General features: G+C 37.6%; 60 protein-coding genes and 2 other annotated features (2 of these 62 cut by a window edge). Of the genes, 11 read left to right on the top strand and 49 right to left on the bottom strand.

The genetic code is table 11. From position 1 onward, the window contains the following. Positions 1 to 497, bottom strand: the 5' portion of a protein-coding gene (gene pth / locus CBF33_RS05855; protein WP_126762447.1) for an aminoacyl-tRNA hydrolase. 67 nt of this gene lie to the left of the window's left edge; 497 of the gene's 564 nt are visible here — the first part of the coding sequence; its start codon is at positions 495 to 497; its stop codon lies beyond the left edge, outside the window. Between the two features lie 219 nt (positions 498 to 716). Here pth and CBF33_RS05850 point away from each other — a divergent pair, with 219 nt between their 5' ends. The 5 genes from CBF33_RS05850 (at position 717) to nrdF (ending at position 6,206) form a co-directional block, all read left to right on the top strand. Further along, entirely contained in the window at positions 717 to 2,102 is a 1,386-nt protein-coding gene (locus CBF33_RS05850; RefSeq protein WP_126762445.1) for a L,D-transpeptidase family protein, read from the top strand. Positions 2,103 to 2,467: 365 nt separating this feature from the next. After that, a complete protein-coding gene (gene nrdH, locus CBF33_RS05845; RefSeq protein WP_023605512.1) occupies positions 2,468 to 2,698 on the top strand; it encodes a glutaredoxin-like protein NrdH in 231 nt (76 codons plus the stop codon). A gap of 1 nt (position 2,699) precedes the next feature. After that, positions 2,700 to 3,080 (top strand): class Ib ribonucleoside-diphosphate reductase assembly flavoprotein NrdI, encoded by a 381-nt coding sequence (nrdI, locus tag CBF33_RS05840; RefSeq protein WP_023605511.1) that lies wholly within the window; start codon positions 2,700 to 2,702, stop codon positions 3,078 to 3,080. Next, the gene (gene nrdE / locus CBF33_RS05835) at positions 3,058 to 5,220 is read left to right on the top strand and encodes a class 1b ribonucleoside-diphosphate reductase subunit alpha (protein WP_126762442.1); all 2,163 of its coding nucleotides are present in this window, start codon (positions 3,058 to 3,060) and stop codon (positions 5,218 to 5,220) included. Before nrdI ends, nrdE begins: the two co-directional genes overlap by 23 nt. Before the next feature lie 20 nt (positions 5,221 to 5,240). Next, a complete protein-coding gene (nrdF, locus tag CBF33_RS05830) occupies positions 5,241 to 6,206 on the top strand; it encodes a class 1b ribonucleoside-diphosphate reductase subunit beta (RefSeq protein WP_023605509.1) in 966 nt (321 codons plus the stop codon). 46 nt (positions 6,207 to 6,252) lie between these two features. On the opposite strand, the gene CBF33_RS05825 is transcribed toward nrdF, so the two are convergent. Beyond that, positions 6,253 to 6,933, bottom strand: coding sequence for a YjjG family noncanonical pyrimidine nucleotidase (locus tag CBF33_RS05825; RefSeq protein WP_126762440.1), 681 nt, complete (start codon positions 6,931 to 6,933; stop codon positions 6,253 to 6,255). A 143-nt stretch (positions 6,934 to 7,076) separates the two neighbouring features. On the opposite strand from CBF33_RS05825, the gene CBF33_RS05820 reads away from it, so the two are divergent. From CBF33_RS05820 to CBF33_RS05810, 3 genes are read left to right on the top strand one after another with little or no spacing between them, the layout of a single operon-like run. After that, positions 7,077 to 7,856 (top strand): phosphopantothenoylcysteine decarboxylase domain-containing protein, encoded by a 780-nt coding sequence (locus CBF33_RS05820; protein ID WP_126762438.1) that lies wholly within the window; start codon positions 7,077 to 7,079, stop codon positions 7,854 to 7,856. Position 7,857: 1 nt separating this feature from the next. Continuing rightward, entirely contained in the window at positions 7,858 to 8,397 is a 540-nt protein-coding gene (locus CBF33_RS05815) for a flavoprotein (protein ID WP_126762436.1), read from the top strand. 19 nt (positions 8,398 to 8,416) lie between these two features. Further along, positions 8,417 to 9,043 (top strand): ECF transporter S component, encoded by a 627-nt coding sequence (locus CBF33_RS05810; RefSeq protein ID WP_126762434.1) that lies wholly within the window; start codon positions 8,417 to 8,419, stop codon positions 9,041 to 9,043. Between the two features lie 45 nt (positions 9,044 to 9,088). Here the strand turns inward: CBF33_RS05810 and CBF33_RS05805 are convergent, their stop codons facing one another. Next, complete coding sequence (locus tag CBF33_RS05805; RefSeq protein ID WP_023605504.1) at positions 9,089 to 9,745, bottom strand: adaptor protein MecA; 657 nt, start codon at positions 9,743 to 9,745, stop codon at positions 9,089 to 9,091. A gap of 107 nt (positions 9,746 to 9,852) precedes the next feature. After that, positions 9,853 to 10,251, bottom strand: a complete 399-nt coding sequence (gene spxA, locus CBF33_RS05800) for a transcriptional regulator SpxA (RefSeq protein ID WP_023605503.1) — start codon at positions 10,249 to 10,251, stop codon at positions 9,853 to 9,855. A 358-nt stretch (positions 10,252 to 10,609) separates the two neighbouring features. On the opposite strand from spxA, the gene trpS reads away from it, so the two are divergent. Continuing rightward, positions 10,610 to 11,617: a tryptophan--tRNA ligase gene (gene trpS, locus CBF33_RS05795; protein WP_023605502.1), complete on the top strand. Its 1,008-nt coding sequence runs from the start codon at positions 10,610 to 10,612 to the stop codon at positions 11,615 to 11,617. Between the two features lie 37 nt (positions 11,618 to 11,654). Here trpS and lplA read toward each other — a convergent pair whose 3' ends face one another. The 12 genes from lplA to infC all read right to left on the bottom strand — a co-directional run bounded on the left by lplA (position 11,655) and on the right by infC (position 23,615). Then, positions 11,655 to 12,659: a lipoate--protein ligase gene (gene lplA, locus CBF33_RS05790; RefSeq protein ID WP_126762432.1), complete on the bottom strand. Its 1,005-nt coding sequence runs from the start codon at positions 12,657 to 12,659 to the stop codon at positions 11,655 to 11,657. Positions 12,660 to 12,670: 11 nt separating this feature from the next. Further along, positions 12,671 to 13,408, bottom strand: a complete 738-nt coding sequence (locus tag CBF33_RS05785) for an MBL fold metallo-hydrolase (protein WP_126762430.1) — start codon at positions 13,406 to 13,408, stop codon at positions 12,671 to 12,673. A gap of 198 nt (positions 13,409 to 13,606) precedes the next feature. After that, complete coding sequence (locus CBF33_RS05780) at positions 13,607 to 14,692, bottom strand: M42 family metallopeptidase (RefSeq protein ID WP_126762428.1); 1,086 nt, start codon at positions 14,690 to 14,692, stop codon at positions 13,607 to 13,609. Positions 14,693 to 14,819: 127 nt separating this feature from the next. After that, the gene (nrdG, locus tag CBF33_RS05775) at positions 14,820 to 15,422 is read right to left on the bottom strand and encodes an anaerobic ribonucleoside-triphosphate reductase activating protein (protein ID WP_023605498.1); all 603 of its coding nucleotides are present in this window, start codon (positions 15,420 to 15,422) and stop codon (positions 14,820 to 14,822) included. Between the two features lie 19 nt (positions 15,423 to 15,441). After that, positions 15,442 to 17,637: an anaerobic ribonucleoside-triphosphate reductase gene (gene nrdD, locus CBF33_RS05770; RefSeq protein ID WP_371871970.1), complete on the bottom strand. Its 2,196-nt coding sequence runs from the start codon at positions 17,635 to 17,637 to the stop codon at positions 15,442 to 15,444. A gap of 239 nt (positions 17,638 to 17,876) precedes the next feature. Beyond that, positions 17,877 to 18,332, bottom strand: coding sequence for a hypothetical protein (locus CBF33_RS05765; protein ID WP_126762424.1), 456 nt, complete (start codon positions 18,330 to 18,332; stop codon positions 17,877 to 17,879). Positions 18,333 to 18,351: 19 nt separating this feature from the next. After that, positions 18,352 to 19,104, bottom strand: a complete 753-nt coding sequence (locus CBF33_RS05760) for a MurR/RpiR family transcriptional regulator (RefSeq protein WP_126762422.1) — start codon at positions 19,102 to 19,104, stop codon at positions 18,352 to 18,354. A gap of 131 nt (positions 19,105 to 19,235) precedes the next feature. Beyond that, positions 19,236 to 20,585: a 6-phospho-alpha-glucosidase gene (locus CBF33_RS05755; protein WP_126762420.1), complete on the bottom strand. Its 1,350-nt coding sequence runs from the start codon at positions 20,583 to 20,585 to the stop codon at positions 19,236 to 19,238. A gap of 21 nt (positions 20,586 to 20,606) precedes the next feature. Further along, a complete protein-coding gene (locus CBF33_RS05750; RefSeq protein ID WP_126762418.1) occupies positions 20,607 to 22,190 on the bottom strand; it encodes an alpha-glucoside-specific PTS transporter subunit IIBC in 1,584 nt (527 codons plus the stop codon). A gap of 271 nt (positions 22,191 to 22,461) precedes the next feature. After that, positions 22,462 to 22,821, bottom strand: coding sequence for a 50S ribosomal protein L20 (gene rplT / locus CBF33_RS05745; RefSeq protein WP_023605496.1), 360 nt, complete (start codon positions 22,819 to 22,821; stop codon positions 22,462 to 22,464). A 45-nt stretch (positions 22,822 to 22,866) separates the two neighbouring features. Continuing rightward, the gene (gene rpmI, locus CBF33_RS05740; protein ID WP_023605495.1) at positions 22,867 to 23,067 is read right to left on the bottom strand and encodes a 50S ribosomal protein L35; all 201 of its coding nucleotides are present in this window, start codon (positions 23,065 to 23,067) and stop codon (positions 22,867 to 22,869) included. Between the two features lie 26 nt (positions 23,068 to 23,093). Further along, positions 23,094 to 23,615 carry a translation initiation factor IF-3 gene (gene infC / locus CBF33_RS05735; protein ID WP_023605494.1) on the bottom strand — a complete coding sequence of 174 codons (522 nt, stop codon included), beginning with the start codon at positions 23,613 to 23,615 and terminating at the stop codon, positions 23,094 to 23,096. 26 nt (positions 23,616 to 23,641) lie between these two features. Next, positions 23,642 to 23,780: a sequence feature (ribosomal protein L20 leader region), on the bottom strand. Between the two features lie 105 nt (positions 23,781 to 23,885). Between infC and CBF33_RS05730 the strand changes: the two genes are divergently transcribed. After that, positions 23,886 to 24,599, top strand: a complete 714-nt coding sequence (locus CBF33_RS05730) for a uracil-DNA glycosylase (RefSeq protein ID WP_244919693.1) — start codon at positions 23,886 to 23,888, stop codon at positions 24,597 to 24,599. A 28-nt stretch (positions 24,600 to 24,627) separates the two neighbouring features. Here CBF33_RS05730 and CBF33_RS05725 read toward each other — a convergent pair whose 3' ends face one another. The 12 genes from CBF33_RS05725 to CBF33_RS05675 form a co-directional block, all read right to left on the bottom strand. After that, complete coding sequence (locus CBF33_RS05725; protein ID WP_126762416.1) at positions 24,628 to 25,137, bottom strand: gamma carbonic anhydrase family protein; 510 nt, start codon at positions 25,135 to 25,137, stop codon at positions 24,628 to 24,630. Between the two features lie 28 nt (positions 25,138 to 25,165). Continuing rightward, a complete protein-coding gene (locus tag CBF33_RS09560; protein ID WP_170167759.1) occupies positions 25,166 to 25,342 on the bottom strand; it encodes a hypothetical protein in 177 nt (58 codons plus the stop codon). Next, positions 25,343 to 26,023, bottom strand: coding sequence for an NAD(P)H-dependent oxidoreductase (locus tag CBF33_RS05720; RefSeq protein WP_126762414.1), 681 nt, complete (start codon positions 26,021 to 26,023; stop codon positions 25,343 to 25,345). Positions 26,024 to 26,048: 25 nt separating this feature from the next. After that, entirely contained in the window at positions 26,049 to 27,068 is a 1,020-nt protein-coding gene (locus CBF33_RS05715) for a zinc-binding alcohol dehydrogenase family protein (RefSeq protein ID WP_126762412.1), read from the bottom strand. 56 nt (positions 27,069 to 27,124) lie between these two features. Next, complete coding sequence (gene pepF / locus CBF33_RS05710) at positions 27,125 to 28,936, bottom strand: oligoendopeptidase F (RefSeq protein ID WP_126762410.1); 1,812 nt, start codon at positions 28,934 to 28,936, stop codon at positions 27,125 to 27,127. A 46-nt stretch (positions 28,937 to 28,982) separates the two neighbouring features. Next, entirely contained in the window at positions 28,983 to 30,176 is a 1,194-nt protein-coding gene (locus CBF33_RS05705; protein WP_126762408.1) for a competence protein CoiA, read from the bottom strand. A 79-nt stretch (positions 30,177 to 30,255) separates the two neighbouring features. Next, a complete protein-coding gene (locus CBF33_RS05700) occupies positions 30,256 to 31,524 on the bottom strand; it encodes an NCS2 family permease (RefSeq protein WP_244919692.1) in 1,269 nt (422 codons plus the stop codon). A 901-nt stretch (positions 31,525 to 32,425) separates the two neighbouring features. Then, positions 32,426 to 33,427 carry an ABC transporter ATP-binding protein gene (locus CBF33_RS05695; protein WP_126762404.1) on the bottom strand — a complete coding sequence of 334 codons (1,002 nt, stop codon included), beginning with the start codon at positions 33,425 to 33,427 and terminating at the stop codon, positions 32,426 to 32,428. Between the two features lie 44 nt (positions 33,428 to 33,471). Next, positions 33,472 to 34,110, bottom strand: coding sequence for an ABC transporter permease (locus tag CBF33_RS05690; protein ID WP_170167758.1), 639 nt, complete (start codon positions 34,108 to 34,110; stop codon positions 33,472 to 33,474). Between the two features lie 139 nt (positions 34,111 to 34,249). Beyond that, the gene (locus CBF33_RS05685) at positions 34,250 to 35,077 is read right to left on the bottom strand and encodes an ABC transporter permease (RefSeq protein ID WP_126762401.1); all 828 of its coding nucleotides are present in this window, start codon (positions 35,075 to 35,077) and stop codon (positions 34,250 to 34,252) included. Beyond that, on the bottom strand, positions 35,070 to 35,861 hold the full coding sequence (locus CBF33_RS05680) for an alkaline phosphatase family protein (RefSeq protein WP_126762399.1): 792 nt from the start codon (positions 35,859 to 35,861) through the stop codon (positions 35,070 to 35,072). The genes CBF33_RS05685 and CBF33_RS05680 overlap by 8 nt, the downstream gene beginning before the upstream one ends. Then, positions 35,851 to 36,954 carry an ABC transporter substrate-binding protein gene (locus CBF33_RS05675; RefSeq protein ID WP_126762397.1) on the bottom strand — a complete coding sequence of 368 codons (1,104 nt, stop codon included), beginning with the start codon at positions 36,952 to 36,954 and terminating at the stop codon, positions 35,851 to 35,853. Before CBF33_RS05675 ends, CBF33_RS05680 begins: the two co-directional genes overlap by 11 nt. Before the next feature lie 162 nt (positions 36,955 to 37,116). Between CBF33_RS05675 and CBF33_RS05670 the strand changes: the two genes are divergently transcribed. Further along, complete coding sequence (locus tag CBF33_RS05670) at positions 37,117 to 37,896, top strand: PHP domain-containing protein (RefSeq protein WP_126762395.1); 780 nt, start codon at positions 37,117 to 37,119, stop codon at positions 37,894 to 37,896. Between the two features lie 236 nt (positions 37,897 to 38,132). Here the strand turns inward: CBF33_RS05670 and udk are convergent, their stop codons facing one another. The 21 genes from udk to radA form a co-directional block, all read right to left on the bottom strand. After that, positions 38,133 to 38,768, bottom strand: a complete 636-nt coding sequence (udk, locus tag CBF33_RS05665; protein WP_023607084.1) for a uridine kinase — start codon at positions 38,766 to 38,768, stop codon at positions 38,133 to 38,135. A 60-nt stretch (positions 38,769 to 38,828) separates the two neighbouring features. After that, entirely contained in the window at positions 38,829 to 39,992 is a 1,164-nt protein-coding gene (gene queG, locus CBF33_RS05660; protein WP_126762393.1) for a tRNA epoxyqueuosine(34) reductase QueG, read from the bottom strand. 200 nt (positions 39,993 to 40,192) lie between these two features. Beyond that, positions 40,193 to 40,621: a hypothetical protein gene (locus tag CBF33_RS05655; protein WP_126762391.1), complete on the bottom strand. Its 429-nt coding sequence runs from the start codon at positions 40,619 to 40,621 to the stop codon at positions 40,193 to 40,195. 161 nt (positions 40,622 to 40,782) lie between these two features. After that, positions 40,783 to 43,458, bottom strand: a complete 2,676-nt coding sequence (locus CBF33_RS05650; protein WP_126762389.1) for a calcium-translocating P-type ATPase, PMCA-type — start codon at positions 43,456 to 43,458, stop codon at positions 40,783 to 40,785. Between the two features lie 249 nt (positions 43,459 to 43,707). Then, on the bottom strand, positions 43,708 to 44,154 hold the full coding sequence (locus CBF33_RS05645) for a hypothetical protein (RefSeq protein WP_126762387.1): 447 nt from the start codon (positions 44,152 to 44,154) through the stop codon (positions 43,708 to 43,710). Continuing rightward, positions 44,141 to 44,584 carry a competence type IV pilus minor pilin ComGF gene (gene comGF, locus CBF33_RS05640; RefSeq protein WP_126762385.1) on the bottom strand — a complete coding sequence of 148 codons (444 nt, stop codon included), beginning with the start codon at positions 44,582 to 44,584 and terminating at the stop codon, positions 44,141 to 44,143. Before comGF ends, CBF33_RS05645 begins: the two co-directional genes overlap by 14 nt. Further along, complete coding sequence (comGE, locus tag CBF33_RS05635; RefSeq protein ID WP_280530233.1) at positions 44,574 to 44,915, bottom strand: competence type IV pilus minor pilin ComGE; 342 nt, start codon at positions 44,913 to 44,915, stop codon at positions 44,574 to 44,576. Before comGE ends, comGF begins: the two co-directional genes overlap by 11 nt. Then, positions 44,887 to 45,342 (bottom strand): competence type IV pilus minor pilin ComGD, encoded by a 456-nt coding sequence (gene comGD / locus CBF33_RS05630; RefSeq protein ID WP_126762381.1) that lies wholly within the window; start codon positions 45,340 to 45,342, stop codon positions 44,887 to 44,889. Before comGD ends, comGE begins: the two co-directional genes overlap by 29 nt. Continuing rightward, positions 45,339 to 45,635, bottom strand: a complete 297-nt coding sequence (gene comGC / locus CBF33_RS05625) for a competence type IV pilus major pilin ComGC (protein ID WP_126762379.1) — start codon at positions 45,633 to 45,635, stop codon at positions 45,339 to 45,341. The genes comGD and comGC overlap by 4 nt, the downstream gene beginning before the upstream one ends. Then, the gene (gene comGB, locus CBF33_RS05620; protein ID WP_170167757.1) at positions 45,635 to 46,747 is read right to left on the bottom strand and encodes a competence type IV pilus assembly protein ComGB; all 1,113 of its coding nucleotides are present in this window, start codon (positions 46,745 to 46,747) and stop codon (positions 45,635 to 45,637) included. The genes comGC and comGB overlap by 1 nt, the downstream gene beginning before the upstream one ends. After that, positions 46,647 to 47,666, bottom strand: coding sequence for a competence type IV pilus ATPase ComGA (gene comGA / locus CBF33_RS05615; RefSeq protein ID WP_126762375.1), 1,020 nt, complete (start codon positions 47,664 to 47,666; stop codon positions 46,647 to 46,649). The genes comGB and comGA overlap by 101 nt, the downstream gene beginning before the upstream one ends. A gap of 112 nt (positions 47,667 to 47,778) precedes the next feature. After that, entirely contained in the window at positions 47,779 to 48,504 is a 726-nt protein-coding gene (locus CBF33_RS05610; RefSeq protein WP_126762373.1) for a YebC/PmpR family DNA-binding transcriptional regulator, read from the bottom strand. A gap of 74 nt (positions 48,505 to 48,578) precedes the next feature. Then, positions 48,579 to 49,580 (bottom strand): YeiH family protein, encoded by a 1,002-nt coding sequence (locus tag CBF33_RS05605; protein ID WP_126762372.1) that lies wholly within the window; start codon positions 49,578 to 49,580, stop codon positions 48,579 to 48,581. A gap of 89 nt (positions 49,581 to 49,669) precedes the next feature. Further along, positions 49,670 to 50,191: an NYN domain-containing protein gene (locus CBF33_RS05600; protein ID WP_126762370.1), complete on the bottom strand. Its 522-nt coding sequence runs from the start codon at positions 50,189 to 50,191 to the stop codon at positions 49,670 to 49,672. A 17-nt stretch (positions 50,192 to 50,208) separates the two neighbouring features. After that, a complete protein-coding gene (gene rlmB, locus CBF33_RS05595) occupies positions 50,209 to 50,991 on the bottom strand; it encodes a 23S rRNA (guanosine(2251)-2'-O)-methyltransferase RlmB (protein ID WP_126762367.1) in 783 nt (260 codons plus the stop codon). After that, the gene (locus CBF33_RS05590; RefSeq protein ID WP_126762365.1) at positions 50,978 to 51,391 is read right to left on the bottom strand and encodes a Mini-ribonuclease 3; all 414 of its coding nucleotides are present in this window, start codon (positions 51,389 to 51,391) and stop codon (positions 50,978 to 50,980) included. The genes rlmB and CBF33_RS05590 overlap by 14 nt, the downstream gene beginning before the upstream one ends. Beyond that, positions 51,392 to 52,810 (bottom strand): cysteine--tRNA ligase, encoded by a 1,419-nt coding sequence (gene cysS / locus CBF33_RS05585; protein ID WP_126762363.1) that lies wholly within the window; start codon positions 52,808 to 52,810, stop codon positions 51,392 to 51,394. Then, complete coding sequence (epsC, locus tag CBF33_RS05580; protein ID WP_272158218.1) at positions 52,794 to 53,399, bottom strand: serine O-acetyltransferase EpsC; 606 nt, start codon at positions 53,397 to 53,399, stop codon at positions 52,794 to 52,796. Before epsC ends, cysS begins: the two co-directional genes overlap by 17 nt. Further along, positions 53,400 to 53,608: a binding site (T-box leader), on the bottom strand. Further along, the gene (gene gltX, locus CBF33_RS05575; protein WP_126762359.1) at positions 53,606 to 55,072 is read right to left on the bottom strand and encodes a glutamate--tRNA ligase; all 1,467 of its coding nucleotides are present in this window, start codon (positions 55,070 to 55,072) and stop codon (positions 53,606 to 53,608) included. (Overlaps the previous feature by 3 nt.) 95 nt (positions 55,073 to 55,167) lie before the next feature. Continuing rightward, positions 55,168 to 56,298, bottom strand: a complete 1,131-nt coding sequence (locus CBF33_RS05570) for a PIN/TRAM domain-containing protein (protein ID WP_126762357.1) — start codon at positions 56,296 to 56,298, stop codon at positions 55,168 to 55,170. Between the two features lie 18 nt (positions 56,299 to 56,316). Further along, positions 56,317 to 57,671, bottom strand: partial view of a DNA repair protein RadA gene (gene radA / locus CBF33_RS05565; protein ID WP_126762355.1) — the 3' portion only. Its footprint extends 16 nt past the window's final position; the window shows 1,355 of its 1,371 coding nt (coding positions 17-1,371); its start codon lies beyond the right edge, outside the window; the stop codon is at positions 56,317 to 56,319.

The raw sequence follows: 57,671 nt of genomic DNA, 5'->3' as shown, positions 1-57,671 counted from the left end.
GTCGCTAAGTGAATAGCACCGCCTATTTCTTCATGAACCTCTTTGGCAAAAGGACTTAAAACGTGTGACACCACATCTTGTTTAGGATATGGTCGACCAATACCGATTTTAATCCGTTGAAAATTCTGTGTCCCTAAATGCTGAATCAAACTTTTAATACCATTATGTCCACCTGCACTGCCTTTTTGTCGCAAACGTATTTTTCCGATTGGCAAATCCATGTCATCATAGACGACTACAATATCTGATAAGTCTATTTGAAAATAATCCATTAAAGGTCGTATCGCTCGGCCAGATTCATTCATATAGGTAACAGGTTTAGCTAATATCACTTTTTCTCCATTAATAAACGTTGTGGCAACGTCTGAATCAAACATGGCCTCATTCGGTTGAATCCCTAGTCGATGGCAAAGTTCATCAACCGTCATAAACCCAACGTTATGTTTTGTGGTCATATATTTTCGTCCTGGGTTTCCCAGTCCTACAATTAATTTCATGGTGCATATCCTCCATTATTTTATCCAACACAAAAGAGCTGAGCAACAAGCGCTGCTCAGTTTTTCTTCTTTATTATAGCACACACCGTTCAATGCGTCATAACGTAACCTTCCCCCTCTATTCCATCCATGTCACGCATGAAAACCTTATTTTTTCATCTACAAAGAGAATGTGTTATGATACAATCAAGTCATTATTAAGATAAACGAGGGTGGGCTATGAGTAAACAAACGAAAATCATTGGTATATTATTATTAGTCTTAGTTGTAATGTTAGGCGGCGTTTATTTCTATCAACGAAACTTTTTTACGACTCATTTTTTACCTAAGACTTACGCAAACAACACTGATATTAGTGAACTAACGGTTTCACAAGCTGAGAAAAAAATGTTGGAACGTAACAAAAGTCAAGTCTATGAAATCAAAGAAGGCAAAGAAGTCATCGAAACTCTTCCTAAAGAATCATTAGGTATTCATTACGACTTTCATGATGATTTAAAAAAAGCGATGAAACAACAAAAGCCAAGTCGCTGGTTCCTTGACTCACGTCAGAAAAAACAATTAATTTTAACCAACCATAATTTAAATGAGCAAGAGTTAAAAACACAACTCAATCAATTAAAAGAGAAGTTAGATAAGATAAATGAAGAACGACAACCTGCTCAAAATGCTTCGATTGAAAAAACGGAAGCGGGCTTTGAAATCAAACCAGAAGTTAAGGGCACTGCGATTGATACTGGAGAAGTCATGGCAGCTTTAACTAAATCGATTCAAGCAGGCGAGTCGACATTGGACGTTTCACACTTTGTCCATCAGCCAACGGTCAAAGCTAACGATCCAAAGTTAAAAGAAAAATTAACACAACTGGAGAAAATCTCTAATCAAACAGTATCCTATACATTAAGTGGCGAAAAAATTGACGTACCAAAAGAAACTGTGACGTCATGGTTTATTTACAATCCTGAAAGTCAGGAAATCGATATTGACCAAGAAGCAACAAAAGCTTATTTAGCATCACTCGGTCAAAAATATAACACGAGTACTAATCCAACCAAATTCAAGAGTACCAAGCGTGGTGAAGTTACCGTTCCTGCTGGTACTTACAGTTGGACACTTGCTGTCGATACGGAAGCAGCCGCCTTACGTGAAGACTTATTAGCTGGCAATAGTGTCAATCGCGTTCCAGCATTTCAAGGTAGCGCGCCAGCTGGGGCACCCTTAATCGGCAACACCTATATCGAAATCGACATGAGCAATCAACACATGTACTTTTATAAAAATGGTAAATTAGAATTGGAAACAGATATCGTTTCAGGAAAACCAACTACTCCTACCCCACACGGCGTTTTTTATGTTTGGGATAAGGTAAAAGACACGACGTTGCGAGGCACTAACGACGATGGTTCGAAATATGCTTCCCCTGTCGACTACTGGATGCCAATTGATTGGACGGGTGTAGGAATTCATGACTCTCCTTGGCAACCAGCTTACGGAGGGCAACTATGGGAAACAATCGGTTCACACGGTTGTATCAATACCCCACCATCACTCGCAGGTAATTTATTTAACGCTGTAGAAGTCGGCACCCCTGTTTTAGTTTTTTAATCAGCAAAAGACGTCACCTTTTTAATAAAGGTGACGTCTTTTTTTACCACTAGATATAGTAGGTCACATCATTTCAAAATAATCTTTTTATTGAATAAAATCTCAATCAATCATGAATATTTTTATCCTTTAACTATAAATCTAAAACAAGACCACTATGAAAAAAACTAATGAAAACACACCACTTCTTGCTTATCACTCCTAAACCACTTAATCCATCCTACTCTTGTTCAACACTAAACATTGTATATAAGGTTCTTGTCACACACAAGATATAGTGTTTTATCAATGAGAAATATTTGACTTCACCACAATTTAAGGTATACTAATAATTACTAATAATAAATATATGGAGGTCATGATAGATGAAAACAATAACACTTTACACAAAAAACAATTGCCCTCAATGTAAAATGACTAAACGTTTTTTAGCACAAAAAGATGTGACATTTGAAGAAATCAACATTGATGAGCAACCACAATATATAGATTGGTTAAAAGAACAAGGACACCGCACTGTACCCGTTCTAACAACAAATGAAAGTATGACCATCGTCGGATTCCGTCCAGATCAATTAAAAGCGTTGGCTGTTTAATATGAAACTTGTTTATTTTAGTGTGACCGGTCAAACCCGTCGCTTTATCAAAAAAGTCGATTTGCCAGCTTATGAAATTGATCCGATGAATCCCTTTTACGAATTAAATGAACCTTACTTACTAGTCGTTCCTACTTATGATGTTGATGTCACCGAAGTAGTGAACGATTTTATTGAGTACAAAAGTAATCAGCAAAATTTAGTCGCTGTTGCCGGTGGTGGCAACCGTAATTTTGCCGATCTTTTTATTTTTACAGCGAAGGATATCGCTCGGGACTACAACATTCCCTTGGTCTTCTCGTTTGAATTTAACGGGACACCTGAAGATGTTGAAAATTTCAAGAAAGTAGTGAGTGACCTTGAGTCTAAAAGAACTAACTGATGTGACTTATTTTGAACTGAATAATGAAATTAATCGTCCTGTCGATAATCAAATCCCTTTACATAAAGATAAAGAAGCCTTAGCTGCTTTCTTTAAAGAAAATGTTGAACCTAATACGATGACTTTTTCCTCTATTCCTGAAAAAATCGCCTATTTGATTGAACATGATTATCTAGAAAAAGAATTTATCGAAAAATATGACATGGCTTTTATTGAAGAGCTATATGACTATCTTTTCGCACAAAACTTTGAATTCAAGTCATTCATGGCTGCTTATAAGTTTTATTCACAGTATGCATTGAAAAATAATGCGGGAACGCAATACTTAGAACGTTACGAAGACCGCGTTGCTTTTAATGCGTTATACTATGCAGACGGCGACCAAGAGTTGGCAAAAAACTTAGCGGAAGAGATGATTTATCAACGTTATCAACCGGCTACTCCTTCTTTCTTAAACGCTGGTCGTAAACGTCGTGGCGAACTCGTTTCTTGTTTCTTATTGCAAGTAACTGATGATATGAACAGTATTGGCCGTTCCATCAACAGCGCGCTACAACTATCACGTATCGGTGGTGGTGTAGGAATTTCTCTTTCTAACTTGCGTGAAGCAGGGTCTCCTATTAAAGGATTTGAAGGGGCAGCGAGTGGGGTCGTACCTGTCATGAAACTTTTTGAAGATAGTTTTAGTTATAGTAATCAACTTGGTCAACGTCAAGGAGCTGGGGTTGTTTATCTTGATGTTTTCCACCCAGATATTGAAATGTTCCTGTCTACTAAGAAAGAAAACGCCGACGAAAAAATCCGCGTTAAGACACTTTCTCTTGGTTTAACCGTTCCTGATAAGTTTTACGAATTGACACGCGAAAATAAGGAAATGTACTTATTTAGCCCTTATAGTATCGAACGTGAATATGGCGTGCCGTTTTCATACATTAACATTACTGAAAAATATGACGAACTAGTTGCAAATCCAAACATCCGCAAAACTAAAATCAATGCCCGCGATTTGGAAAATGAGATTAGTAAATTACAACAAGAATCGGGTTATCCTTATATCATTAATATTGATGAAGCTAACCGCCAAAATCCAATAGACGGAAAAATCATTATGAGTAACTTGTGTTCTGAAATCTTACAAGTTCAAACACCTTCTGTGATTAATGACCGTCAAGAATATGAAGAGCTTGGAACAGATATTAGTTGTAACTTAGGCTCAACAAATATTCCAAACTTAATGGAGAGCCCTGATTTTGGTAAATCTGTACGTACGATGACACGTGCCTTGACATTTATCACAGACTCTTCTGACATCGAAGTTGTCCCTTCAATACGTAACGGCAATCGTTTAAACCATACGATTGGGTTAGGTGCTATGGGATTACACTCTTACTTCGCTAAAAACCAAATGATTTACGGTTCTGAAGAATCCCTTGATTTTACAAATGTCTACTTCATGTTATTAAACTATTGGACACTTGTAGCAAGTAACCAAATCGCCAAAGAACGTGGCGAAAGTTTTTCAAACTTTGAAAAATCGGATTATGCTAACGGGACTTACTTTGACCGTTATATCGAAGATGTGGTCACACCAAAATTTGATAAAGTCAAAGCCCTATTTGCTAATATCGATATACCGACAGCTGCAGACTGGCAAGCATTGAAAGAAAATGTCATGCGTGATGGCTTATACCATCAAAATCGCTTAGCCGTTGCGCCAAATGGTTCTATTTCATATATTAATGACACTAGTGCGAGTATCCATCCGATTACTCGTTTAGTTGAAGAACGTCAAGAAAAGAAAATCGGAAAAATTTACTATCCTGCACCATACTTAAATAATGACACCTTACCATACTACACGTCCGCTTACGATATGGACATGCGAAAAGTTATCGATGTGTATGCTACGGCACAAAAACATGTCGATCAAGGTATGAGTTTGACACTATTCATGCGTTCTGATATTCCTGAAGGCTTGTACGAATGGAAAACAGAAACAACAAAACAAACGACACGTGATTTAAATATTCTACGCCACTATGCTTTCCACAAGGGCATCAAATCTATTTATTACATCCGTACCTTTACGGAAGATGAAGAGGAAATCGGCAGTAATCACTGTGAGAGCTGTGTCATCTAATTTTGAAGGAGGAAAACAGAGTGAGTCACGAAACATATTATGAAGCCGTCAACTGGAATGCTATTGAAGATATGATTGATAAATCAACATGGGAAAAATTAACCGAGCAGTTTTGGTTAGATACCCGTATCCCTCTATCCAACGACTTAGATGATTGGCGTCAACTATCAGACTTAGAAAAACAAACGATTGGCTATGTCTTCGGAGGATTAACCTTACTAGACACGATTCAATCTGAAAACGGGGTGGAAGCGTTACGTCGTTCTGTACGGACACCTCATGAAGAAGCTGTTTTAAACAATATTCAATTTATGGAATCTGTCCATGCAAAAAGTTACTCGTCTATTTTCAGTACGTTGAATACCAAAGCAGAAATAGATGAAATTTTCCACTGGACGAACACTAACGAATATTTACAAAAGAAAGCTAAGATTATCAATGAAATTTATCTTCATGGGACTGATTTAGAACGTAAAGTAGTCAGTGTTTATGGCGAGACTTTCTTATTCTACTCTGGGTTTTACGCCCCATTGTATTATCTAGGGAATAATAAACTAGCCAACGTTGCAGAAATCATTAAGTTAATCATTCGTGACGAATCCGTTCACGGAACGTATATCGGTTATAAATTCCAGTTAGGCTTTAACGAGCTATCTGATGAAGAACAAGATGAAATGCGCGATTGGATGTACGACTTATTGTATGAGTTGTATGAAAACGAAGAAAAATATACGGAGTTATTATACGACGAATTAGGTTGGACGGATGAGGTTAAAACGTTCCTACGTTATAATGCCAATAAAGCCTTAATGAACTTAGGAATGGACCCACTCTTCCCTGATACAGCAAATGACGTGAATCCAATTGTAATGAACGGTATCTCAACTGGAACTAGCAACCATGACTTCTTCTCTCAAGTAGGAAATGGGTACTTACTAGGAACGGTTGAAGCGATGAAAGAAGACGATTATACGATTGGTCTTTAATTAATAGATAGTAAAAGGAGATTGTGTCCGTGACACAATCTCCTTTTTAATTGAGTAATGACTTTAATTCTTCAAAAGAATGAATCGTATAGGTGGTTGCCACTGTCTTATTTTCTAGAGAGTGTGGATTGTACCAACAGGTATCAATCCCCGCTTGAATTCCGCCATGCATATCGGCAGATAACGAATCGCCAATGATTAGTACTTTTTCTTTCTCAACAGTAGGTATTTTAGCAAATACCTCATCAAAGAAACGTCGGTCTGGTTTTTGATAACCAATTGTTTCGGATACAAATAATTGATTGAAATAAGATAGTAAATCTGCACGTTCTAACCGTTGATATTGCGTTTTTTCTACACCATTTGTCACAACATACAAGTCATAGTTAGCCGCTAATTGCGGTAACACCTCAGCTACTCCTGGCATTAAAAAAGGTTTGTCACTTAAAAATTGACGAAAATAGCGATCCATTTGCTTTCCATCTTGACCTTGACCATATTTTTTAAAAATATAATCAAAACGACCAGCCAATACCTCTTCACGTGTTAATAAATTTTTCTCCAGAGCACCCCACAAAGCATGATTATGTGCAGTAAAATCTTGCTGAATTTCTTCTGTTAACACGATACCTTCTTGTTCAAACAAACGATTTAACGCATAGACTTCTGCTTCTTTAAAGTTCAATAATGTATCGTCCACATCTATTAATAATACATCATATCTCATCTCGTCCCCTCCTCTACCTTCATTATTATAATCAACTTTCAGTCATTCGACTACTTATAAGAAAATTAAAGTATTTTACTTTGACACATATACGCGGATTCAGTAAGATAGAAACAGTATACAGATAACAGGAGGCGTATAAAATGAACGTGTTAATAACTGCTGGCGGAACATCCGAACGTATTGATCAAGTTCGACATTTAATGAATCGTTCAACAGGTCGTCTAGGAAAAGCTCTTGCTGAGTATTTTTCAACATTCTCAGAATGTCAGATTACCTATGTTCATGGTAAAAATGCCGTCTTACCTGCATTAGAAAATCATACTTTTTATCCCATTGAATCCGTTGGTGATTTAGAAAAGACTCTTAAAAAATTATTATCAGATAATCATTATGATATCATCATTCACGCTATGGCTGTGAGCGACTATCAGTTTGCGACAACTTCACATATCGAGCAATTATCCCAGCAAATTACACAAGCCATTCGCCAAACGGAAATAGATTTATCACAGCAACCAGACCAATTGGAATGTTTAATCACAGACGTTCTCACTAAGGACCTGATGGAAGAAACGCCTGCGTCAACGAAACTTAGTTCAAATTTCGATGACTTACTTATTGGCTTAAAGCGCGCTCCCAAAGTCATTGCCCTTTTACGACAATGGCAACCAAACGCTTTTATTGTCGGTTTTAAATTATTAGTAGACGTTAGTAACGAAGAACTCGACCGTGTCGCCACAGCATTATTGCATAAAAATCAACTAAACTTAGTAGTGGCGAATGACTTGACACGTCTCACAGACGATACGCATCCAGCACGTCTAGTCCATTCTGATGAATCTGTCCTGGCTGTTTCAACACGTCAAGACATTGCTAAAGGTATTTATCACGCTTATCTCAAACAAAAAGAGGAGATGTAACATGACAAAACGTATCTTACTTGGCGTTTCGGCTAGCATATCCGCTTATAAAAGCGCAGATATCGTGCGTCAACTAACCAAACAAGGATGTGAAGTAGAGGTCATCATGACACGACATAGTACGGAGTTCATTACACCCCTCACTTTACAAACTTTATCTCGAAAACCCGTTCACACCGATGTGATGGCTGAACCTATCCCAGATCAAATCAATCATATTGATATCGTCAAGCGTCATGACTTATTCGTCGTTGCACCGGCTTCTGCTAATATTATTGGCAAAATCGCGAACGGTATCGCAGATGACATGTTATCTACGACTGCTTTAGCAGTACATGACATGCCTAAACTAATTGCTCCTGCGATGAATACCTATATGTACGAAAACCCTGCAATGCAAGCTAATCTAGTCAAACTCAATCAATATGGCTATCACATCATCGAACCTCGTGAAAGCTTACTGGCTTGCGGTGATTATGGGAAAGGCGCACTTGCACAACCAGACGTCATCGTAGATGAAATTTTAAAGGCGCTCGCCTAATTTGGAGGAATTGTCACTCATGAAAACCCGTGATTTAACATTAACAGCTATTTTTCTAGCGATTATCTTTCTATTTGCTTTTACCCCTTTAGGTTTTATCAATCTAGGAGTTATTAAAGCGACACTTATTCACGTGCCTGTCATTATCGGAAGTATCGTTTTAGGACCTCGCATTGGAGCCTTACTAGGACTCGCATTTGGTGGTACAAGCTTATTAATTAATACTTTGACACCGTCACTGCTATCCTTTGCTTTCTCACCGTTTATTCCTGTTATCGGAACACAGCATGGTAGCTTGTGGGCATTGGTCATCGTCTTTATCCCTCGTCTATTAGTGGGAATTGTCCCTTACTATGTTTTCAAAGGGTTAGAACCTATTGTAAACAAAAAAAGCCATCGTCCACTCGCATTTATTACGGCAGGAATTGCAGCGTCTATGACAAACACACTCTTAGTTATGAACCTCATCTATTTATTGTTCCAAGACGCGTACGCTATGGTTAAAGACATGCCAATAGGACCAAGCCTTTACAAAGCTGTTCTCACAGTCATTTTTGTTAACGGTGTGCCAGAAGCTATTGTAGCGGGAATCGCTACTGCTGTCGTTACACCGCTGCTGCTTCAGTTTAAAAATAAAAGAAGATAAAAAAAAGCCTGACTTTTAGCAAATAAAGTCAGGCTTTTTTCTTCACTATTTAAAATAATAAGAAAGTTGTTCTAAAGCACTTTTTTCCATTATAAGTTGACCATGTTCAATCAAAAGCTCCGGACTAATCGAGGCTAATTTTCCATATTCTAACATGCGACCTAATTCAATTTCCATCATTTTATGTGTCAATTCTTCGACATAAAACGTTACATTTAAAAAATATTGCTGTTGATATTGATAAAGGTCAGTAGAGGCTGATTGGAAACGTTGTGTTTTAGCTAACTGTATTGCTTCTTCCAACGAGCGAAAAGCAATCACATAATGAACTTGAGGCGCTTCTTCTACTTCAATCGATTTATCTTCCAGTGGTGTTTGGGCCACTTTATCTTGTATTAAATCACCAAATGCACCTTGATTAATCAGGTCCGTAATATCTGGCAGTCCTTCTCCATCACTGGACATCAAGTTTTTACTAATAAAAAGCTCTAAACCATTTCGATTAGGCATGACTTGAAAAGTGACAGCGTCAGTCTCTTGGAACTGCTCATCGATATCAACTTCTTCTAAAATACTATGAAAAAACTCTTCGATTTGTTTATGATTTCCTAGCAAATCTAAAAAGGTGATGCCTCTTTCTTCTAGATCTTCATTTTCAATTAGTACACGAATAGTATTTTCATTGATTCGTTCCATTTCCATCGTACATACACCTCACTTCTTTTTACTTACCTATAACACTCATTGTAGCTTAATTACTGAGAATGTAAAGAAAAAAATACCTCGCCAAAAAGACGAGGTATTAAATCTTATAATCCTGCCATGAGTTGGGCATGTTTTAATTCTAAGGCACGAACTTCACGAGGTAAGAAACGACGAATTTCATCTTCATTAAACCCTACTTGAAGTCTCTTTTCATCAATCATAATTGGTCGTCGTAATAACCCTGGGTTTTCCTGGACCAACGTTAGTAAGTCTTGCAGTGGTAATTCATCTAAATCCATATCTAATTTTTGAAAGACTTTTGAGCGAGTCGAAATAATTTCTTCTGTACCATCTTCCGTCATTCTTAAAATTTCTTTTAACTCAGATATTTCAAGCGGCTCAGAAAAAATATTACGTTCCTTAAACGGAATTTCTTGCTCAACTAACCACGCACGTGCTTTACGACAAGATGTACAACTGGGAGAGGTATATAGTGTCAACATATGAGTCACTCCTTTTGATGCTCTCGACATCTTTATTTAATACTGGTTTTTCTCAACCTTGTATAACCTTAATTATAACCTATATCACAACCAATTACTATATCTTTTTCAAAAAAAGTAAGAGTTTTTCACAAAAGAATCCCTTATTTTATCGCTTTTTCATAGTTTTTTCTCACTTTCAACACATTTAAACTCATTTAATTTTAATTTTTAAAATAACCGTTTAATTAAATAAATCACATTTTATCTCTTCATTTCATACGTGTTATTCACAAGCCTATGTGTTGGATATTTCTTTTTACCGCGATTTTTAGTATAATAGAAAGAACGAGTGTGACGTTGAAAGGAAGTAATAAAAATGAAAACTATTTTCTCTGGAATTCAACCAAGTGGTATTCCTACCATCGGTAACTACATTGGTGCTATGAAGCAATTTATCGCCTTACAAGATGATTATGATTGCTATTTCTGTGTAGTAGATGAACATGCTATCACGGTACCACAAGATCGACTTAAACTTAGAAAACAAATTTTAGATTTAGCGGCACTTTATGTCGCTATTGGGTTAGACCCAAACAAAGCGGCAATCTTCATTCAATCAGAAGTGTCTGCACATGCTGAAGCAGCTTGGATTGTCCAGTGTCATACGACTATTGGTGAGTTAGAACGCATGACTCAGTTTAAAGACAAAGCCCAACAACAAGCGAAACAAGGGGTCACTGCTGGTCTATTAACTTATCCGCCATTAATGGTCGCAGATATTATTCTCTATGATACGGACTTGGTTCCGGTAGGAGAAGATCAAAAGCAACACTTAGAGTTAACACGTGACTTTGTAGATCGTTTTAATCAGCGCTACGCCCAAAAAGGACAAACTTTACTTACCAAGCCTGAAGTTAAAATCCCAGAACACGGAGCGCGTATTATGAGTTTACAAGATCCTACTAAAAAAATGAGTAAATCAGATACTAACCAAAAAGGCTTTGTTTCTATGGCTGATACGCCAGATGCTATACGCAAAAAAATTAAGTCAGCTGTCACAGATTCAAGTGGAACGATTGAATATGACGTTGAAAATAAACCAGGCATTTCAAACTTGCTAACGATTTTCTCCGCGATGACTGGAAAATCTATCGCTGAACTTGCTGAAACTTACCGTGACTCAGGTTATGGGACATTTAAAGCTGATTTAGCAGAAGCGATTATTGACGTCTTAGAACCAATTCAAACCAAGCAAGCTGCCTTACTCGCTTCTGGTGAATTAGATGCTATTCTAGATGCAGGAGCTGAAAAAGCGACGATGAAAGCCAATCGCACTTTAAAACGCATGCAAAATGCTGTAGGTCTTGGACGTAAACGTTCATAAGCAAAACCTCTCAAGTCGTAACTTGAGAGGTTTTTTATTAATATAACACTGTTAATAAATCGTCGCTTGTAATGTTTCCAAAATATTTCTTCACATCGATTTGGTTTGCTACTTCTTTTAAGGCTTCTTTTGTATATTTAACACCCACTAATTGTGCTTCAACATCACTAATCTCACCTAAACCAAAGAAGTCCCCAAATATTTTCGCTTCTTTAATGACACCGCCTGAAACATTCAAACGAACTTCAATGGAACCAATTGGGAAACGCTCACGTTTCACAATATCAAAATCCGGAGATTTACCAAAGTTCCAGTCCCAATTTCGATAATATTTATCAGAAATTTGGTTGATTTTCTCCCAGTCAGCTTCCGTCAATTCATACGTTTTTACATCTTCTAATGAGTCTACCCCAAAGATACGCAGTAAAATATCTTGACGGAAATCAACGGTCGTCAAGTCTTGATATTCATCATCTAAGAAAGGTTTGATATTGGTAACGCGTGAACGAATCGACTTAATTCCTTTCGATTCAATCTTATCTTTTCGTACCTTTAATGCATTCACGACTTCATTAACATCACTATCAAACATAATCGTTCCATGCGCGAACATTCGGCCATTTGTCGCATACATCGCATTACCAGAGAATTTTTTGTCATCAATAACTAAGTCATTGCGCCCTTTCAACTCTGCTCCCTCTACACCCATTGCATGTAAAGCATCAATAATCGGTTTTGTTACCTTCGCAAAGTCACGGAAAGAATTGCCATCATCAGGCATGATAAAACTAAAGTTTAAGTTACCAAAGTCATGGTAAACAGCTCCACCACCACTTAAGCGACGGACAACGTGAATCCCTTTTTCTTCGACATAATCAACATTAATCTCTTCGATTGTATTTTGATTACGTCCGATAATAATCGAAGGTTCATTGATATAAAATAATAGGATAGGCTCTGACACTTCCATCTCACGTAATAAGAAAGTCTCAATCGCCAAGTTTACACGTGGGTCATTGTTCTCGTTTGGTACAAATAACATCTCTATTCCTCCTAAATTTCAATAGTTAAGTTTTTCTGAGCTAGTAGCACGTCAACATTTGGACCTGCATAGTGACGCGCCTGATTTTCTAATTGTGACAAATCCAGTTCTTGTTGTAAATGACTTAATACCAATGTTTTCACATTACCTTGTGACGCTAATTTCCCAACTTCTTTCGCTGTAAAATGAACGGGATGATTCTCATTTCCCTCTAAGAAATAAGCATCAGTAATTAAAACATCCGCCTGTGTGACAAACGACTCAAAAGCCGATAAGTAGCCAGAATCAGCTGTATAAACGACTGTTTTCTTCGTTCTATCTTCAACAATACGCATTGCAAAACACGGTACAGGATGTTTAGTTCGCATAAAGGTCACGGTAAAAGGGCCTATTTTTAAAGTATCTTCTTCCTGATACTGATAACCTTTCGAAACATTTGCCAACGTCAAAGAGGCAAAGTGTGCGTCATCCTCACCGTGTCCATATATCGGCAAAACAGGTGTTTCAGACGTACCACGCAATTGTCGATAATACTGTAACACTCCTAAGTCAGCGATATGGTCATGATGATAATGTGAAATAATCACAGCATCAAGTGTCAAAGGATCCAGATGGTCTTCTAAAACAGATAAAGTATGGCTTCCCGCGTCAATTAAAAGTGAGAAGTCAGCTGTTTGTAACAAGTAACTAGACGTGCCTTCGTGTTGCCATGGGTAAGCACCCCAATAGCCTAAAACCGTTAGTTTCATTTTTCCACATCCTTCACTTCATATTCATACTTTACGACTTTTTTTCATTTTTTTCAGCTTATCTTACTCAATAAAAGTCAAATCAGAACTTTTTTCTCTGTATCAAGTGTTTTTCGTCTTCAAAAAAACATTTATGTACTTAAAAATCAAAGAAGCAGTAACAATAATTGTTAACTGCTTCTAATCTTAATGACACGTTTACTCAAACGAGCGTAATTTTTCTACTGTTTCTTTATCCAGTCGTTTCACGACTTCTGTCACAAGTTTTACGGTATTTAAATAGTCGTCTTCATGAATGACAGAAGTATGGCTGTGCAAGTAACGTGTTGCAACAGTAATAGCCAATGACGGAATACCGTCACGCGTAATATGTTGTGTTCCTGCATCTGTTCCGCCACCTGCAATCACTTCTAATTGATAAGGAATTTCTAGTTCATCTGCCACATCAATGACAAAATCACGTAACTTGCGATGAGGAATCATAGACGCGTCAAAAATTAAAATTTGTGGTCCTTTTCCTAATTTAGACATTGATTCTTTATCTGTCATACCAGGTGTATCACCTGCAGTTCCAGTATCTAAGGCAAAGGCAATATCTGGATTCACCATATGTGTACTTGTACGAGAACCACGCAAGCCCACTTCTTCTTGAACGTTACTTCCAGCAAATAAAATATTCGGATGACCTTCTTTTGCTAGGTTTTCTAATACTTTTAATGAAACAGCTGTACCGATACGGTTATCCCAAGCTTTCGCTAATAAGAACTTAGAATCGTTAAGACGGCGATATTCTGTATAAGGTGTAATCATATCTCCTTGACGAATTCCCCACTCTTTCACTTCGTCCGCACTTGTTGCACCAATGTCCACAAACATATCAGAAATTTCATACGGTTTTTGGCGAGCTTCCGCAGATAAAACGTGAGGCGGTTTACAACCAATAACACCATGAATTAATTTACCTTCACGTGTTTTGATTTCAACCTCTTGAGCCAACATAACTTGACCCCACCAACCACCTAATGTTTGGAATTTAATAAAGCCGTTTTCTGTAATTTGAGTCACCATAAAACCAACTTCATCCATATGCCCCATAATCATTACTTTAGGGCCTTCTTTAGCACCATTGTGGCGTGCTACAATGCCACCTAAGCCATCATACATCATTTTATCGGCATGAGGTTCTGCATATTTTTTGAAGACTGCTCTAACTTCATCTTCATTACCAGGCACACCGCGTGCATCTGTTAATTCTTTTAAAAATAATTCTTCTGTTTTTTCCACGATATCGCTCCTTTATAATGATTTACTTCTCTAGTATAGCATTTTTTTAAATGATTGCGTATTCATTGGCTACTTCTCTGTAAATTTTATCAAAAACGCCTTATCTCGTAAGACAAGGCGCGACTCTTTAGATTAAATCAGATTTTTTAATCTGCTCGTATGTTCGATCGGCATCCATACATTTGTTCCAAAGTACTGCTTTTTTAGCAGCAAGAGATTTTGGCACATCAAGGATACGTTGATTGCTACTACCTCTAAATTGTAAATTTAAATCTTTTTTATCTATTTCAAAACGACCGTCAACCAAAATATCGACTTGCTCGAGTAATTGCAATTTATCTTCTGTTTCTAATAACAGCTCTTCAAAGGTATATCCCGACCACGCCCAAATATCTTTTGTGTGACCATACGTCTGGCGTATGCGTGTCACTAATGACAAACAAACCTCTGTGTTTAAAAAAGGCTCTCCCCCTAAAAGAGTCATACCTTGTACATAGTCATGTGCTAAATCCGCAATAATCTGATCTTCTAGTTCTTTCGTGTATGGCTTGCCATATTTAAAATTTTGAACGGCTTTATTATAACATCCCTTACAAGCGAATAAGCAGCCACTCACATATAAACTGCACCGAACTCCTTCGCCATCAACAAAGTTAAAAGGTTTATAATCACCATAGTAGCCTTGACTATACTGAGCTGAATCCCATTCTTGAGGTTTTGGATGACGCATGTTTTCTCCTCTTTTCTCTTTATCCTTGTGGCATATGTTTCACACGTGATGAAATTTCTTTGTGACGACCGTGTACCATTGGACGCGCTTGTGGATTGCCTAAATAACCGCATGTTCGTTTCACTACATCACACGTCTTAGGGTCACGGTTACCACAATTTGGACATTCAAACCCACGTTCTGTCGGATTAAAATCTCCTTCATAACCACACTCGTAGCAATGGTCAATCGGCGTATTTGTTCCTAAGTAACCAATCTTATCATATGAATAATCCCATACAGCTTCTAACGCTTTCGGATTTTGTTGCAACATTGGGTACTCACAGTAATGGATGAACCCTCCAGAACAATATTGTGGATAGTCCTTTTCAAAATCAAGTTTTTCAAAAGGTGTCGGATTTTTACGAACATCATAATGGAAACTGTTTGTATAATAATCTTTATCCGTAATATCTGGAATTACTCCAAATTTTTCTGTATCTAATCGACAAAAACGGTCGGTTAGACTTTCACTTGGCGTACTATATACACTAAAGTGATAGCCGTACTTATCTCCCCACGCATCCGCATGTTCTTTCAGGTTTTTCAAGATGGATAACGTGAAGTTTTTGGCCTCAGCATTTCCTTCCCAATTTGGCCCATAAAAACGTGTTGCCACTTCATATAAGCCAATATAGCCTAAAGAAACAGTTGCTCGTTTATTTTTAAACAGTTGGTCGGTATCTTCCTGCTTATTTAATCGATCTCCAAAAGCACCGTACATATAAAGAATCGGAGCATTTTCTGGCTTGGCTTCTTTACAACGATCGACACGATATAGTAACGCATCTTCCATAATCTCTAACCGTTCTTCAAGCAATTCCCAGAAACGCGTCACATCTCCTTCTGATTCTAACGCAATCCGCGGCAAGTTTAACGTTACCACACCTAAGTTCATCCGACCTGATGTAACATCTTCTCCCTGCTCATTTTTCCATCCTTGTAAAAACGAACGACATCCCATAGGCACTTTAAAACTTCCCGTTAACTCTGTTATTTTTTCATAGTTTAGAATATCAGGGTACATCCGTTTTGTCGCACACTCAAGCGCTAACTCTTTAATATCATAGTTAGGGTCTGTTTCACGAAGATTCAAACCGTCTTTAATCGTAAAAATTAATTTAGGAAAAATCGCCGTTCTATTTTCTTGACCCAACCCTTTAATTCTAATTTGTAAGATGGACTTTTGAATTTCGCGAGCAAACCAATCTGTTCCTAAGCCAAAGCCAAATGAAGTAAAAGGCGTTTGACCATTGGACGTAAATAGCGTATTTATTTCATATTCTAGGCTCTGCATAGAATCATATATGTCTTTACTTGTTTTAGCCTTCGCATAGGCGTCATGCTTCGTTTCATCCTCAATCCATTCTCTAGCGTCCCGTAAGTGTTTTTCATAATTTTTACGCGCAAACGGAGCTAAAAGCTCATCTATCCGATCAGCTGAACAACCTCCATATTGACTAGATGCCACATTGGCAATAATTTGAGAAATTTGAGCCGCTGCTGTTTGAATGGATTTAGGTGACTCGACTTCGGCATTCCCTATTTTAAACCCATTATTCAACATGCCTTTAAAATCAATTAAACAACAGTTAGTCATAGGCGTATATGGATGATAATCTAAGTCATGATAGTGAATATCTCCCTTTTGATGAGCATTCGCTACATGTGGTGGCAACATTTGGAGGCCGATAGATTTCCCTACAATCCCAGCTGTCAAATCACGTTGTGTATTGAAGACATCACTATCTTTATTGGCATTTTCATTAACCACCGTTTGATCTTTATGTATTAACTTATCAATTGCAACATTAATATCCGTCGCTTTTCGGCGTGAAAAATCACGCTGCGTCCGATAATGAATATATTCTTCAGCCAATTCATATTCACGCTCATCTAAAAGCGTCTGTTCCACAATATTTTGAATCTCATAAATTTTAATATTATCTGAGAAGCGCTCCGCAATCTCCTGATCGACTAATCGCACGACACGTTGAATTCTTTCTTCGGCTAAAGGACGAATTTCACCATGAATTTTTTTCTCTGCTTTCATTAGTGCTGCATAAATTTTATCGTCATCAAAATCTACTGAACGTCCATCTCGCTTAATCACTTTAATTGTTTTTAATTTCGTTTGAAATTGCACAATATCTTGTGATTGTGCCAGTGCTTTCATCATAATTATCTCCCTCTCTATTATTGCTTACTCTATTCTATCTGATTTTAAGACAAAAAACAACAACATATAGATTCTTACTATAAGTAATAATCTATATGTTGTGGTACGATAAGGTTTTTTTATTTCTCTATGCGTAACTTAATTTTCATCTCATTTTTATTTATTAAATTATTTTTCACAATGTGAGCCAAAAAAAGAGTTGCAACCTAACCTGACAAGGTTTTAAGATTGTGAGGTTAAATAAGGACCCACAAACCGAAGAATGAAACGCCGAATTGAAAAATAATTACAGAAAGAGTTAAAATCCACTCACGTTGAGTTGAGACTTGAGGACTTTTTTTCAATTGTCGGCTACTTAAAAAAATCAACCCAACACCTAATAAATTTCCGACTAATAATTGTTGAATAGCCATCGCTCTTAAAAAAAAATTTAACGCAGGTGATTTTTCAGTTGATTGATACCACATTTTCACTAAAAAATAGGCAGCAATCGGAGTTAATAACGCAATTAAAAACATACTCGTTAATAAAGGTTGTTGATTTAAAAAATCTCTAAGACTAAGATTCACTTTCGATGATTCTAAAAATAAGTACGCCAAATACAGAAATGGCAATAAAATCCAATAGCCTATTAAAAAAGGCATAAACGAATATCTATCTCGAGATAATGTACGACTTGATTCTTTGCTCACACATACTTCCTCCCTCTAATTAGTAAACTTCATCCAAATAACTAACATACTCTCTAAACAAGGCATCACCCACAATATTTAAAGTAATGAATGAAAGAATTTCACTACCTTCTGTTTGTTTTAACGGTGTCGCATGGTAATAAAGATTATAATCTGCTTTAGTTGCGAGATGATTATTACAAAATGAAGTAATAGATAAGATTGGAATACCCCGCATATTTAATGTTTGTAAATGTGACCTTAATTCCGTTACATCGCCACTTAGCGAAATAAATATTAATAAATCTTCAGGTGTCATCAAAGGCATGTTTAATTCTAACTCTGTTTTAGCAGGTATTGATAACATATGCTTCCCGCAACCCATTAGATTTCGACGTAACTCCTTAACTGCATTTTGCTGTCCCCAACCTGTTCCAAAGCCAAAAACTCGCTTAGCTTTATAGATTTTTTGAACAATAGTACGTAAATCTACTTGGTTTAAAAGCTTTTGAGTCATCTCAATATCTTTCTTCTGAAGGGCGAAAACATCTTCAGCTGGTCGGTGTACAATAGCTTCTTTTTTTAAAAAGTACTTAAACTCACTAAAACCAGAAAAGCCTAGTTTTTGAGTTAAACGCAAGATAGAGGACTTTGATGTATGACAGGCTTCTGCCATTTTCACAATGCTTAATGTTTGAGCAGTCGTACGATTCTTTAACACAAAACTTAAAATAGCACGTTCATTTTCATTCAGTTCTTCATAGTGCTTATTAATGAGTGCTTCTAGTTGCATATAATCCCTCCACCCTTTTCTCTAATCTAAGTATACCAATTAACTTTATTTTTGTATAATAGAGAGTAAAAACAACGTTTACTAATACATCTGATTGAGTACTAGTAAACGTTGTTCAAAATGGGCAACTTTTAGCGTAATTCTGGCCAAAACTCTTTATTAGCTTCTAATAAATCATCTAATATTTGTTTAGCAACAGTGGCATTAGGAACGATTTTAGACATTGTAATAGCTTGCCATAGTTTTTGATATGATTTCTCTTCCCATGCTTCGACTACTAATTTCTCAACTGCAACTTGTTGTTCCATCATTCCTTTTTGGAATCGAGGAATTTCTCCTTGAACAAGTGGTTCTGGACCATTCGCTCCCACGATACACGGTACCTCGACCATTGCTGTATCATCAAAGTTAACAATCGCTCCTTTATTTTCAACAATAAGCAACATCCGTTCATGTGTATTGTAAGCAATCGCACGTGCCAAATCTACAATATAAGAAGCGTGTTCATCAATTTCTAAGGTAGTATCTTTCGTTGAACCTTGTTCTGCAATACGACGACACTCACCAAATACATGTTTTTCCCTACCCGCCATCACTTCATTTGCTCGTGTATATTCTGGATTAGAGTGCGCTACTTCATCACTCGGGAATAGATAATATTTCAAATAAGTATTAGGTAATGTTTCTGGATCAAGAGCATATACATCTTTCGCTTTTGTAAAAGTATGCATCCAGCTAGCATCCGCATGCTGAGACGCTTCATTTTCTTTAGCAGCTGCTAGTTCCTCCGGCAAAGCATAACCATTTTCCTTAACGTGCGCTTTAATTTTAGGCATCAAATCATTGCCCTCTTTATCACGAATATCTGTCCACCAGCCAAAGTGATTTAATCCGTAATAACGAACAACCATTTCTTTACGTGATGACAAACCAATACTACGTGCCATTCTTTCTTCAATTCCTATTGGCATATCACAAATATTTAAAATTTTAGAGTTAGGTCTTAGTTTACGTGTAGCTTCCGCTACAATCGCAGCTGGGTTAGAATAATTCAACATCCATGCATTTGGTGAGTACTGTTCCATGTAGTCTAAAATTTCTAGTACGCCACCAATCGAACGCATTCCATAAGCAATCCCACCAGGGCCACATGTCTCTTGACCTACCACACCATATTTTAACGGTATCTTTTCATCTTTTTCACGCATAGCATATTTTCCAACACGAATATGTGCCATCACAAAATCAATATCAGTAAAAGCTGTTTTCGGATCAGTAGTTGATACAAACTTAATATCAGGGGCTTTTTCTTGAATGATAATTTCACATGCATCTGCTATCTCTTTTTGTCGTTCTGCATCATTATCATAAAATTTAATTTGACGAATCGGTAGTTGCTCTAAATTATCTAATAGCATTAAAACAATTCCGGGTGTAAATGTACTTCCTCCACCTGCAATAACAATAGAATGTTTTTTCATTATTAAACATCTCCCTTTCTTTTACTCATTAATCATTAATAATTTTTCAAATTGTTCTCTTACTTGAGGAACTGATAAACCAACTATAACTTGGAAAGCTGTACCATTACGTACTACACCATGTGCTCCAGCCTCTCGGAAAATATCATCCGTAGCAACTAATCCTGCATCTTTCACACTCACACGTAAACGTGTTGCACAATTCGTAACGGTCGCTATATTATCACTGCCTCCGAAAGCTTCTAAATATAATGCGGCTGCCTCCATGTACTGATTGTCGCCATTAGTCTTATTATTACTCTGTTTTTCTTTAAACTCTTTTTTACTATACAACTTAACATCTGCTGTTTCTGGCTCGCGACCCGGTGTTGCAAAATTAAATTTTAAAATCAAGAAACGAAATACAAAGAAATAAATAGCTGTAAACAATAACCCAATAAAAAGTTGAAGTGCATACGTTTTCCAATGGTTATTAGCTAATGGAATCCAGTTTTTAGCTAATAAGTCTATAAAGCCACCACCCATATCACCGACAACACCGAAAGCATACATTGTTGCGGCCATACTTGCTGCTAAAACAGAGTGAACAACGAACAACACAGGAGCAACAAATAAGAATGTAAACTCTAAAGGCTCTGTTATTCCCGCTAAGACCGCGGTCAAAGTCACAGGTATTAAAATTGCCAATACTTTTTTTCGTTTATCCTTATTGGAAGTTGCATAGAACGCTGCTGCGATTCCTGGAGCAGCAAATATTTTAGAATTCCCATGCAAAGCAAACCCACCTGCTGGAAATAGTTCTTTTAAAGGTTTGGTTGAAGCAGCGAATTCTTGTAAATGATTCATCCAATAACGAGATATTCCTCCTTCAACAACAACAGGTCCAAATACAAAAGGTGTATAAATAAAATGATGAAGTCCTGTAGGTATCAATATTCGCTCTAAAAATGTATATAACCAAACACCAAAAACACCCGATGAAGATAAAAATCCTTGCATAGAATCAATACCCATTTGAATTTTAGGCCACACAAATGCTGTTATAACTGCAATTGGTAACATCATGAAAAAACCAATAATGACAACCAATGAGGAGCCTTGAAATACTCCTAAAAATTCTGGTAGTTTCACATCAAAGTACTTGTTATGTATCCAAACCACGACAGCAGAAATAAAAATAGCCCCAATGATTCCGGTATCTAAAGTTTTTATACCCGCGATCATTTTTAATCCAGTTCCTGCACCTTCTTCTGCTGTAAAATCTACACCAAAAGTAGGACCGAAAAACTCTAACAAACTCCCTACAAAATAGTTAAATGTTAAATAGGTAACAACTGCTTCCATCGCTGCACGCGCATTGGCTTTTTTGGCTAGGCCGATTGGTAGACCAATAACAAATAATAGTTCCATTTGATTGAAAACTGTCCACGCACCACTCTCGACAACTGACCACATACTGTGCCAAAAAGTTCCATCATTTGCAATACTTCCAACAATCATTGGATTTTTAAAGATTATGGTTAATGCGAGCATAATACCGGAAAAAGAAAAAAGTAAAACCGGTGTAAACATTGCGCCTCCAAAGCGCTGAAACTTCTCCATCATAAACATAAACTCCTTTGCTTTTTATTAGGCCTTACATTATTTATAACAGCTTCCAATCAGTTGGACAATAGAAGTAACCCATTAAGGTAAACGCTTACAAATTAAGGTATCTTTCTCAATTTGCGGGAAATTTTCCATATATACTATTTAACTAGTTGAATATAGAAAAGAAAGTAACTATTTAAACAACCAAAACGAGTTATTCTCAATAGAAAACGGCTTTCTAATATAATAAAAAACCTACTCACAAAGAGTAGGTTTAAAATTCATATTATTTAGCTAATGCAGCTTTTGCTTGTTCTGTTAAAGCTGTGAATGCTTTTGCATCATGTACAGCTAAATCAGCTAACATTTTACGGTTAACATCGATTTCAGCAACTTTTAAGCCATGCATTAATTTTGAATAGCTCATACCATTCATACGTGCAGCAGCATTGATACGTGCAATCCATAATTTACGGAAGTCACGTTTCTTTTGACGACGATCTCTGTAAGCGTAGCTATAAGATTTCATCACTTGTTCTTTTGCTGTTTTATATAATGTATGTTTTGAGCCGTAGTAGCCTTTTGCTAGTTTTAACGTTTTTTTACGACGTTGACGGGTTACGTATCCACCTTTAACACGTGCCATTTATAATTCCTCCTCAAGTTCTGTTTCGTTTTTCATATCCCTATGTTATTTCATGTAAGTTAATTGTTGACGAATACGTTTGTAATCGCCTTTTGATACCATTCTAGGTCTACGTAATTGACGGCGTTGTTTTTTAGTTTTGCCGTGGAAACGGTGACTTGTGAACGCACGATATCTTTTTAATCCGCCACCACCAGTACGTTTGACACGTTTAGCTAGTCCGCGGTGTGTTTTCATTTTTGGCATTGTATTTCCTCCTCAAAATCGATTGCTTACTTTTCTGTTTTTGGTGCTAGCATTAGAAACATGCTTCTGCCTTCCATTTTAGGACGTACTTCTACATCGGCAATATCTTTTGTTTCGTCTGCAAAGCGAGTCAAGACTTCATGACCAATTTCCTTATGTGTAATGGCACGGCCTCTAAATCGGATAGACGCTTTTACTTTGTCTCCACTTTCTAGAAACTTTCGTGCTTGACGCAATTTGGTATTAAAATCATTGTCTTCAATTGTCGGACTGAGTCTTACCTCTTTAACATTAATAACTTTTTGCTTCTTGCGAGCCTCACGGGCTTTCTTCTGTTGTTCGTAACGATATTTTCCGTGGTCCATAATACGGGCAACAGGTGGTTTCGCATTAGGTGACACTAAAACAACATCTAAGTTAGCTGCTTCAGCAATTTGTAATGCTTCTGCTTTTGTCTTAACGCCTAATTGCTCGCCATCTTGGGAAATCAATCGTAACTCACGTGCACGAATACCGTTGTTTACCATCATATCTTTTGCTATGGTCATTCACCTCTCTGATTTTTTCCGAGAATTAAACAGAAAAAAAGAGTTCTTAACATAAGAACTCCCACCGATTTCATAAATAACTACTCATATAGCTATCTAAAAAATTATCTAGCCCAGAGACGTTTTGTCTACTCAGGCGAGAAGCGGGTGCTCCTGCTTTATTTTCTCAACTCATATATCATAACAAGTTCTAAGTTTTTTGTCAACCACTTTTTATAAAAAGAGAAACTCATGGTATACTAAAAGCACTATTATAAGGAGGCCGTCGCTATGTTTCTTTCATCAGATATGATAAGGACAGATTGGAAGACTATTCTTGCCGATGAATTCAAACAACCTTACTTTTCATCGCTCGATCAGTTTTTAGCATCAGAGTATCAAACACAAACCATTTATCCACCCAAAGAGACGATTTTCCAAGCTTTTAATTTAACACCCTATGACAGTGTCAAAGTCGTAATTTTAGGCCAAGACCCTTATCATGGTCCTAAGCAAGCACAAGGGTTGAGCTTTTCTGTTTCAAATGACGTCGCTATCCCCCCCTCTTTAAAAAATATTTTTAAAGAATTACATGACGATTTAAACGCACCTATCCCTCATCAAGGTGATTTATCCTTATGGGCACAACAAGGCGTATTGCTTCTTAATACGGTCTTAACTGTTCGTAAAGGCGAAGCGAACTCACATCGTCAGAAAGGCTGGGAACGCTTGACGGATGTGGCGATTCAAGCGCTCAACGACCATCCGCATCCGATTGCATTTGTTTTGTGGGGAAAGCCTGCCCAAAGTAAAAAAGAACTGATTACCAATGATAAACATCTCATTTTAGAAGCCCCTCATCCAAGTCCTCTTTCAAGCTATCGTGGTTTTTTTGGTTCAAAACCTTTTTCGACTATCAATCATTGGTTACTTTCACAAAATCGAAAACCAATAAACTGGAAATTACCTGCTGATGATAGCATACAAACTATTTCTTTATTTTAAAAAAAAGCGACTCATCTGAGTCGCTTTTTTATTCTGTTTCTACGATGAAGCCGTCCTCATCAATCGTGATAGGTTTCCCTTTAAATTTTTGACCATTTTGCACGTATTCATGTGCATTTACTAAAATACTTTGTTTCTCTTCATCCGTTAGCGCTCGAATAACTTTTGCAGGTGACCCCATAATAAGAGAACCCGGTGGAAATTCTTTTCTCTCGGTGACTAAAGAGTTAGCACCTACGATAGAGTCTTGACCAATTTTCGCTCCATTCATAATAGTCGACCCCATACCGACAATCACACGATCTTCAATGGTACAACCATGGATAATGCAACGATGCCCCACTGTGACATCGTCTCCTACAACTGTTGGGTATTGTTCATCTACATGAACGACTGAGCCATCTTGAATATTACTTCTGTCACCGATTGAAATCACACCATAATCACCTCGAATAACCGATTGGTACCAAATCGTTGAAGCTTCACCTAATTTAATTTTTCCAATTAAATCTGCACTTTTTGCTACAAAATTTCTCATCTTATTCGCTCACTTTCTTACTATTCCATTACCATTGTTGCGGACTCCACAAAGTGCCGTCTATTTCGCCCTCAAGCTGTTCAATCCGTTGTTCTTGGTGTATCAACATATCAATGACTGCTTTAATAACGGCACGTTGTTGATACTCTTTACACTCGTTTTGTGCCTTTGTTAGCTGTTCCAATAATGTGTCTGATCGTGTCATTTATAAACCTCCTTGAAACATAGCTAGTGTCTCATGCAGTTCATCTAGCTGTTCACGATTAGCCGCAAGACGCAGCTGTGCTCTCTTCACTACATCAGCATAGTCATCTTCCGCTTGAAAACAATCTGATAAATGTTGCTCTAACCATAAACTACGTTCACGAATCGTCGCGTTATGCGTCAAGGTTAAATATTGTTGGTAAGCAATCAACAACTTCATCTGAGCATCTTCTGAGAGGTAGGCAAATTGATATACGGGAAAGACAGGTAGATAGGTCCAATTAAAATGATGAGCTATCGCTTGATAAGGTCGTAACAATTCATCTAGCTGGAATTGTTCCCTACCTCCAGCACGAAAAGCTTGTGCTTTCACTCCCATCATCACAACAATACCGAACTCTTTATCAGCCCAACGCGCAAGATAGTCTGAGTTAAGTACTTGGTCTTGCCATTGCTTTAAGAAAGCAGGGGCACTATACCAATACATCGGAAATTGAAAAATAATCCGATCATGCTCAGCAAGCAAGGTTTGTTCTTGCTCTACATCTATTTGACCGTCTGGATACGCTTCTTCAAGATAATGCCACGTCACATCACTCAACGCTTGTGCTCCTTTTAAAAAGAACTGCTGTGTTGTGGAATCATTTGCAGAAGGATGACTTAATATTACTAGTGTTTTCATACTTAAATCGACCTTTCTTTGTTACTTAATCGTTCGTCGATTCATTTTGAATGACCAACTTCCCAATCATTTTACCACTTGCCACTCGTTGATGTCCTTTTAAAAGATTATGTTCATTCATGCCATTCAGCACTTCTGTCACAGTTGTTTTCAGAACACCTTGTTCCACCCTTTTGGCAATCTCTTCTAAAATACGCCCTTGCTCAGCCATATCATGTGTCTGATAAGTCGAGCGAGTGAACATAAATTCCCAAGTAAAAGTTGCACTTTTAGGTTTTAACAAACTAAGATCTAGCGGTTGTTGATTATCCACGATACTACAGATTCGACCTTGCGGAGCAATCACACGACTCATCTCTTCCCAATGTTGATCTGTATGATTTAAACATAATAGATAGTCCACCAAGTCTTCTTGCTGCTCAGCTAACTGCTGTGACAATGAATGATAGTGGTTGATTACCACATCTGCCCCTTTTTCTTTTACCCATGCTTCTGTTTCGGGCCGTGATGCTGTCGCAATCACTCTCAAACCGGCTGCTTTAGCCAGTGGAATAGCGACTGAACCTACGCCTCCAGCACCCCCAATAATCAGAATAGATGGATTCGTCTTATGACTTTCAGTAACTCTTAATCGCTCAAATAAACTCTCCCATGCGGTTAAACTCGTGAGTGGTAACGCTGCGGCTTCAGCATGAGATAAATTAGCTGGCTTTCTAGCAATCAGACGGCTATCAACATAATGGTAATCGGCATTTCCGCCTGGTCGATTGACTGCTCCTGCATAAAATACATCATCCCCTACTTCAAAGTCTGTCACATTTTCACCCAAGGCGACAATCGTACCTGAAACATCCCATCCTAAAACGGAACGCGGTTGATTTTCACGACGTTTCAGTGCCATTTTCGTATCAATCGGATTAATTGAAATCGCTTTAACTTTAACCAATACGTCATGTTTTTGGCAAGGTACTATAGTTACCTCTTCTTTATCAAAAGAATAGCTATCTTCGTCACGTTGAACTACATACTGAGTATACGTTGTCATCTGTCTCTTCCTTTCTTTAGGGAAAAAGGCCGTGACACTGTCACGGCCTTTTAATTTTATAATTGATCCACTAATGTTTCAAATTCATTTAATCGCGCTTCAAAGACTTTCATTGCTTCTTCTAAATAAGTTGCTTGAGTCATATCGACGCCTGCTTTTTTCATAATTTCAATTGGATAGTCACTGCGACCAGCTTTTAGATAGGTCAAGTACTTATCTAAAGCACCTTCTTCGCCTTTTACAATCTTATCAGCTAATGCTGAAGCAGCTGCAAAACCTGTTGAATACTGATAAACGTAATAATTGTAGTAGAAATGAGGAATACGTGACCACTCTAAAGCAATCTCAGGATCACGCTCCACAGCTGGTCCATAATACTTCGCGTTTAAATCAGCATAGTAATCGTTTAAGTAGTCACTTGTTAGTGGAACTCCTTTTGCATCTTCTTCGTGAATGAAATGCTCAAATTCCGCAAACTGTGTTTGACGGAAAACAGTTCCTTTGAAACCGTCTAAGTAACGATTTAAAATAAATGCGCGTACTTTTGGATCCGTTTCTGTCGCTAATAAGTGCTCCGTTAAGATGTTTTCGTTTGTCGTTGAGGCAATCTCAGCTAAGAAAATAGAATAATCGCCGTAAACATAAGGTTGATTTGAACGTGTAAAGTAACTATGAACACTGTGTCCCATCTCATGCACTAATGTATACAATTGGTCTAAACTATCATGCCAGTTCATTAAAATATAAGGCACTGTATCGTAAGCCCCTGATGAATAAGCTCCACTACGTTTTCCTTGGTTTTCAACAACGTCAATCCAACGATTCTCATAAGCTTCTTGGACGACTTTGCCATATTCTTCCCCTAATGGTTTTAATGCGACTTTTGATTTTTCAACAGCTTCGTCATAAGAATAACGAATTGGCGCATCTCCTAAAATAGGTGTATACATATCATACATATGTAAACTGTCTACTTTAAGAAGTTTTTTACGTAAAGCCACATAGCGATGTAATAACGGTAAATGCTCATGTACCACAGAAATCAAAGTATCATGAACGGATTCTGGAATGTGATTAGCTGACAATGCCGCTTCACGTGCTGAAGAAAAATGGCGAACTTTCGCACGGTAATTATGCACTTTAACATTCGTTGAAAGCGTCGTTGCCAATGTATTTTGAAACTGTTCATACACTTGGTATAATCCTTTAAACGCAGCTTCTCGCACTTTCGGATCAGTACTTTCCATTAATTGTCCATAAACACCATGTGAAAGTTTAACTTTTTCACCTTTTTCATTTTCAATGACTGGAAACTCTAAATCCGCATTGTTTAAGATAGAGAACGTCTTACCTGCTGAACCAAAAATCTCACCTGCACCGGCTAACAGTGCTTCTTCTTGTTCTGATAAAACATGTGGACGGTCTGCTAGCATAGAGGTAATATAGTGACGATAAATTTCTAATTCTGGAAGTTCATCAAAATACGCCCAAATTTGCTCATCTGTTAGTTCGAATAATTCTGGTTGGAACCATGAAATAGCTTCACTTGTTTTAGCAATCATGCTTTCCATCCGACTGTTCATTCCTTGATAAAAAGCATTCGCTGTATCTTGGTCATTCTTTAAATGAGAGTAAACATACAACGTTTCTAGCTCACGAGAAAGGGCTAACGTTAAGTCTAAAGCTTTTTTAAATGCGTCAGCTCCTTGCGCCAATGTCCCCTTTATAGCTTGAACCTCTGGTATTTTTGCTTCAAATTCTTTAAGAGCCGTTTCAAACGCCTCGTCATTTTCAAAAATTTTCGTTAAATCCCATGTCACTTCTACTGGAAGTGCGTCACGTTTTGGTAATTCATGTGGTGTACTCATATAATTATAACTCCCTTCTCTCTTTCTTCTCATTTTATCATAACTTTCAATGTTTAGGAAACATCAGGTAATAAGATAAATCGTTTATCTCGTGACGTAATTGTTGATTAAAATCACTTTCTGACACACAACGATGTAGCTTAGGCTCAATGCGATAGCCGTCAGATAATTGCCGCATGTAACCTGTTGATTCCCACACCTTCAAAATAGCATCAATATAGAAAGAAAAAGACATTTTTGCTCTAGCGGAATCTGCATCCAATGCATAGTCTTGAAACAAACAATCTAACTGATTGACTAGATGATGATGAGATATAAATGATTGTTTATAGAAGTTTGTTTTCATTGCCACGAGTAGTGATAAACTACTCATTCGATTATCCAACCAATGATGTCGCATCCAAAAGAAAGCCGGTGGCAATCCCATAATATGCGTCTTCTGATTGTACAACTGTGTTTGCAAATGTTTGACTGAAACAGATGGATAAATCAGACGCCGTTGTAAACGTTGACGCTCTTGCTGAATGAGATGAATCAAGCGTTCGCTTTCTATTGTCACTGGTTTTAACTCAAACGAGCTGTTAGATGACACCGAGGCTGTAAATAAATCAAAGAGACTCCGACCTCGTTCGGAAATAACATATTTATGCGCTGACACGCTCTTGATATCGGCACACGTATCTAAATGATGATACAGCACGAGCTCTTTTTGAGAGACATCTAATTGAAAAAAATGACGCTGATAAGCCAATGAGAAATAACTAGTTAGCACATGTAAACTCTTCAGTTTTCTTTTTAAAAAAAGAGGAGAGCCTAAAATCCAAATAACAGATAACCCAATCTTTTGATAATCATGTGTTCGTTCTATTAGTTGTTCTATTGAAATTGGACTACACTGATATTCCACTACCAACTGTTGATTCACGACTAAATCAGCTTGACGTTGAATGCGGCGATAATATTTTTCTATTTCCACAGTCAGATACGAAGCCTCACTTAACCATTTTGCTAAGAGTTGTTTTCCCGTCATATGCTCTATAGATTCTGCTTGTTTACTCACATGACACTTTCCCTCCTCATAATGAGCAAAATGAGCCCGTGTCTTCTGACCTTGTCGCAATAGCACTTCTCTTTGACAGACCGGGCAAAAGAATTTATTTCCTTTTAATTCCTTAATCTCAGTCTGTGTTAAACGCCAAATCTCAATGAGTCTTCCTTTTTCATCTCGCGCAACGAACATCCAACTCCCCCTCTTTATTCCTCACTTTATAAATACGCAAAATAAAAAAGTGAAACGATAAAATCGCTTCACTTCATTGTTATAGCCAAATTTTTGCAAGTAAATATAAGAAGAACAATCCTGATACTATCCACGACGTCATACTGACTTCTTTTTGTTTCTTTGAAAACAGTTTAACTAACGGATAGGAAACAAAACCAAAAGCAAGTCCATCTGAGATACTCATAGTAAAAGCCATCATGACAATCATGATAAACGCTGGAAACCACTCAGTCATATCACTTAAGTTGATATGTTGAAGGTTAGACATCATTAAACAACCTGTCATAATAATCACTGGCGCTAGCGCTGCACTAGGAATATACGATAATAGTGGGATAGCAAAAATAGCTGCGCCGAACAAGGCACCTGCTGTTATCGCCATACGCCCTGTTTTTGCTCCTTCTTGAATTCCAGTCGCACTTTCAGCGGCTGGAATCGTAGGACTCGTACCTAACACACTGGATAAAAGCATGACCACACCATTGACGACAAATGCTTTATTAAACTGCTTTCGTCCAATTTCTGGAAGTAGTCCATTAAAAAGACCAATAGATTCAAAGATTAATATCATCGCCAAAGAAAATGTCCCTAGCACGAATTCCAAACTAAAAAATGAAGAAAAATCTAGTTTAGCTAAGACTGTCGGATAATTTTGAAAAGCACTTAAACTAAAACTATGGGCTGCATCCGGCACTAAACCAAAAAGATTCGCGAAAATGGTGGTCGCGATAATCCCAATAAAAAAACTGCCCTGAATGTTTTTTAAAAATAACCATAAAGTCAATACTAACGACCCTAATGTCAACCATAAGGTAGGCGAAGAAAAGCTATTTAACGTCATAAAAGTATGCTCGCCTCGTACAATAATTTCTCCTTTTTCCAGTCCAACTAACACTAGAAAAATTCCAATTCCTGCTGTAATACCATGCTTAAGATTATCCGGAATACCATCGTTCAGTTTATCTTTCAAGGACGTCAATGCCACTACCAAGTAAATAAAACTCGCTGAGAAGCTGACCGCTAACGCTTCTTGCCAATTAAGACCTAATCCGATAACAAGCGTGTACGTAAAAAAGGAATTGACACCCATTCCTGTGGTAATCACAATCGGAACGTTACTCACTAAGCCTATCGCTAATGACCCAATAACCGAAATAAAAATTGTCCCAAACACGCTATACTCTGGTGGAATCCCTGCCTCTGCTAAAATCATTGAGTTCACAATAATGACATAAGATATCGCGAAAAAAGCTGTTAAACCGCCAATAATATCTTTTTTCACTTGCTCTTGACTTACTTTTTCCATTTTTAACATGCTCCTTTAATCATTTTCTCTAAATAAAAAAGTATAGACGGGTAGCGTTAGCCCACCCACCTATACATTTAGACAAGAATTTATTTAATTAGTAAAACGTTTAACTTATAGTTTTAAGATAGCATATTCGGACACATTTTGCAAGCGTTAACAGACCCCTATTCCAACCATCCTATCTATACGATTCATAATAGATATTACTTTGGTGCGCTCATATCCTATTTCACCCTCAGGAATGTGATAATTGTACGAACAATCAGCCCTCTCATAATCATTTAATCATATTTCTAATTCAGTTTTACTTCTTATAACATCATATTACCTTTTTATACTGCGTCAATTTCCAAGTCGTTGTTCAATGTACATACCCTTTAAGTACTAATCTAAAAATTAACATGAAAGACTTATTTTACTATGTAACTATATCGCAAATAACAGCTTTATCACACTAATAAGAAGGTTACAAACAATATTGACTAACTCTTTTCGACAAAAATTTAAGCAGTACATTATAATTCTGTTGCTAATCTATCAACACAATGATCCTTCGCTTTTTATCAGTGTCCATACGATTACATATCAAAGTCTGCAAATAAACGTGTCTAATAAATGGAACTCAAGGCAAGCATCTAGTATCTTCAACAAGACACATGATTTCTCAACCAACAATGTCCATATTTTCATAAAACATATAGCTAAAAATATAAGATATCTTAGTATGCAGCATTTAATTCTACTTACGGAGAATAATCCACTAACACTAAAATAGAGACTTGACTACCTCTATCATTTTTAATAAATATTCGAGGATATGCACCATTTTAGTAAGTTAGTCATTAGTCAATTGCTAAACTTTATATATTTACGATTTATCTTCCTTATATCCAAACGGTCAAGAAGACGAAACGTCTATTAGATCCTCCTTATTAATATACACCACCATTTTTTCGTTGACTGAAAATACATGACCATCATTCAAAACATCAATATGTATAATTTTATTCGTTTTAGTTTTCATTTTATAACGTATAGTATTACCTAATAATTGTTTAGATTCATAACTCACTACTAAACTGACACTATCTTCTATGGGTTCAAATTTTATAACTTCTGGTCTGACAAAGGTTATTGTCTGATCATCTACTTTTGTCGCTTCAGTCAAATCATGCCTATCTATGAAATTATAGTCACCTATAAATTCTGCAACAAAACGATTAGAAGGTGAACTATACATAACTTCTGGAGTAGAAACTTGTACAAGCTTACCTTCAGACATAATATGAATTCTATCGCTAATCCGCATTGCTTCTTCTTGATCATGTGTGACAAAAATCATCGTGATTCCTAACTCTTTTTGTATTTTCCTAACTTCATTTTGCAGCTGTTTTCTAATTTGTGCGTCTAACGCACTCAAAGGCTCATCTAATAATAATAATTTTGGTTCTAATATAAGCGCTCTTGCTAATGCTACACGCTGTTGTTGTCCCCCTGAAATTCGTGTCACTAATTCATTTTTTAAAACAGTTAATTCTACTAAAGAGAGCATTTTCATAACTTTTTCTCTAATTTCGGTTTCAGAAATTTTCTTCACACGTAAACCAAAAGCTATATTTTCATACACTGTCATGTTTGGAAATAGTGCATAGGACTGAAATACCATACCAATTTCTCGATCCTGTACTTTACTATTTTGAATTTCCTTACCATCTAATAAAATAGTGCCTTGTTTTGGATTTTCCAATCCTGCGATCACTCTTAATAAAGTAGATTTACCACAACCACTTGGTCCTAGTAAGGTTACTAACTCACCTCTATAAATACTTAAGTCAATCCCATTCAACACTTCCTTGTTACTAAAAGAAAGATGTAAATCATTTACTTCTAAAAAAGCCATATCTTATTTTCTCCTGTCGTTTTCTTATCTAGCCAGTCCAGTTATTATGTTTCATTTCTTAGTTTTTTCGATAGATGATTAATTTGAAGACCCATTATTAGAATACAAACAAAGTAAAACATCATGACCGCACTAGCTAAATGTCCATTTTCATTCATTCGTCTTAGCATATAAATTCTAATGGTTTCAAATCTACCTCCAATTAATAAATTGGTTAATAAATACTCCCCAAAAAGAGCGGAAAAAATCATAACGCTCGATAAAACCACACCTATTCGAATATTAGGAATGATGACTTTAAATATTAGCGTCAGAGATGTCGCACCTAAAGTTTTACCAGCTTCGATTAATTGCTTCGTGTTAATTGATATTAAGCTATTATACAACCCAAAGTAAATAACAGGTATAGACATAACAAACAATGCGCCTGCTAAAACTATTAGCATCGAAACATTTAATTTAGCATACATTTTCAATAATGCGGTTACTAAAATCACACCAGGAATAACGTACGGCATTAATGACATGCCTTGCATATATTTATTTAAATTTGGAAAAGAGATAACAATTGTCAGAACAGTAGGCAGCATCACACATAGAATAAAGAGTAATACCGTAGTAGCTAAAATTAAAGAACGTAATACAGCTTTTATAAAGCTTATATCCAAAAACAATTGCTTCATCCATTGAACAGTCATTCCTGTAGGAAAAAATGTTTTTCCCCATTCCGTACTAAAAGCATATATTCCTGTCATGATAAATGGGAGAAAAAAATAAATAGCAAAAAAAACCAGTATAGTATAAGCATATTTCATGTTCTTTTTATTCATAATTTTTCCTTTCTACCCTTTTAATAAGTCTCTGAGATAGCAATACGGCTAACATCATTGCTAAGGAAAATAAAACAGATAAAGAACTACCAATATTCGGTTTAGCATACACATCTCCCGCTACGAGAGAGGAAATACGAATGGTTACTAAGTTAACGTTACTACCGACTAGGGCATAGGCTGTTTCATATGTTCCCATACCATTTGCAAATAAAATAACAAATGTATTAAAAAGAGCTGGGGCCATGAAAGGATAGACTATCTTACGATAATAGTACCACTTACTTGCTCCTAAAATTTCAGCGCTTTCTTGCCATTCTTTTCTAATTTTCTTCATAACTGGATATATAAATATAGTCGCCAAAGGTATTTGAAAATAAACATATGTTAAAACTAACCCTTGCCATGAATATAGATCAAACCCCATTAAAAAAGGGAATATCATTTTTAAAACACCCGCATTCCCTAATAAAATAATGAAGCCAAAAGCTAGTGGAATCCCTGCAAAATTCGCTGCCAAATTTGATAATAAGAGCCATTGCTCTTGTTTCTTCTTTGGCAAACTTAATAGTGCAGTGCAAAAAACAAGTGAACCGATCATTCCGAAGATACTTGAAAAAATGGCAATTAAACCACTATTTAAAAACGAACGATAATAATAAGGTTTAGTTAAACTCTGCATATAATTATAAAGTGTCCAACGACCACTAACGTCTTCTTGAAAACTTGAAATCAACATGTATACTAGAGGAATCACGAGGTATAGTAGAATAATGAAGCAAAAGGGTAACAGCCATATTATTTTTCGCTTCTTACACATGATATCCATTTCCTATTCCTAACATATTTTCTATTAATGACCGAACTTTTAATTGAGAAAATATCGTTTCTTTTAACTCTGGAAAGTCCTCATTAATAATAAACAGCGGTACTCTTCGATGATTCGATTGATTACCACCATGTAAACCAAACTCATCCATCCCATGATCAGAAGTGACGATGATTTTATAACCCAACTCATACCAGATTGGTATAAAGTATGCTAAAATACTATCCGCATGATTAACTGCACGATGATACTCCGCTGAATTCGCAGTATATTTATGTCCTACATCATCAATATTCATCGAATGAACAAGCATAAAGTCAGGTGTGTACTGGTTGATAATATGATGAGCATCCGCAAATACATGACTATCAGGATAATCATCTTCACTATAAAAAATACCATATTGAATCAACTTATCTTCATCATGTTGTATTCTATCTGTCAAAATATCATATGGACTATTATTATATAGTTCACTTAACCAATAGTAACCCGCTACTCCCGTAGTTCCGCCATTCTCCTGTACACTCTCAAAAATCGATTTTTGACTAGATTTTTGATGGTGCATGTTTGTGTACGTCTTATGTTCTAAAACACTCTTTCCTGTTAATAGAACCTCATAAAGAGGGCGAGAATTACTAGGCATTTCTGAAATAACTTTATAACAAAAAGCTTTTTTATGCTCTACTAAGCTAGCTAAAAATCCCATTTGTTTCGCTGCAACGTCATAACGGCAGCCATCTAAAATAATTAATATTACCTTGTTATTTAACATTTACTAATACCTCTTGTTGCCACATTTCTGGCAATTCAATCGCTGTCTGATCCCAGATTTCATTTGATTTTACTGGTTCAGCAGCTTGGTACTCACTATCAGGTAGCAACTTACTTGCAATCTCTTCAGGAATATCAACACCTTCTCTAATCGGACGAGCATAACCTTTGGCTAAGTTAATTTGCCCATTGTCTGATAAAATATACTCACGAGCTAGTTTAGCAGAGTTAGGATGTGGTGCATTTTTATTAATCAATGTAGTATATCCACTAATTACCGAACCATCTGTTGGTATGGTTACCTCAAAACGATTGGCTCCTAGTTGATCGCGAGCATTTAGAGCATTAAAATCCCACATAATAGTCACATCAATCTCACCTTTTTCCAAATTAGGAAGAGAAGCGTCTACCGATGACAATCTACCTGACGAAGCAATGTCTTTAAAAAAGTCCAACCCGGGTTGAATATCACTTTCGTCTCCTCCATTTGCGATAGCAGCACCTAGCACTGCAAATTGAGCTTGATTTGCTTTCGTTACATCTCCTACAGCGACTGTATACTTTCCTGATGCTAAATCAGCCCAACTCGTTGGTGCATCTTCTACATTATTTGTATCCGTCATAAAAGCAATGGTGCCCGTATAGCTTAGTAACCAATGTCCCTCTTCATCCTTAGCCCAATCAGGTATTTCATCCCAATACGATGTTTTATAAGGTAAAGTTAAACCTTTACTTACCGCTAACGGTCCAAAACTAATACCTACATCACCAATATCTGCGGTACCCTGAGCTCCTTCAGATTCGAATTTAGCTAACTCTTCTGCACTCGACATGTCCGTATCGACATGACTCAGCCCATATTCACTTGTTAAATCTTCCCATGTTTCTACCCAGTTAGCCCAAGTATCTGGCATACCAACACTCGCTATTTCACCTTCTTCTTTCGCTTTTTCTATAATTGTTTCTAAGTCGTCATCGTTTCTATTAGCCGCATCCTCTATATTTTCAGAACTATCATTGTCCGAACAACCTACTAAAGATAGAGTCGTAATAATCCCCAAAACCCAACCTCTATAAAACTTTTTCCTTTTCATTCAAACACCTCACTATATTATTTTTTACAAGTTAAGTGTAAATGTTTTTTGTAAATTCCATGTAAAATAAAAGTAATTTTTCTGAATTCTTTTGAATTTTATAATGAGTCAAGCTATAATCAAAACAAGATATCTAATTAAACTATAGTGAGGAGAAATTCAATGGGCTATTATGATCAACATGTGCACAGCTGTTATTCGTTCGACTCCACAGAATCTTTATCCGCTTATTTAGAACTAAACATGACTACTTTAGTTACTACGGAACATTTAGATTTTGACAACCCTTATGATGATTTTAAAAATAATCTTCCTGATTATCTAACCTATTCAAAAGAGATTGACAATTTAAATAATACGTACGATGGACACATTTTAAAAGGAATTGAAATAGGGTATCTAAACAAACATGCTAGTCAAATTAAAGATTTCTTACGTGGAAAAGAATACGATCTTTTAGTACTCAGTGTTCACCAGAATGGCCATCTCGATTATATGGACCCAGCAGTTACGCGATTAAATAAACGAGAAGTCGTCCACACGTACTACCAAGAACTCCTCACAGCTGTCACTGATATTCCTTATGCAAATATCTTAGCTCATTTTGATTATGGCGTACGTGCTTTAGAGTTAACTACTAGTGAGTTTCAAGATCTAGCTGAACCCCTTTTAATCGAATTATTTCGCTTAATTATTAAGCATGACATTGCTTTTGAATTAAATGGGAAAAGTTTTGTCACATATAAAAATAAGCACCTGTATGAATATGCCGTCCCACTTTATCAATCATTAGGCGGTAAACTTTTTTCAATTGGCTCAGACGCTCACTCAATTGATCAATATGAACTAGGCTTTATTGAAATGAAAAAACTCTTAAGAAAAAATGGTGTTCATCAGTTGGCTACTTATCAAAAACAGGCATTAAAATTAGTCCCTTTTTAACCATATTTTTAATGTGCAAAAGCTATTTTGATTTCTCTAAATCACATTCTTTTAAGTGGGTTAAGTTTAAAATATAAAATGAATGATGTATGTAAACTATCGTCTAGATGACAGAAAGATATATATTTATGATATCTAATTAAAGGCAAAAAAAGATGAAAGAAACAGGTTCGTTTCCTTCATCTTTTCACTTATTTGGCCTAAATTTCCTCATTAAAACAATTATCTTCTAACAACTAACGTGCTTCTAAAATACTCGCAATTTTTGTCGTCAACAAATCAATCGCTACTTGATTTTCGCCACCTTGAGGAATAATAATATCCGCATACTTTTTAGTGGGTTCGATAAACTGGTGATGCATTGGTTTTACTACACTGAGATATTGATGAATAACAGAATCCAGTGTGCGTCCACGCTCTTCCATATCACGCTTAATCCGACGAATGATACGAATATCATCCTCTGTATCGACATAAACTTTAATATCCATCAAATCGCGCAAGCGTTCATCTTCTAGAATTAGAATCCCTTCAATGATAATTACTTCTCGTGGCTCTTGATGTTCACACTCCGTACTACGCGTATGCGCATCGTAATCATAGACAGGTTTATCAATACTTTTATAGTTTAACAAATCTGTTAAATGCTCAATTAACAAATCTGTATCAAAAGCTAAAGGATGATCATAGTTCGTTTTTAATCGCTCTTCAAACGATAAATGACTCTGATCTTTATAATAAGAATCTTGTTCAAACAAGACTATCGAATGATCGTCTGTAAATTCTTTTAAAAGGGCTCGACTTACACTTGTCTTCCCACTTCCTGAACCACCCGTTACCCCTATTAAAACAGGGCGCTTTTTATTTTTCATGCGTCGCTTACCTCTTTCATCACTTGTCTGTTATTATATTAGACTATCTAATGCGAACAATCAACGTTTTTTATCATCGATTTTCCAATTGTTTAAGACCTTCGTAATTTCTAAACGCGCTTCTTCATTTTCTTCCTTTTCAAATCGTTCTAATAAAAAAGAAACAAGAGCATCGTTCGATGGTGAACCAATTTTACCAATCGACCAGTAAGCCGTCCCACGTATTTCTGGGCGGGGATCTTCTTCCGCACATGCTAGTAAATTTGGCAAAGCACTCGTTTGTTTCGCATTGCCAAGTGCGATAATAGCATTACGTTGAATAGGTTTCTTCCCACGCCACGACCCAGCTAAATAACCAAATTGTTCTTTAAACTCACGATTACTTATCGTCAATAACGGTGTTAATAGTGGTGTCACGACTTCTGGATCAGGCTCCATTTCTTCATGAAAATGAAAATCTTTGCCCTTGTTAAACGGACAAACTTGCTGACAAATATCACACCCATAGATGACAGTTCGGATTTTCTCTCGATACTCCTCCGGCATCATTCCACGCGTTTGCGTTTGATAAGATAGACAACGCTGACCATTCATCCGACCGTCTCCTAGTAGCGCACTAGTTGGGCAAAAATCAATACACTTTGTACAGCTGCCACATTGATTTTCAATCGGTGTATCTGGTTCAAAAGGGATATTCGTAATAATTTCACCTAAATAAACGTAAGATCCAAATTCTTCCGTGATTAACAAACCATTTTTTCCAATAAAACCCAGCCCTGCTCGTTGTGCCACAGCTACGTCAATCAATTCCCCCGTATCGACCATGGGTTTAAATGAAAGTTCTGCAGAGTTAGGCGCGACTTCTTCAATAAAGGCAATTAATTTTGCCATACGGTCTCGCAAAATATCATGATAGTCTGTCCCCCAAGAAGCACGGGCGAAACTACCTCGTCGTTCACCTCTCACACGAGGGGCTTTCTCTTTTATTTTAGTAGGATAAGCTAAAGCAATCGAGATAATCGAAGCGGGTTTATCAAATATTTTATCCGGATAAAGACGTTCCTCAATCACTGGATGTTCAAAGCCTGTCGTATGTCCCGCAGCTTTTTGTTCATGAAGACTTTCTTCTAAGTGAGCAAATGGACTAGCATCCGTAAAGCCAATCTTATCAATCCCTATCTTCTTACTCTCTGCTATAATTTGTTTTTTTAACGTCGCTGTCATATTCAAACCTCACTTTACTAGTCATGTCATTTAACTTATTTTATCATAACACAAAAAAACCACTGCTAATCATATCAGCAGTGGAAAAAGGAGTATTTTACTCTTTAGGATGAGAGTAAAATGAAAAATAAAAAGGTTGTTGTTGGTTATACATACATCATACACGGCTTCGCATGAATTGTCCAGTAAAAAAACAAGGGTTATTTTAAAAGTAATTGCGTCATGCGTTGAATACAAAAAGCAATCGTATCCGTTTCTGCATCTTGTTTTGTTTCTGATTCATTAAATTGATTCACATCTACTGACTCATCTGTTATCGATTCTACCATCGACTGGCACGCCAAAACATACTGACTATAAGCTTTTTCTAGCTTTTTATGGATTCCTAGAACTCTTGCTGGCGGACGTAAGTCTTTAATGATAGCTAGTTGTGCTTCATACACAGCCGTCCCTTTCGCAAAGGCAGCTTTAATCTCTTCATATTGAGAAGATGTAAGTTCTGATAACGTATCTTCATCAATCGCTCCTCTAAGTGTTTCAAAAAACGGATTCATTTCTTCACCCGTTTGCTCAGTCAATGTCACAATATCATTAATTTTTTGAACATAGTAAGTTAAATTTCCTCGCATTTTTCTTGCCTCATCTTTCTTTTCTTTTGCCTACTTACTATATCAAATTTTACAGTGGTCACGCAATCATTCGCATCACTTTTTTAGCCTTATTAGCCTAATAAAAAACTGACATCCGTTTCTCAACGAATGTCAGTCAAAATTATCTTATTCTGTACTCTTTATTTATATAACGTCTTGCGCTGGAAGAACTTCACAATTTCTACAATCGGGATAATTGAGAAGGATGCTCCGGCAACGACTGCCCATTGATGTGTATCCAAATGAGCGACTTCGAATAAATCATTAAATCCTGGAATCACAATCGTAATGGCTAATAGAATGAACGATAACAAAATAGCATAGTTAAAGCTCTTATTTCTAAATGGCCCCACTTTAAAGAGTGACTGGTGGACAGATTTTACGTTAAAGGCATGGAATAATTGAATCAAGCCTAATGTCGCAAAGGACATTGTTAACGCATCAGCATGGATTTCATTGTATGTTTGATGAACAGGGTACGCAATCGCGAATAAGTAAACGCCTAACGTAATGCCTGCCTCTAAAATCCCTTGATAAATAATGCTGCTTAACACACCACCTGAGAAGAAGTTTGAATTACGACCGCGTGGTTTTTGTTGCATCACATTTCGTTCAGCTGGTTCTAAACCAAGGGCAATCGCTGGGAAGGTATCCGTTACCACGTTAATCCATAATAGATGAACAGGTAGTAGCGTATCCCAACCTAGTAAGGTCGCGATAAATAGTGTTAAAACTTCCCCTAAGTTTGCAGCCAGTAAGTATTGAATCGTTTTTTGAATGTTTGAGAAGACTTTACGTCCTTCTTCAACTGCTACGATAATGGTTGAGAAGTTATCATCCGCTAGTACCATGTCACTAGCACCTTTTGAAACTTCCGTTCCGGTAATTCCCATACCAATCCCAATATCAGCTGTTTTTAAAGCAGGCGCGTCGTTGACACCGTCTCCCGTCATCGCCACTACTTTACCTTCAGTTTGCCATGCTTTAACAATTCTTACTTTATGTTCAGGTGACACGCGCGCATATACTGAAAATTCATGAACGCGTTTAGCAAATTCATCATCTGACATTTCATTTAACTGAGCCCCTGTAATAACAGCTTCATGTTGGTTTTCTTCAATAATACCTAAGCGAATTGCAATCGCTTCGGCAGTATCACGGTGGTCACCTGTAATCATCACAGGACGAATCCCCGCTTGTTTTGCCACATGAACGGCTTCAGCTGCTTCTTCACGTTCTGGGTCAATCATTCCGACAAGACCTGAAAAAATTAAATCTTTTTCAATTTCTTCTGGTACTAAGTTTTCTGGAACATGGTCGACAATTTTATAAGCCATTGCTAACACACGCAGTGCTTGTTTTGCAAGTTGTGTATTGGTCGACAAGATTAAGTCACGCTGTGCATCGTCCATTTGACGAATATCGCCATTTACATCATAAGATATACAACGTTTTAACAATTCATCTGGTGCTCCCTTAGTTGCTACTAAGAAACGACCGTCAGCTAGTTGATGATAAGTCGTCATCAATTTACGTTCAGAGTCGAACGGCAGCTCTGCTACACGTGGCTCTTGTTTTAAGGCTTCACGCACATCAAACGCATGTTTCAGTCCAAATTTAATTAACGCCGTTTCTGTCGGATCACCAATTAACTCTCCTTCAGAAGAAAATTTCGTGTCATTACAATAGTTCATAATTTTTAACGTTAAATTATCCGTTGGAACTGTATCGCTTTCTGCATGAATTTCATTATTCGTAAAAATTTGTTCAACCGTCATTTGATTGACAGTTAACGTTCCTGTTTTATCTGAACAAATAATGTCCGTACTTCCTAATGTTTCTACCGCTGGTAACTTTCTTACTAAAGAGTTACGCTTAGCCATTCGCTGTGTACCAAGCGCTAAAACAATCGTAACAATCGCTGGTAATCCTTCTGGAATAGCTGCTACAGCTAATGAAACAGAAGTTAGCAACATTTCAACCCATGTCTTACCACCATTCATCATCCCTACACCAAACATCACCACACAGATGACTAAAATAGCGATGGTTAACCACTTACCTAACTCATTTAAGTTTTCTTTCAGTGGCGTATTCGTTTCATCTGCGTCTGCTAACATCGTCGCAATTTTACCTACTTCAGTGTTCATCCCGGTACCAGTGACGACACCTACACCACGACCATAGGTAACATTACTATTCATGTACCCCATATTTACACGGTCACCGATTCCAGCATCCACTTCTATCAACTGTTGACTGTCTTTTTCAACTGGAACTGATTCCCCGGTCAATGCCGATTCCTCAATTTTCAGTGAATTCGCTTCTATCAAGCGAATATCTGCCGGCACAACATCTCCTGCTTCTAGCAAGACCACATCTCCCGGTACTATTTCGGTACTTTTAACAACTTTGGCGTTTCCATCACGTAAAACATTCGCATTTGGCGTTGACATACTCTTAAGAGCATCGATTGCTTGCTCCGCTTTCGCTTCTTGTACCACACCAAAAATTGCCATCAATAATACAACTAAAATAATCATAATTGCTTCAGCAGAATCGCCCATAAAACCTGATAATACAGCCGCAACGATTAAGATAATAATCATTAAATCTTTAAACTGATCAAGAAACTTTGAAAATAAACTTTTCTTCTTACCCTGATCCAGTTCATTGGCACCATAAGCTGACAAACGCTTCTCAGCTTCCGCACTACTCAAACCTTCAGCAGATGTTTCCAGTTTTTTCAAAACATCTTCTTCAGTTTGTGTATAAAACGTATCCACTAATTGTTTCTTACGTTCATGTTCTGACATCTTTTTTCCTCCTATTTTCATGTATATTTTCTCATAAAAAAATAAAAAGAGACCTATGTATGAGCAATTTGTCCATACATAAGTCTCACTGTTTAAGACAACACCAGAAATTTCTTTCAGTGATGGTGATGTTGCCACGAACTAATCGCCAGTTACTCCCTTATGAGTTGATTCATCCCTAATTATACACGATAATGAGAATCTTGCAATTAATATGTTACGTTACGAGCTTGTATCATGCATGCACGCTCACTCATCAATATCATCTCTTGTCGAACATGTTTTCTCGGTTTCAGAAACGGTGGTTTGCTGCTTGACTGATTGTTCTTTATTTTCAGTATTTTCAGTATCACTTGTTTCTTCTGTATGAGATAACTGAGGTGGGGTATGATAAAAGCGCCGCGTTTCGCCTGTATTCAAACTCACCTCAAAAGACCATTCATCCGTATGTGGTTCAAATATCACGCGTCCTTTATTAAAGGTTAGCGTTTGGGCATGGGTAGCCTCTTGAGACGACACCCGTCGATAACTCAAATTAGCCAATGTTTTCATCTCATAAAAATGAACGAGCTGACTTAATTGAGCTTGGTGTTCACGATAAAATCCGATAAACTGAAAGACCACTGCAAAATAGATGCTAAGCAAGGCTAGTACAGTAAACAAAACCATCCCATCATAAGGCTTATTCTTTTTCATCAATTAACACACTCCCAGAATAGCGATGCCCGTCAGAAAAAGCGACCTCTATCATTAAACGACGCCCTTGCTTGTCAAGCGTCCACTTTTCTACATTCGTAAGTAAAACGTGATGTCCCATACCACTTCGCCTTTTTCTTACTTTTGTTCGATACCATTCATACTGAACGATAGCTTCTGAGCCACCTGACGTTTCTTCTTTAGTCACTAAGCGATTAGCTACAACTTGGCATTCCTTTTTATTTTTCAGTTCTTGTTCTAATTGTAATAAAAACGTTTGCCATTCATAGTAGTTTTGAGCTGTTTTAGGCTGAAAAAGCTCCGTTGTTTGAGCCATGATGGTTGAAAAAAAGTAAGTGCCTGCTATCAACAAAAGCATGCCAATCAAGGTTTCAAGCAACGTAAAACCTCTCATGCTACTATTTTTCATAAATAAGCCACTTCTCTACTGGGGAATGAGTTTCAATCATTATCCGCCCCTTTTCATGACTGCCAATACTCGCTTGAATATGATATTGTCTTCCGTCATTTGTAATAGTTGTATGCACATTATCTTCTTTCATCAGCCGTTGACTACTTTCATAGCCCAAACGAGCAGCGTCAGTCCTTCTTTGCCACTTTGCCGTCTGTTCTTTCATTTGAACGATAATAGGTAACAAACTGAGCATTACCAAACATAAAATACCCAAGCTGATTGAACTTTCCAGTAGAATAAACCCCTGAAATCCTATATTACCTCTCTTTTTTTTCAAGTTTCCCACTCCCCACGTTTACCGTATAAGTAATTGACTGTTTGTCGATTTCATTGTAAAAGTATACAGTTAAAGCAGGATGGGCAAGATTGCCTGTCGTTCCATTAAACATAATCGTCGTGTTCGATTGCATGGTAACTTCTGACGGCACCACCCAGCTATCAAAAACTCTATCACCTGTTAACTCAACCATTTCTGTTTCAATACATCTTTTTGACCGATTGAGTTTCAAACGAGCCGGCCGACCGGTTAACATCGCCATTTGCTGACATCGCTTATATACTGTTTCGAAATGAGTACAAAAGTCATGCACGTGATAACGTGCCATCCACTTTTGATAGCTAATGATAGGCCACCCTACTAAGATAAGCGTCAATGTTAAAACGATTAAAACCTCTAGCAGAGTAAAGCCTCCGAACTTATGATGTTGCTTCATCTAATCCCCTGTAATAAGTTTAATTCTTGTGCTTTCTTTATCTGCTTGTTATCTAAATACCCTTTATTTATTAAATTATCAACGCTTATTTCATCTGTTTCGTTAAATTGATACAACTCGATTTGCGTTTTAACAACTTGTTCAAATGCCGCGTCACTTTTCTGTTCTGCCTTTTTTCCATGTTCGACTAATTTAGGTGTTACTAACATAACTAAAAAACTAATGATTAAGATAACGACTAGCATTTCTAATAATGTAAAGCCTTGATACTTTTTCTTTTTTTTTGCTAACATTACTCCATTCCTCCTATTGCATCATACATTGGCAATAAAATAGCTGCATAAATCGAAATAATCAGTACTGCCACTACAATAAACACTAGCGGTTGAACCCACTGTATCCCTTTTTCTATTTTTCGCATTAACTGTTGCCACACGCGGCGTCCATAAATTTGCAATTCTTTTCCTAGCTTCCCTGTGACTTCCCCTTCTAATAAAATTAATTTAAATCCAGGTAAAACAAAATGCCAGGATTGAAATGGCTCACTCAACGATTCACCTGACTCTAATGCCTGACTTAACGTCGTCCCCATTTCTTTCATTAAAGGGGTACTCCCTTCTGCTTTCATCAACGAAAAAACATCCCGTAGTGGTAAGCCCAGCACTAATAACTTCCCCCACTCATAAGCAAAAAAAGAGGTAACATAGTCAGTTAGCCACGTGCCCAACAATGGCAAACGGCTGTATAAGTTCATCTTTTGGGAGGCCGTTTTATTTCTTAAAATATAACGACATAGCAAGAAAATCACTAGTCCTCCTAGTAACACCCCGATTAAAAAAGTCGGAGCATAGGTAATTACTTTTACGCCTAAATTATCACGTGGATTTTCAATAGAGGTTTGCAGTTGTGGTAATAACACCCCTCGCATAAAACCAAACATTCCTATTAAAAATATAAATAGAATCAATGGATACGTCATTACTTGATAAAACTTGCGTCGCTGTTTCTCGCTATCTCTCATTTGCTTAGCCACATGATGTAACGTCCCCACAAAATCACCGTGCCTCTCAGCAAAGTACAACTGTGCCACTTGTTGTGCAGAAAAACCAAGTGTTTTAAAGCCTTCGTATAGCGGATGCCCATTTTTCAACATGGTTTGTAATTGTTCAATAAACTGATGGGGTTCTGGCCAAATCTTTTGAAGAAATGACAAACTTTCTTGATAGCTAAAACCATTTTCTAAAAGCTTCGCTAGTAAGGACACAAAATCATAGCGAGCAGAGCGCTTTAAATGATACTGAGCGCTAGTGTTGAAATGCCAAGTACGTTTCTTCTGTAATATAGCCCAAAGCCCAGATTTTTTTGAGTCGTTCGTTCCAACGGTCTTTCGCTTGAAATATTTCACGAACCTCTCCTTTCTTTTCAAAAAAATAAGAATCATATAATACGCCTACCTGTTTAGTCGGGCAGTAGCCTGAACACCCCTTTTCACAGTATGGGCAGTGTATTGGCAATAATCGTTGATATGTCACTCCTTTTAGACACTGTTTCAATTCCTCAGCTGATACACCTAGCTCGATCAAACGTAGCCATACTCCTGGCCCATCACTTGCATGAACCGTCGAAAAAATAGTATGCCCTGTTAATGCGCCTCTTACAACAGCTCGAGCAGTTTGTTCATCACGTATTTCCCCTACTATCAATATATCGGGCCGGTGCCGTAAACATAGCTGAACAAGACGCTCATATGTCGCTTCGATTGCTTCGTTAATTTGTAACTGTAAAAATTCGGGTTGATCCATCTCAACCGGGTCTTCAATCGTAATCACTTGCTGATTTTCAGCTAGATGCTGGGCCAAATGATACATCGTCGTCGTTTTTCCAGAACCGGTTGGCCCTGAAAATAAATACAAGCCACTTTTTCGACTTTCTTTCAATAATTTTTGATACATTTTTGGCAAAAAAGTGATAAAAGTTCCACCATATTCAGCAGTATATAGAAAGCGAACAACCATTGATTCACGATTTTGATAATCTGCTACGGTAGAAAAACGTAATCTTAGAGCGACTTTTTCATCTAAAGGATACGTTGCTGAACCTACTTGCATTCGCCTTTTCTCCGCAACGTCCATATCCGCCAAGTATTTGAGATGAACTAAAACTTTTTCTCCTAATGACTGATCTATTTGGCGATAAAGACGTTGTTGATTATTTTGACGAAAAGTAATTTGGTAGCCTTTCGGATGAGGAAATAAGTAAATATCGCTAATCCTTTGACTATACCCTTCTTTTAATAAGTGATAGACTTGCTCCTGAACGTTCATAACTCCCTCCTCTCTTCATTATTTTCCCCATCTAACTAATAGATTCGCAAACTAAACTCAATAAACGACAAAAAAACCACAACGTGTAATGTTGTGGTTTTTTCGACTGTTTTTATAAATTAGCAGATGTGTAAACATCTGACACATCATCGTCTTCTTCAAGAGCATCTACTAGTTTTTCTAATTTCTCTAATGCTTCGCCTTCAACGGTCATCTCATTTTGTGGCACCATCGTTAACTCAGCTTGAGCTAGGGTAAATCCTTCTGCTTCTAAAGCATCTCGAACACTAGTAAACTCAGCTCCCTCGCAATAGATTTCAAAGACTTCATCTGATGTCAGTAAATCGTCAGCACCGACTTCTAAGACGGTCATCATCATCGTATCTTCATCTATATCTAGTCCTTCACGCTCAATCGCGATATAACCCTTACGATCAAACATATAACTAACCGAGCCAGTTTCTCCTAGCGAGCCTCCATTACGAGTAAAGGCAACACGCACGTTACTAGCCGTACGATTTCGATTATCTGTTAGAGCATACACTAAAATCGCTACGCCTCCTGGACCATAACCTTCATAAGTCACTTCATCATAATGCTCGCCCGCACCTGAAGCCGTCGCTTTTTTAATCGCACGTTGAATATTATCATTTGGCATATTCGCTGAGCGTGCTTTATCGAGTACTAATCGTAAAGATGGGTTTGTAGCCGGATCAGGTCCACCACTCTTTGCTGCCATGTATATCTCACGCGATAATTTTTGGAATATTTTTCCTCTTTTAGCATCTTGGGCATTTTTTCTGCCTTTGATGTTATTCCACTTGGAATGTCCTGCCATTCTCTACACCCTCTTTCTTTGTATTGAAACCTTCTATATAATACCAAATTTCCAACATTTTCGCAAAATAGATTTTAAAACAACCATTTAATTAAAAGCCACGCCATGCCTATTTGCATGCCACCTGTCAACAAGCCAAACATCATAGAACGCGGACCTTCTCTTACTAAATCTTTAAACTTCACACGCATGCCAATTCCTGCTAAAGCAATAATCTCAAATTGATTACTTATTTTTTTAGCAACGACACTTATTATCGACGGAACAGACACTAGCGTTACTACTAAGCATAATATCATAAATGTTAAAATAAACCAGGGTATGCCTACTCGCTTGGTTACATTATCTGTTTCTTTTCGAAACAACGGGCCGTCTTCTGCTGTATTTATCTTCGCAAATACCATCGCAACGACAACTAACAAGACAATACGTAACAATTTAAAGACCGTCGCAAACTGCGTCACATCGTCATTCACTAATTTAGCCGAAGCAATGACTTGTCCGATAGACTGTAATGTTCCACCAATCATGGCACTTGTTTGGACAGTGTCATGTTGATACAACCAGCCCGTCATTATCGGTAAAAACACCATTAAAACTGTTCCCGTCAAATTGACCGTTGTAATGGAAATCCCCTTATCTTTCTCATCAGCACCAAGAATCGGACTCACCGTTCCAATTGCTGATGAGCCACAAACAGCGTTACCTGCGCACATTAATAATGAAAACTTGCGGGTAAAGCCTAATAACTGCCCTAGCATAAAAACCGCCACAATCGTAAGAGTCATCTGAAGCACGATAAAAAGTCCACCATGCCAGCCAATCGCCATGACTTCCATCACATTGAGCGTCAAACCGGTCAAAGCAATGGATATTTCAAGCAATTTACTCTCAGAAAATTTTACACCTACATCTAAATTTTTTTGATTTAAAAAGGTATTACCACACGCCATTCCTAATAAAATAGCAAAAAGCGCTGCCCCTATCTGCGGTACTTGGCTTCCAATCATTTGAGCGACCAACGCAATCACTAAACACGCTAAAAATCCTGGTGCTATTTGTTTCACTCGTGACACAATCTCATCTCCTTTATCGTTTACTTATCCATTGTAACGTAAAAAAAAACTTAAGTAAAAGAAACTTTTCACAGCTTCTTTACTTAAGTTTAATTCGATAAATCATCTCTTAAGGACTCTAGTTGTTTCATATCTGACAGCGACCACGGAATATTGCGATTGTATCTCTTATATTGTGATTCAATCACTTCGTCACGAATTGACTCTTTCGTCTCACGCATGTCTTTATACAATTCAAAGGCCGACTTTCTCAAAGCTCCTTTTGAAAAAACTAACCACTGCTCAGCTAAATCACTCGTAGCCACTGTGATTTGGACAAAACGTGCCGCCCATTCTCCTGCGACACGTTCAATATAGCTATCAGCCGTTTCGTCTTTTTTAGTAAAAACAACAGTCAGTTCAAACTCTTGATACGTTTGTTGGATACCAGGTACAAACTGAGCATCAAATACGACCACGATTTCAATCCCACGAAACTTGCCGTAATTGGACAACTCAAAAAGCAGCAAATCTCGCGCGTCCGATAGCTTATCTTGATTTTTCAGTTTGACTAATTCCGGCCAAGCACCAATCATATTATAGCCATCTACGATTAAAATTTGGCGTTTCATCTCAGCTCCTCCTTTTTTTAATAACGTTTACGGTAAACTTCATACATCATAATACCAGCTGCAACACTCGCATTCAAACTTTGTACGTGTCCTGTCATTGGAATTGTAAGAACTTCATCCAGTTCTTTTTTCAAACCTGGTGAAATCCCTTTTCCTTCATTACCAATAACTAAGGCAATCGATCCTTGTACTTGCCAATGACGATAGTCAGTGCCTTCCATATCCGTACCAAACACCCAAAACCCTTGCTCTTTTAAAGTACTGATTGCTTGAGATAAGTTTGTGACACGAGCGACTGGAATATGCTCAACAGCTCCCGTAGAAGTCTTTGAAACAATTGACGTAATACCAACTGCTCGATGTTTAGGTATAATCACACCGTCAACCCCTGTCGCATCGGCCGTCCGTAAAATAGAACCAAAATTATGCGGATCTTCAATCCCGTCTAAAATCAAATAAAACGGCTCTGTTTTTTTAGTTTGCTCGATTAGTTCCTCTAAGCTCAAGTATTCATATGGCGTCACCCCTAAAACGACACCTTGATGCACACCATGATCCGTCAATTTATCCAGTTTTGATTTAGGAACCCACTGAACCGGTACTTTCATTTTTGTGGCCATCTGTTTTACCTCATCAAAACGACGTCCTGTTACATCTTCTTGAATAAACACCTTATTGCCGCGTTTTTCTTTTAGTGCTTCTAAAACGCCATAAAACCCCATCACGAAATCAGTCGTCTGCTCATTTTCTTTTGAGTCTACTCTGTCATTACGCGACATTCTTTTTTTATTTTTTACCATGTATTTCCTCCACTTTTTCAATACAATACGCGACTAATTCCTCTAAGCGTTGCTGTTGTTCCGTCAAATGTAAATACCCAAATAACGCCTCAAAGCCTGTGGAATGACGATAGGTCATCACGTCAGCATTTTTAGCCGTTGTATGACTTTTCGCATTTCGACCGCGTCGATAAATTTCTGCTTCTCTATCGGTTAAAATCGCTTCCTCTATCATTGACTTAATCAACCACGCCTGCCCCTTAGCCGAAACATAACGGGTAGCTTTACGATGCAACATATTTGGCTTCGTATTCCCCTGTCGAATCAAATAATCGCGAATCGCCACCTCATACACAGCGTCACCGATATAAGCTAACGCTAAACCATTTAGTAATTCAAACTGTTGTGTTGATTGACTCATTTACTCACGTCTCCAACGGGTGCCTTGTGCTGTATCTTCCAAGACTATCCCCTCATTTTTTAACAAATCACGAATCTCATCACTTCGAGCAAAATCGCGATTCGCTCTTGCTTCATTACGTTCTTGAATTAACCCTTCAATTCGTTCATCACTCTCTGTATCGGCTTCTTCATTTAATTCAATTCCAAAAATCGTCATCATCACCGTCAAACGTTCTAGTAAAGTCTTTAAAACCACTGCGGAAACAGCTTCTTTTTCTAAATAATGATTAATCCATGAAATAAATTCATAAATGACGGTAATACCATTTGCCGTATTAATATCATCATCCATTTCTTGAATAAACCGTTGCTCTATTTCTTCAATATAAGCTAACATATCTGCATCATCTGGCAACGCTTCTGCTGCAGTAGCTAAACGAAATTGACTGTTTTTCACAGCCAATCGAATACGTTGTAAATTACTTTTAGCACTTGCTAAAGTTTTTTCATTAAACGGAATAGGTCGACGATATTGAGTCGTTGCTAACGCAAAACGAATGACTTGTGGGTCTTCTTTTTTCAAGAGCTCATGTGCCGTGACAAAATTACCTAATGACTTACTCATTTTCTCTTGTTGCTCGCCCACTGTCACATACCCGTTATGTAGCCAATACTTTGCAAAAGGCTGACCTGTTTTCGCTTCAGTCTGCGCAATTTCATTTTCATGATGTGGAAACTGTAAGTCTTCTCCACCGCCATGAATATCAATTGTATTGCCTAAATGTTTTGTTGCCATGACAGAGCATTCAATATGCCAACCAGGGCGACCCGGCCCCCAAGGTGACTCCCAAGAAAGTTCTTTTTCATCTGCTACTTTTTTCCAAAGAGCAAAATCTAGCGGGTCTTCTTTCTTCAATTGCTCATCGCCTGTTCGCTGGCTCGCACCGATTTCTAAATCATCTAAAGACTGGTGACTTAGTTGACCATAATTTTCAAAAGAACGTGTCCGATAATAGACATCGCCATCCGATTCATACGCATGACCTTTAACCATTAGCTCTTCAATAAACGCAATAATATCTTCAATGTGATCCGTTACTTTTGGATGACAGCAAGCAGGTTGGACATTTAAAGCAGCTGTATCTTCTTGATATGCTTCAATAAAGGTTTCGCTTAAGTCTTTAGGTGACATCGCCTGTTCTTTAGCAGTGCGAATAATCTTATCATCGACATCGGTAAAGTTTGAAACATATTTAACAGGATAACCGCGATATTCTAAATAGCGACGAATCGTATCAAACGCGACAGTGCTTCGTGCATTTCCAATATGAATGTAGTTATAGACAGTCGGACCACACACATACATGGTGACTTCTTCTTTATTTTGTGGGATAAAAGGTTCTTTTTTTCTTGTCAAAGTATTATATAGTTGTATCATTTTTAGCCTCCTCTATAGCTTGTTTCTCTTTATCTATCCGCACGACTTTCGCCGGTAAACCAACGGCTGTCGCATACGCAGGAATCGATTCTAAAACAACAGCTGCTGCGCCAATTTTAGCAAATTCCCCAATTTCAATCGGACCTAATATTTGGACATGCGCTGAAATCATCGCTCCTCTTCGAACAGTTGGATGACGTTTACCACATTCTTTCCCCGTCCCTCCTAAAGTTACGCCATGATAGAGCTTGACATCATCTTCTATCACCGCTGTTTCTCCTATCACTATCCCCATGCCGTGATCAATGAACACTCGACGACCAATTTGAGCACCAGGATGAATTTCAATCCCAGTTATAAAACGCGAAATTTGTGAATTAATCCGTGCTAGTAATTTAAAGCCATGATTAAATAAAAAATGAGAAACGCGATGAAACCAAAGAGCGTGAATTCCAGGATAAGTTAAAATGACTTCCAAACTCGTTCTTGCTGCTGGGTCATTCTGCTTAATCGCCCGAATATCTTCTCTAATACGTCGCATAGCAAGACTCCTTTCTTGGTATAAAAAAAGCGTCTTTTGTTTATCCAAACAAAAGACGCTTTCACGTGGTTCCACTTTTTTTTGTCACCAAAAAGATGACCTTTCACGATAACGGTCGTTTGCCGTGCTTGACTACTAATTTTTCATCAAACCCACTTTAAAGAGGCATTTCCTACGATATCTTTATCTGTTTGCACCAACCACAGACTCTCTAAAAAAGATACATCGAGTACTTCTTCTTTATCATACGTGTTTTAAGCATTCATTGCTTCATCTAAATGTTGGATTGTTTTATCTTTTCCTAAAAGTAAAATAGTATCGCCTAATTCAGGTCCGTGCATTTGTCCTGAAACTGCTACACGAATTGGCATAAAGAGATTTTTCCCTTTAACACCTGTTTCTTTTTGGACAGCTTTAATCGCTTGTTTGATTGACGGCACATCAAATTCTTCTAACGCTAACATTTGTTCACGGAAGGCTTTTAACACAGTCGGAACTGTTTCGCCTGCTAAAACTTCTTGTGAAGCTGCGTCACGTGTAGGATGCTCATCAAAGAACATTTGACTTAAATCAATAATCTCTGCGGCATAGCTCATTTGTGGTTGATATAACGCAACTAATTTTTCTAACCATGCTTGCTCGTCAGCAGACAAGTTTTCTGATAGTAAACCTTCTTTAACGAAGAACGGATGACACATCTCGACTAAGTCAGCTAATGGCATTTTTTTCATGTATTGATTGTTAATCCACTCAAGTTTTTTCGCATCAAACGCTGCGGGTGATTTGCTTAAGCGATCAGCATCAAACATACGGATTAAGTCTTCTTGACTAAAGATTTCTTCTTCACCTACTGGAGACCAACCAAGTAATGCGATAAAGTTAAACATCGCTTCTGGCAAATATCCTAATTCACGATACTGTTCAATAAATTGAAGAATCGTTTCATCACGTTTACTTAATTTTTTACCTGTTTCACTATTAATGATTAACGTCATATGTCCAAATGTTGGGGGTGTCCAACCAAATGCTTCATAAATCATTAATTGTTTTGGTGTATTCGCAATGTGGTCATCTCCACGTAAAACATGTGAGATTTCCATTAAATGGTCATCCACGACAACGGCAAAGTTATATGTTGGCATTCCGTCACGTTTTAAGATAACAAAATCGCCACCAACACTATCCGATTCAAATGTGATTGTTCCTTTTACTAAATCTTCAAAACTATAAGATTTATTACGTGGTGCGCGGAAACGAATCACGTAATCGCGACCTTCTGCTTCATATTTTGCTTGTTGTTCTGCCGTTAGATTGGCACATGTACCCGCATAACGAGGCATTTCTCCACGCGCCTCTTGTGCAGCACGTGCTTCTTCTAACTCTTCTTCAGTACAGTAACATTTATACGCTAAGTTACTCATTAATAACTGTTCGATAAGCGGTAAGTAGATGTCTTTACGTTCTGATTGACGATAAGGACCATATTTTCCTGGTTTTTGCGGGGACTCGACCCAATCAATATTTAACCACTGTAAGTTTTCTAGCTGGCTTTGTTCGCCACCTTCAATATTACGTTTTAAATCTGTGTCTTCAATACGAATGATAAATTCCCCATCGTGATGTTTCGCATATAAATAGTTAAATAATGCGGTACGGGCATTCCCGATGTGTAAATGTCCCGTTGGACTTGGTGCATAACGCACGCGTACTTTGTTTGACATTGTTATTTCTCTCCTCCATGCTGTAATGAACAGCTTACGTCTAAAGTTTACAAGTATTTTCAGATTTAGTAAAGGAAGATTCCTTCATATGACTGTTATTTTTTCTTTTCCGAGTGATTTTCTTTATTCGTTTGATTAATACCCTTTTGCGCATGCGCTGGTTTTGCAAAAATCATGCGACCAGCTGCTGTTTGCAAGGCGCTTGTCACGACTACTTCGATTTCTTTGTTCATATAGTGTTGGCCGTCCTCTACGACAATCATCGTACCATCATCGAGATAGGCAACCCCTTGTTGACGCTCCGTCCCATCCTTAACGACTAAGACTCGCATATGCTCACCCGGAATCACAACCGGCTTCACTGCATTGGCAAGTGCGTTAATATTCAGAACGGGAACATTTTGAAATTCAGACACTTTATTAAGGTTGTAATCATTTGTCACTAACACGCCATCCAGTAGTTTTGCCAAGCGAATGAGTTTACTATCGACTTCGGTAATATCTTCAAAATCACCATCGTACATTTCAACATCGACGCTTTCTTCTTTTTGTAAAGCATTTAAAATATCTAAACCACGACGTCCACGTACGCGCTTCAAGCTATCACCCGAATCCGCGATAAACTGAAGTTCGTATAAAACGAAGTTAGGGATAAGCAATGTGCCTTCGATAAAGCCTGTTTTCGCAATATCATAGATACGACCATCAATAATAACGCTTGTATCTAATATTTTATAACGACGAAACGCCTCATCGGCTTTTCTCTCCAGGACATCCTCTTGATTACGACGATTTTTAGGACTAAGCATTTTACGCCACTCATCCATCTTGCTCGTTCCGATATTGAATCCTAAGAATCCTAAAATAACTAAAATAAATGCAGGTAACACGTTACTGATAAAAGGTATATCGATACTATAAAGAGGGAATGACCCGAGCACCCCTAATAATAAACCAATAATCGTCCCAATAGCGCCAAACAACAAGTATTGTGAGCTTTTTTTACTAATCGCTTCCTCTAATTTGCGTAAGGCTTTGAAAAATGAGGGACTAGTAACTAAGGCTAAGACTAAAAATATTAACGCCCCAATCACACCATTGGTAAAAGGATTATTAATGGTTTTATTTAACTCTAAATCAATCAGAGCCCACGCCGCAGGTAGCATGGTCACACCTAAACTAACGCCTGCTATGACAAAAAGTAAATTATAGACTTTCTTTAACATTTTCTACCTCCTTTCAAATTAAGGAAAAACTTTTCTTAACGCTTCTGATAAGGTGGCAATTCCAACCACTTCAATATCAGCTGGCGGTGTATATCCATGTAAATTGTTTTTTGGTACGTACACTTTTTTAAAGCCTAACTTTTGAGCTTCTCTAATGCGTTGATCAATCCGATTCACCCGTCGCACTTCACCGGTCAAACCAATTTCGCCAATAAAACACTCGGTAGCACTAGTTCCCGTATCTTTGTAGCTCGAAGCGATACTCATCGCAATGGCTAAGTCAATCGCCGGTTCATCTAGCTTAACACCACCAGCAGCTTTTAAATACGCATCTTGATTTTGCAACAAAAGACCGGCTCGTTTTTCTAACACTGCCATAATCAGTGACACCCGGTTATAATCTAACCCAGTCGCTGTCCGCTTTGCGTTTCCAAATAAAGTAGGAGATACAAGAGCTTGCACTTCTGCTAAAATCGGACGACTGCCTTCCATCGACACCACAATCGCCGAGCCAGTCGCACCGTCTAATCGCTCTTCTAAGAAGACTTCAGAAGGATTTAAGACTTCCTGTAAGCCTGACTCCACCATCTCAAATATGCCAATCTCATTTGTTGATCCAAAACGGTTTTTTACCGCTCGCAAAATTCGAAAGGTATGATGACGATCCCCTTCAAAATACAACACCGTATCTACCATATGTTCTAACATTCTAGGACCTGCTAAGGCGCCTTCCTTTGTCACATGGCCTACGATAAAAATAGCAATATGATTAGTTTTAGCGATTTGCATCAACTCAGCAGTCGTTTCTCGGACTTGGCTCACACTACCTGATGCACTGGCTATCTCCGGTTGCATCATCGTCTGGATGGAATCAATGATGACATAGTCTGGTTGTAAGTCTTCGATAGTTTGACGTATCTGAGACATATCTGTTTCTGGATAAATATAAAAATCATCGCCTTTAATCCCTAAACGCTCCGCACGCATTTTTATCTGCTCAGCACTTTCTTCGCCAGACACGTATAAAACCACGCCATCAGCTTGATTAAGCTGTTGCGAAACTTGTAGTAATAACGTAGATTTCCCAATCCCTGGGTCTCCACCAATTAAAACAAGTGACCCGGGAACAACGCCACCACCCAACACACGATTAAGCTCGTCCATTTGTGTTTTTACACGGGGTTCTTTTTCCATCGCCACTTCTGTTAATCGCTTAGCCGTTGTTCGCTTGCCAGCTAGGCTGACGCGACTATGACGGTCAGGTTCTTCTTGTATCTTCACTTCCATCATTTCATTCCAAGCACCGCAGTTAGGGCATCTACCTAAATATTTAGGAGAAATGTAACCGCATGCTTGACATTCAAATTGTGTAC

This window comes from Vagococcus lutrae (assembly GCF_003987555.1).
GTDB lineage: Bacteria > Bacillota > Bacilli > Lactobacillales > Vagococcaceae > Vagococcus_A > Vagococcus_A lutrae.
This window is presented reverse-complemented; position numbering and strand designations above follow the sequence as displayed.

Coding starts and splice junctions, on each gene's coding strand:
- CBF33_RS05850 (WP_126762445.1), top strand. CDS start 717: ATGAGTAAACAAACGAAAATCATTGGTATATTATTATTAGTCTTAGTT.
- nrdH (WP_023605512.1), top strand. CDS start 2,468: ATGAAAACAATAACACTTTACACAAAAAACAATTGCCCTCAATGTAAA.
- nrdI (WP_023605511.1), top strand. CDS start 2,700: ATGAAACTTGTTTATTTTAGTGTGACCGGTCAAACCCGTCGCTTTATC.
- CBF33_RS05825 (WP_126762440.1), bottom strand. CDS start 6,933: ATGAGATATGATGTATTATTAATAGATGTGGACGATACATTATTGAAC.
- CBF33_RS05820 (WP_126762438.1), top strand. CDS start 7,077: ATGAACGTGTTAATAACTGCTGGCGGAACATCCGAACGTATTGATCAA.
- CBF33_RS05815 (WP_126762436.1), top strand. CDS start 7,858: ATGACAAAACGTATCTTACTTGGCGTTTCGGCTAGCATATCCGCTTAT.
- CBF33_RS05810 (WP_126762434.1), top strand. CDS start 8,417: ATGAAAACCCGTGATTTAACATTAACAGCTATTTTTCTAGCGATTATC.
- CBF33_RS05805 (WP_023605504.1), bottom strand. CDS start 9,745: ATGGAAATGGAACGAATCAATGAAAATACTATTCGTGTACTAATTGAA.
- spxA (WP_023605503.1), bottom strand. CDS start 10,251: ATGTTGACACTATATACCTCTCCCAGTTGTACATCTTGTCGTAAAGCA.
- trpS (WP_023605502.1), top strand. CDS start 10,610: ATGAAAACTATTTTCTCTGGAATTCAACCAAGTGGTATTCCTACCATC.
- lplA (WP_126762432.1), bottom strand. CDS start 12,659: ATGTTATTTGTACCAAACGAGAACAATGACCCACGTGTAAACTTGGCG.
- CBF33_RS05785 (WP_126762430.1), bottom strand. CDS start 13,408: ATGAAACTAACGGTTTTAGGCTATTGGGGTGCTTACCCATGGCAACAC.
- nrdG (WP_023605498.1), bottom strand. CDS start 15,422: ATGCGTCATCCAAAACCTCAAGAATGGGATTCAGCTCAGTATAGTCAA.
- nrdD (WP_371871970.1), bottom strand. CDS start 17,637: ATGAAAGCACTGGCACAATCACAAGATATTGTGCAATTTCAAACGAAA.
- CBF33_RS05760 (WP_126762422.1), bottom strand. CDS start 19,104: ATGCAACTAGAAGCACTCATTAATAAGCACTATGAAGAACTGAATGAA.
- CBF33_RS05755 (WP_126762420.1), bottom strand. CDS start 20,585: ATGAAAAAACATTCTATTGTTATTGCAGGTGGAGGAAGTACATTTACA.
- CBF33_RS05750 (WP_126762418.1), bottom strand. CDS start 22,190: ATGATGGAGAAGTTTCAGCGCTTTGGAGGCGCAATGTTTACACCGGTT.
- rplT (WP_023605496.1), bottom strand. CDS start 22,821: ATGGCACGTGTTAAAGGTGGATACGTAACCCGTCAACGTCGTAAAAAA.
- rpmI (WP_023605495.1), bottom strand. CDS start 23,067: ATGCCAAAAATGAAAACACACCGCGGACTAGCTAAACGTGTCAAACGT.
- infC (WP_023605494.1), bottom strand. CDS start 23,615: ATGACCATAGCAAAAGATATGATGGTAAACAACGGTATTCGTGCACGT.
- CBF33_RS05730 (WP_244919693.1), top strand. CDS start 23,886: ATGTTTCTTTCATCAGATATGATAAGGACAGATTGGAAGACTATTCTT.
- CBF33_RS05725 (WP_126762416.1), bottom strand. CDS start 25,137: ATGAGAAATTTTGTAGCAAAAAGTGCAGATTTAATTGGAAAAATTAAA.
- CBF33_RS09560 (WP_170167759.1), bottom strand. CDS start 25,342: ATGACACGATCAGACACATTATTGGAACAGCTAACAAAGGCACAAAAC.
- CBF33_RS05720 (WP_126762414.1), bottom strand. CDS start 26,023: ATGAAAACACTAGTAATATTAAGTCATCCTTCTGCAAATGATTCCACA.
- CBF33_RS05715 (WP_126762412.1), bottom strand. CDS start 27,068: ATGACAACGTATACTCAGTATGTAGTTCAACGTGACGAAGATAGCTAT.
- pepF (WP_126762410.1), bottom strand. CDS start 28,936: ATGAGTACACCACATGAATTACCAAAACGTGACGCACTTCCAGTAGAA.
- CBF33_RS05705 (WP_126762408.1), bottom strand. CDS start 30,176: ATGTTCGTTGCGCGAGATGAAAAAGGAAGACTCATTGAGATTTGGCGT.
- CBF33_RS05700 (WP_244919692.1), bottom strand. CDS start 31,524: ATGGAAAAAGTAAGTCAAGAGCAAGTGAAAAAAGATATTATTGGCGGT.
- CBF33_RS05695 (WP_126762404.1), bottom strand. CDS start 33,427: ATGGCTTTTTTAGAAGTAAATGATTTACATCTTTCTTTTAGTAACAAG.
- CBF33_RS05690 (WP_170167758.1), bottom strand. CDS start 34,110: ATGAAGCAATTGTTTTTGGATATAAGCTTTATAAAAGCTGTATTACGT.
- CBF33_RS05685 (WP_126762401.1), bottom strand. CDS start 35,077: ATGTGTAAGAAGCGAAAAATAATATGGCTGTTACCCTTTTGCTTCATT.
- CBF33_RS05680 (WP_126762399.1), bottom strand. CDS start 35,861: ATGTTAAATAACAAGGTAATATTAATTATTTTAGATGGCTGCCGTTAT.
- CBF33_RS05675 (WP_126762397.1), bottom strand. CDS start 36,954: ATGAAAAGGAAAAAGTTTTATAGAGGTTGGGTTTTGGGGATTATTACG.
- CBF33_RS05670 (WP_126762395.1), top strand. CDS start 37,117: ATGGGCTATTATGATCAACATGTGCACAGCTGTTATTCGTTCGACTCC.
- udk (WP_023607084.1), bottom strand. CDS start 38,768: ATGAAAAATAAAAAGCGCCCTGTTTTAATAGGGGTAACGGGTGGTTCA.
- queG (WP_126762393.1), bottom strand. CDS start 39,992: ATGACAGCGACGTTAAAAAAACAAATTATAGCAGAGAGTAAGAAGATA.
- CBF33_RS05655 (WP_126762391.1), bottom strand. CDS start 40,621: ATGCGAGGAAATTTAACTTACTATGTTCAAAAAATTAATGATATTGTG.
- CBF33_RS05650 (WP_126762389.1), bottom strand. CDS start 43,458: ATGTCAGAACATGAACGTAAGAAACAATTAGTGGATACGTTTTATACA.
- CBF33_RS05645 (WP_126762387.1), bottom strand. CDS start 44,154: ATGAAAAAGAATAAGCCTTATGATGGGATGGTTTTGTTTACTGTACTA.
- comGF (WP_126762385.1), bottom strand. CDS start 44,584: ATGAAAAATAGTAGCATGAGAGGTTTTACGTTGCTTGAAACCTTGATT.
- comGD (WP_126762381.1), bottom strand. CDS start 45,342: ATGAAGCAACATCATAAGTTCGGAGGCTTTACTCTGCTAGAGGTTTTA.
- comGC (WP_126762379.1), bottom strand. CDS start 45,635: ATGTTAGCAAAAAAAAAGAAAAAGTATCAAGGCTTTACATTATTAGAA.
- comGA (WP_126762375.1), bottom strand. CDS start 47,666: ATGAACGTTCAGGAGCAAGTCTATCACTTATTAAAAGAAGGGTATAGT.
- CBF33_RS05610 (WP_126762373.1), bottom strand. CDS start 48,504: ATGGCAGGACATTCCAAGTGGAATAACATCAAAGGCAGAAAAAATGCC.
- CBF33_RS05600 (WP_126762370.1), bottom strand. CDS start 50,191: ATGAAACGCCAAATTTTAATCGTAGATGGCTATAATATGATTGGTGCT.
- rlmB (WP_126762367.1), bottom strand. CDS start 50,991: ATGGTAAAAAATAAAAAAAGAATGTCGCGTAATGACAGAGTAGACTCA.
- CBF33_RS05590 (WP_126762365.1), bottom strand. CDS start 51,391: ATGAGTCAATCAACACAACAGTTTGAATTACTAAATGGTTTAGCGTTA.
- cysS (WP_126762363.1), bottom strand. CDS start 52,810: ATGATACAACTATATAATACTTTGACAAGAAAAAAAGAACCTTTTATC.
- gltX (WP_126762359.1), bottom strand. CDS start 55,072: ATGTCAAACAAAGTACGCGTGCGTTATGCACCAAGTCCAACGGGACAT.
- CBF33_RS05570 (WP_126762357.1), bottom strand. CDS start 56,298: ATGTTAAAGAAAGTCTATAATTTACTTTTTGTCATAGCAGGCGTTAGT.